Source organism: Bradyrhizobium sp. AUGA SZCCT0169 (assembly GCF_018130085.1).
Lineage (GTDB): Bacteria > Pseudomonadota > Alphaproteobacteria > Rhizobiales > Xanthobacteraceae > Bradyrhizobium.
Genome location: NZ_JAFCMC010000001.1, coordinates 113,309 through 170,135, shown reverse-complemented (window position 1 = coordinate 170,135; position 56,827 = coordinate 113,309). Strand labels below are relative to the sequence as shown.

52 protein-coding genes (2 of these 52 cut by a window edge) are annotated in these 56,827 nt (G+C 63.5%); 22 read left to right on the top strand and 30 right to left on the bottom strand.

The window, feature by feature from the left end:
* A protein-coding gene (mdlC, locus tag JQ609_RS00780) for a benzoylformate decarboxylase (protein ID WP_212271673.1) crosses the window boundary here: on the top strand, positions 1–1,609 show its 3' portion. 20 nt of this gene lie to the left of the window's left edge; 1,609 of the gene's 1,629 nt are visible here — the last part of the coding sequence; its start codon lies beyond the left edge, outside the window; its stop codon occupies positions 1,607–1,609.
* A gap of 119 nt (positions 1,610–1,728) precedes the next feature.
* On the opposite strand, the gene JQ609_RS00775 is transcribed toward mdlC, so the two are convergent.
* On the bottom strand, positions 1,729–2,523 hold the full coding sequence (locus JQ609_RS00775; RefSeq protein ID WP_192736602.1) for an SDR family oxidoreductase: 795 nt from the start codon (positions 2,521–2,523) through the stop codon (positions 1,729–1,731).
* Positions 2,524–2,726: 203 nt separating this feature from the next.
* On the opposite strand from JQ609_RS00775, the gene JQ609_RS00770 reads away from it, so the two are divergent.
* Positions 2,727–4,190: a YcjX family protein gene (locus tag JQ609_RS00770; RefSeq protein WP_212271672.1), complete on the top strand. Its 1,464-nt coding sequence runs from the start codon at positions 2,727–2,729 to the stop codon at positions 4,188–4,190.
* Positions 4,187–5,218, top strand: a complete 1,032-nt coding sequence (locus JQ609_RS00765) for a YcjF family protein (protein WP_212271671.1) — start codon at positions 4,187–4,189, stop codon at positions 5,216–5,218. Before JQ609_RS00770 ends, JQ609_RS00765 begins: the two co-directional genes overlap by 4 nt.
* On the opposite strand, the gene JQ609_RS00760 is transcribed toward JQ609_RS00765, so the two are convergent.
* On the bottom strand, positions 5,138–6,715 hold the full coding sequence (locus JQ609_RS00760) for a glycosyltransferase family 39 protein (RefSeq protein ID WP_212271821.1): 1,578 nt from the start codon (positions 6,713–6,715) through the stop codon (positions 5,138–5,140). The two genes, JQ609_RS00765 and JQ609_RS00760, sit on opposite strands and share 81 nt — an antisense overlap.
* A 337-nt stretch (positions 6,716–7,052) precedes the next feature.
* Here JQ609_RS00760 and JQ609_RS00755 point away from each other — a divergent pair, with 337 nt between their 5' ends.
* The 4 genes from JQ609_RS00755 (at position 7,053) to JQ609_RS00740 (ending at position 10,755) form a co-directional block, all read left to right on the top strand.
* Positions 7,053–8,789 carry an adenylate/guanylate cyclase domain-containing protein gene (locus JQ609_RS00755; RefSeq protein ID WP_212271670.1) on the top strand — a complete coding sequence of 579 codons (1,737 nt, stop codon included), beginning with the start codon at positions 7,053–7,055 and terminating at the stop codon, positions 8,787–8,789.
* Positions 8,790–9,107: 318 nt separating this feature from the next.
* The gene (locus JQ609_RS00750) at positions 9,108–9,353 is read left to right on the top strand and encodes a hypothetical protein (RefSeq protein ID WP_212271669.1); all 246 of its coding nucleotides are present in this window, start codon (positions 9,108–9,110) and stop codon (positions 9,351–9,353) included.
* Between the two features lie 450 nt (positions 9,354–9,803).
* A complete protein-coding gene (locus JQ609_RS00745) occupies positions 9,804–10,061 on the top strand; it encodes a hypothetical protein (RefSeq protein ID WP_192736607.1) in 258 nt (85 codons plus the stop codon).
* A 493-nt stretch (positions 10,062–10,554) separates the two neighbouring features.
* The gene (locus JQ609_RS00740; RefSeq protein WP_027539571.1) at positions 10,555–10,755 is read left to right on the top strand and encodes a cold-shock protein; all 201 of its coding nucleotides are present in this window, start codon (positions 10,555–10,557) and stop codon (positions 10,753–10,755) included.
* 138 nt (positions 10,756–10,893) lie between these two features.
* Here the strand turns inward: JQ609_RS00740 and JQ609_RS00735 are convergent, their stop codons facing one another.
* Both JQ609_RS00735 and JQ609_RS00730 read right to left on the bottom strand, forming a co-directional pair.
* Entirely contained in the window at positions 10,894–11,544 is a 651-nt protein-coding gene (locus tag JQ609_RS00735; protein ID WP_409411151.1) for a hypothetical protein, read from the bottom strand.
* 142 nt (positions 11,545–11,686) lie between these two features.
* A complete protein-coding gene (locus JQ609_RS00730) occupies positions 11,687–12,148 on the bottom strand; it encodes an Lrp/AsnC ligand binding domain-containing protein (protein ID WP_212001390.1) in 462 nt (153 codons plus the stop codon).
* A gap of 114 nt (positions 12,149–12,262) precedes the next feature.
* Here JQ609_RS00730 and putA point away from each other — a divergent pair, with 114 nt between their 5' ends.
* The 3 genes from putA (at position 12,263) to JQ609_RS00715 (ending at position 17,247) form a co-directional block, all read left to right on the top strand.
* Positions 12,263–15,274 carry a bifunctional proline dehydrogenase/L-glutamate gamma-semialdehyde dehydrogenase PutA gene (putA, locus tag JQ609_RS00725; protein WP_212271668.1) on the top strand — a complete coding sequence of 1,004 codons (3,012 nt, stop codon included), beginning with the start codon at positions 12,263–12,265 and terminating at the stop codon, positions 15,272–15,274.
* Positions 15,275–15,372: 98 nt separating this feature from the next.
* Positions 15,373–16,578, top strand: a complete 1,206-nt coding sequence (locus JQ609_RS00720; protein ID WP_212211948.1) for a CaiB/BaiF CoA-transferase family protein — start codon at positions 15,373–15,375, stop codon at positions 16,576–16,578.
* 21 nt (positions 16,579–16,599) lie between these two features.
* The gene (locus JQ609_RS00715) at positions 16,600–17,247 is read left to right on the top strand and encodes a glutathione S-transferase family protein (RefSeq protein WP_212211951.1); all 648 of its coding nucleotides are present in this window, start codon (positions 16,600–16,602) and stop codon (positions 17,245–17,247) included.
* Between the two features lie 5 nt (positions 17,248–17,252).
* On the opposite strand, the gene JQ609_RS00710 is transcribed toward JQ609_RS00715, so the two are convergent.
* From JQ609_RS00710 to JQ609_RS00700, 3 genes are all read right to left on the bottom strand, one after another.
* Positions 17,253–17,420 (bottom strand): hypothetical protein, encoded by a 168-nt coding sequence (locus JQ609_RS00710; protein WP_212271667.1) that lies wholly within the window; start codon positions 17,418–17,420, stop codon positions 17,253–17,255.
* An 83-nt stretch (positions 17,421–17,503) separates the two neighbouring features.
* Positions 17,504–19,060, bottom strand: a complete 1,557-nt coding sequence (locus JQ609_RS00705) for a hypothetical protein (RefSeq protein ID WP_212211957.1) — start codon at positions 19,058–19,060, stop codon at positions 17,504–17,506.
* Positions 19,061–19,151: 91 nt separating this feature from the next.
* A complete protein-coding gene (locus tag JQ609_RS00700; protein WP_409363432.1) occupies positions 19,152–20,168 on the bottom strand; it encodes a hypothetical protein in 1,017 nt (338 codons plus the stop codon).
* 249 nt (positions 20,169–20,417) lie between these two features.
* On the opposite strand from JQ609_RS00700, the gene JQ609_RS00695 reads away from it, so the two are divergent.
* The 3 genes from JQ609_RS00695 (at position 20,418) to JQ609_RS00685 (ending at position 22,396) form a co-directional block, all read left to right on the top strand.
* A complete protein-coding gene (locus tag JQ609_RS00695; protein WP_212271666.1) occupies positions 20,418–20,792 on the top strand; it encodes a Crp/Fnr family transcriptional regulator in 375 nt (124 codons plus the stop codon).
* Positions 20,789–21,601, top strand: a complete 813-nt coding sequence (locus tag JQ609_RS00690; protein WP_212211965.1) for an MBL fold metallo-hydrolase — start codon at positions 20,789–20,791, stop codon at positions 21,599–21,601. The genes JQ609_RS00695 and JQ609_RS00690 overlap by 4 nt, the downstream gene beginning before the upstream one ends.
* A 183-nt stretch (positions 21,602–21,784) precedes the next feature.
* The gene (locus JQ609_RS00685) at positions 21,785–22,396 is read left to right on the top strand and encodes a glutathione S-transferase family protein (RefSeq protein ID WP_212211967.1); all 612 of its coding nucleotides are present in this window, start codon (positions 21,785–21,787) and stop codon (positions 22,394–22,396) included.
* 124 nt (positions 22,397–22,520) lie between these two features.
* On the opposite strand, the gene JQ609_RS00680 is transcribed toward JQ609_RS00685, so the two are convergent.
* From JQ609_RS00680 to JQ609_RS00670, 3 genes are read right to left on the bottom strand one after another with little or no spacing between them, the layout of a single operon-like run.
* Complete coding sequence (locus JQ609_RS00680) at positions 22,521–23,018, bottom strand: TPM domain-containing protein (RefSeq protein ID WP_212211969.1); 498 nt, start codon at positions 23,016–23,018, stop codon at positions 22,521–22,523.
* Positions 23,019–23,020: 2 nt separating this feature from the next.
* Complete coding sequence (locus JQ609_RS00675; protein WP_212271665.1) at positions 23,021–23,911, bottom strand: YgcG family protein; 891 nt, start codon at positions 23,909–23,911, stop codon at positions 23,021–23,023.
* A 20-nt stretch (positions 23,912–23,931) separates the two neighbouring features.
* Complete coding sequence (locus JQ609_RS00670; protein ID WP_212211973.1) at positions 23,932–24,543, bottom strand: LemA family protein; 612 nt, start codon at positions 24,541–24,543, stop codon at positions 23,932–23,934.
* A 198-nt stretch (positions 24,544–24,741) separates the two neighbouring features.
* Between JQ609_RS00670 and JQ609_RS00665 the strand changes: the two genes are divergently transcribed.
* From JQ609_RS00665 to JQ609_RS00655, 3 genes are read left to right on the top strand one after another with little or no spacing between them, the layout of a single operon-like run.
* Positions 24,742–25,593: an enoyl-CoA hydratase gene (locus JQ609_RS00665; protein ID WP_212211975.1), complete on the top strand. Its 852-nt coding sequence runs from the start codon at positions 24,742–24,744 to the stop codon at positions 25,591–25,593.
* A gap of 5 nt (positions 25,594–25,598) precedes the next feature.
* Positions 25,599–26,744: an acyl-CoA dehydrogenase family protein gene (locus JQ609_RS00660; protein WP_212271664.1), complete on the top strand. Its 1,146-nt coding sequence runs from the start codon at positions 25,599–25,601 to the stop codon at positions 26,742–26,744.
* 30 nt (positions 26,745–26,774) lie between these two features.
* On the top strand, positions 26,775–27,971 hold the full coding sequence (locus JQ609_RS00655) for an acyl-CoA dehydrogenase family protein (protein WP_212271663.1): 1,197 nt from the start codon (positions 26,775–26,777) through the stop codon (positions 27,969–27,971).
* A 5-nt stretch (positions 27,972–27,976) separates the two neighbouring features.
* Here JQ609_RS00655 and JQ609_RS00650 read toward each other — a convergent pair whose 3' ends face one another.
* The 5 genes from JQ609_RS00650 to pgm all read right to left on the bottom strand — a co-directional run bounded on the left by JQ609_RS00650 (position 27,977) and on the right by pgm (position 36,839).
* A complete protein-coding gene (locus JQ609_RS00650; protein ID WP_212271662.1) occupies positions 27,977–28,849 on the bottom strand; it encodes a division plane positioning ATPase MipZ in 873 nt (290 codons plus the stop codon).
* A 244-nt stretch (positions 28,850–29,093) separates the two neighbouring features.
* Positions 29,094–31,415 carry a xanthine dehydrogenase family protein molybdopterin-binding subunit gene (locus tag JQ609_RS00645; protein WP_212271661.1) on the bottom strand — a complete coding sequence of 774 codons (2,322 nt, stop codon included), beginning with the start codon at positions 31,413–31,415 and terminating at the stop codon, positions 29,094–29,096.
* An 874-nt stretch (positions 31,416–32,289) separates the two neighbouring features.
* Positions 32,290–33,165 (bottom strand): dihydrodipicolinate synthase family protein, encoded by an 876-nt coding sequence (locus JQ609_RS00640; RefSeq protein WP_212271660.1) that lies wholly within the window; start codon positions 33,163–33,165, stop codon positions 32,290–32,292.
* A 226-nt stretch (positions 33,166–33,391) separates the two neighbouring features.
* Positions 33,392–35,005, bottom strand: coding sequence for a gamma-glutamyltransferase (gene ggt / locus JQ609_RS00635; RefSeq protein ID WP_312014782.1), 1,614 nt, complete (start codon positions 35,003–35,005; stop codon positions 33,392–33,394).
* Positions 35,006–35,198: 193 nt separating this feature from the next.
* Positions 35,199–36,839, bottom strand: coding sequence for a phosphoglucomutase (alpha-D-glucose-1,6-bisphosphate-dependent) (pgm, locus tag JQ609_RS00630; protein ID WP_212271659.1), 1,641 nt, complete (start codon positions 36,837–36,839; stop codon positions 35,199–35,201).
* On the opposite strand from pgm, the gene JQ609_RS00625 reads away from it, so the two are divergent.
* Positions 36,840–37,067 carry a hypothetical protein gene (locus JQ609_RS00625; protein ID WP_212271658.1) on the top strand — a complete coding sequence of 76 codons (228 nt, stop codon included), beginning with the start codon at positions 36,840–36,842 and terminating at the stop codon, positions 37,065–37,067. It abuts the gene before it with no gap.
* Positions 37,068–37,070: 3 nt separating this feature from the next.
* Here the strand turns inward: JQ609_RS00625 and JQ609_RS00620 are convergent, their stop codons facing one another.
* The 3 genes from JQ609_RS00620 to JQ609_RS00610 are packed head-to-tail and all read right to left on the bottom strand — an operon-like array spanning position 37,071 to position 40,052.
* Positions 37,071–38,078 (bottom strand): Bug family tripartite tricarboxylate transporter substrate binding protein, encoded by a 1,008-nt coding sequence (locus JQ609_RS00620; RefSeq protein ID WP_249127507.1) that lies wholly within the window; start codon positions 38,076–38,078, stop codon positions 37,071–37,073.
* Positions 38,079–38,133: 55 nt separating this feature from the next.
* Positions 38,134–39,042 (bottom strand): VOC family protein, encoded by a 909-nt coding sequence (locus tag JQ609_RS00615; protein ID WP_249127505.1) that lies wholly within the window; start codon positions 39,040–39,042, stop codon positions 38,134–38,136.
* Between the two features lie 14 nt (positions 39,043–39,056).
* Positions 39,057–40,052: a zinc-dependent alcohol dehydrogenase family protein gene (locus tag JQ609_RS00610; protein WP_212271656.1), complete on the bottom strand. Its 996-nt coding sequence runs from the start codon at positions 40,050–40,052 to the stop codon at positions 39,057–39,059.
* A 113-nt stretch (positions 40,053–40,165) separates the two neighbouring features.
* On the opposite strand from JQ609_RS00610, the gene JQ609_RS00605 reads away from it, so the two are divergent.
* The 3 genes from JQ609_RS00605 (at position 40,166) to JQ609_RS00595 (ending at position 42,450) form a co-directional block, all read left to right on the top strand.
* Positions 40,166–40,867, top strand: a complete 702-nt coding sequence (locus tag JQ609_RS00605; protein WP_212271655.1) for a GntR family transcriptional regulator — start codon at positions 40,166–40,168, stop codon at positions 40,865–40,867.
* A 127-nt stretch (positions 40,868–40,994) separates the two neighbouring features.
* Positions 40,995–41,849: a fumarylacetoacetate hydrolase family protein gene (locus tag JQ609_RS00600; RefSeq protein ID WP_212271654.1), complete on the top strand. Its 855-nt coding sequence runs from the start codon at positions 40,995–40,997 to the stop codon at positions 41,847–41,849.
* Positions 41,850–41,853: 4 nt separating this feature from the next.
* Positions 41,854–42,450, top strand: coding sequence for an amino acid synthesis family protein (locus JQ609_RS00595; RefSeq protein WP_212271653.1), 597 nt, complete (start codon positions 41,854–41,856; stop codon positions 42,448–42,450).
* A gap of 17 nt (positions 42,451–42,467) precedes the next feature.
* On the opposite strand, the gene JQ609_RS00590 is transcribed toward JQ609_RS00595, so the two are convergent.
* Genes JQ609_RS00590 through JQ609_RS00575 form a run of 4 tightly spaced genes read right to left on the bottom strand, consistent with a single transcriptional unit; the run spans position 42,468 to position 47,444 of the window.
* The gene (locus JQ609_RS00590; RefSeq protein ID WP_212207797.1) at positions 42,468–43,430 is read right to left on the bottom strand and encodes a tripartite tricarboxylate transporter substrate binding protein; all 963 of its coding nucleotides are present in this window, start codon (positions 43,428–43,430) and stop codon (positions 42,468–42,470) included.
* 33 nt (positions 43,431–43,463) lie between these two features.
* On the bottom strand, positions 43,464–44,678 hold the full coding sequence (locus JQ609_RS00585) for a CaiB/BaiF CoA-transferase family protein (protein ID WP_212271817.1): 1,215 nt from the start codon (positions 44,676–44,678) through the stop codon (positions 43,464–43,466).
* Positions 44,679–44,716: 38 nt separating this feature from the next.
* Positions 44,717–45,856 carry a MaoC family dehydratase N-terminal domain-containing protein gene (locus JQ609_RS00580; RefSeq protein WP_212271652.1) on the bottom strand — a complete coding sequence of 380 codons (1,140 nt, stop codon included), beginning with the start codon at positions 45,854–45,856 and terminating at the stop codon, positions 44,717–44,719.
* Between the two features lie 28 nt (positions 45,857–45,884).
* Complete coding sequence (locus JQ609_RS00575) at positions 45,885–47,444, bottom strand: acyl-CoA synthetase (protein WP_212271651.1); 1,560 nt, start codon at positions 47,442–47,444, stop codon at positions 45,885–45,887.
* Between the two features lie 110 nt (positions 47,445–47,554).
* Between JQ609_RS00575 and JQ609_RS00570 the strand changes: the two genes are divergently transcribed.
* Both JQ609_RS00570 and JQ609_RS00565 read left to right on the top strand, forming a co-directional pair.
* Positions 47,555–48,331, top strand: coding sequence for an IclR family transcriptional regulator (locus JQ609_RS00570; RefSeq protein ID WP_212207794.1), 777 nt, complete (start codon positions 47,555–47,557; stop codon positions 48,329–48,331).
* 236 nt (positions 48,332–48,567) lie between these two features.
* A complete protein-coding gene (locus JQ609_RS00565; RefSeq protein ID WP_212271650.1) occupies positions 48,568–48,843 on the top strand; it encodes a DUF3303 domain-containing protein in 276 nt (91 codons plus the stop codon).
* A gap of 217 nt (positions 48,844–49,060) precedes the next feature.
* Here JQ609_RS00565 and JQ609_RS00560 read toward each other — a convergent pair whose 3' ends face one another.
* The 8 genes from JQ609_RS00560 to JQ609_RS00525 form a co-directional block, all read right to left on the bottom strand.
* Complete coding sequence (locus tag JQ609_RS00560) at positions 49,061–49,618, bottom strand: DinB family protein (RefSeq protein WP_212271649.1); 558 nt, start codon at positions 49,616–49,618, stop codon at positions 49,061–49,063.
* 23 nt (positions 49,619–49,641) lie between these two features.
* Positions 49,642–50,607 carry a VOC family protein gene (locus tag JQ609_RS00555; protein ID WP_212271648.1) on the bottom strand — a complete coding sequence of 322 codons (966 nt, stop codon included), beginning with the start codon at positions 50,605–50,607 and terminating at the stop codon, positions 49,642–49,644.
* Positions 50,608–50,741: 134 nt separating this feature from the next.
* Positions 50,742–51,995, bottom strand: a complete 1,254-nt coding sequence (locus tag JQ609_RS00550) for a serine hydrolase (protein ID WP_212271647.1) — start codon at positions 51,993–51,995, stop codon at positions 50,742–50,744.
* A 111-nt stretch (positions 51,996–52,106) separates the two neighbouring features.
* A complete protein-coding gene (locus JQ609_RS00545; protein WP_212271646.1) occupies positions 52,107–53,636 on the bottom strand; it encodes an ABC transporter substrate-binding protein in 1,530 nt (509 codons plus the stop codon).
* A gap of 46 nt (positions 53,637–53,682) precedes the next feature.
* Positions 53,683–54,633, bottom strand: a complete 951-nt coding sequence (locus tag JQ609_RS00540; RefSeq protein ID WP_212207788.1) for an ABC transporter ATP-binding protein — start codon at positions 54,631–54,633, stop codon at positions 53,683–53,685.
* Positions 54,630–55,610: an ABC transporter ATP-binding protein gene (locus tag JQ609_RS00535; RefSeq protein ID WP_212207787.1), complete on the bottom strand. Its 981-nt coding sequence runs from the start codon at positions 55,608–55,610 to the stop codon at positions 54,630–54,632. Before JQ609_RS00535 ends, JQ609_RS00540 begins: the two co-directional genes overlap by 4 nt.
* Positions 55,607–56,473, bottom strand: coding sequence for an ABC transporter permease (locus tag JQ609_RS00530; RefSeq protein ID WP_212207786.1), 867 nt, complete (start codon positions 56,471–56,473; stop codon positions 55,607–55,609). The genes JQ609_RS00535 and JQ609_RS00530 overlap by 4 nt, the downstream gene beginning before the upstream one ends.
* On the bottom strand, positions 56,470–56,827 hold the 3' end of the coding sequence (locus JQ609_RS00525; RefSeq protein WP_212271645.1) for an ABC transporter permease. The gene runs 560 nt beyond the window's last position; only the last 358 of its 918 coding nucleotides appear in the window; its start codon lies beyond the right edge, outside the window; it ends in the stop codon at positions 56,470–56,472. Before JQ609_RS00525 ends, JQ609_RS00530 begins: the two co-directional genes overlap by 4 nt.

The window sequence follows — 56,827 nt, the reverse complement described above, 5'->3', positions numbered from 1 at the left end:
CAAGACCGAAACCAAATCCACCACCGTCAAGGACGCCACCTTCAACCTGCTCCGCGCGTTCGGCGTCAAGAAAGTGTTCGGCAATCCCGGCTCGACCGAATTGCCGTTCCTGAGCGACTGGCCTGACGACATCGATTACGTGCTTGGGCTGCACGAAGCCTCCGTGGTCGGCATGGCCGACGGCTATGCGCAGGCGACCCGCAACGCCGGATTCGTCAACCTGCATTCCGCCGCCGGCGTCGGCAATGCACTCGGCAATATCTTCAACGCCTACCGTAACCAGACGCCGATCGTGATTTCAGCCGGCCAGCAGGCGCGCTCGATCATGCCTCTGCTGCCGTTCCTGTTTGCCGAACGGGCGACGGAATTTCCGCAGCCTTACGTGAAATACAGCATCGAGCCGGCGCGGCCCGAGGACGTACCGGCCGCGATCGCCCGCGCCTATTATGTCGCGATGCAGCCGCCGTGCGGACCGACCTTTGTCTCGGTGCCGGTCGACGACTGGACCCGTCCCACGCAACCGGTCGAGGCGCGCCAGGTCAGCCGTGAACTCGGGCCTGATCCGGTGGCGATGAAGGTGCTGGTATCAGCGCTCACCGACAGCAAGCGCCCTGCCCTCGTCGTCGGTCCCGGCGTCGATCGCGCCGAGGCCGTCGAGCTGATGGTGCGCGTCGCGGAGAAGGCCCGGGCCGCGGTGTGGGCCAGCCCATTCTCGGCACGTTGTTCGTTTCCGGAACGGCATCCGCAATTCGCCGGCTTCCTGCACGCCTCGCCGGGACAGGTTTCCGACGCGCTGCGTGATCATGATCTCGTGGTCGTGATCGGCGCGCCGGTCTTTACATTCCATGTCGAAGGCCACGCCTCGATCTTCGATGGCAACACGACGATCTTCCAGATCACCGACGATCCGACCGCGGCGGCGGTGACACCGTCAGGCACCAGCATCGTTGCGACGATGAAGCCGGCGCTGGCGATGCTGCTGGAACTGTTGCCCGAGACCAAACGCGTGATCCCGGCAGGCCGCGCGCCACTCCCCGCGCCCACGGCGGCCGATCCGATCCCGACGGAATTCCTGCTGGATGCGCTGTACCACGCCATGCCGAAAGACGCGGCCCTGGTCGAAGAAGCGCCCTCGCATCGGCCATTGATGCAGAAATTCATGCCGATGCGCGGCCAGGACAGTTTTTACACCATGGCGAGCGGCGGCCTCGGCTTCAGCCTGCCCGCTGCGGTTGGAATATCGCTGGGACGTCCCGATGTGCGCACCGTCTGCCTGATCGGCGACGGCTCGGCGATGTACTCGATCCAGGCGCTGTGGACCGCAGCGCAGCGCAAGCTGCCGCTGACGGTGGTCGTGATCAACAATTCCGGCTACGGCGCGATGCGCTCGTTCAGCCAGGTGATGCAGGTCCGCAACGTGCCGGGCCTCGAACTGCCGGACATCGACTTCGTCAAGATCGCCGAAGGCATGGGGTGTCACGCGGTCCGCGTCAGCAAGGTATCAGAGCTCGGCGCTGCGCTGAAGCGCGGGCTGGCGCATGAAGGCGTCAGCCTGATCGAGGTGATGGTGGATTCGGCGGTGCCGCTGCTCTACACGAAGAAGGATTGATCCTCTCCGTCATTCCGGGGCGATGCGCAGCATCGAACCCGGAATCTCGAGATTCCCCGGTGCGCAATTGCGCACCTGAGGTTCGCTTCGCGCCCCGGAATGACGGAGCAATTGCTCCGTCACTTCCCGTACGCTTCGCGCATCTTGGCCTGGATCTTCGCCATGCCTGATATCCAGCGATCATAATTCTCGGTCTTCTTGCGCATGTAACCGAGCACCTGCGGGTGCGGCAGAATCGCAAAGGTTTCCTGCTCCAGCCCCGCGAGCACGTCCTGCGCCACCTGCTCCGCCGACAGATCGCCGTCGCCGGATTGCGGGCCCTTTGGTATCGACCTGAGCATCGCGGTATCGACGCCCTGCGGGCACAAGATCGAAACCTTGATGCCGTCGGCCTTGTGCGAGATCGCGAGATTTTCCGCAAAGCCCACGGCCGCATGTTTGGTGGTCGAATAGGCCGGGCTGCCGACCTGCGACAGCAGTCCCGCCGCTGATATCGTGTTGAGGAAATAGCCGCCGCCACGCGCCTTCATGCGCGGGATCAGGTGCCGCGCGGCATAGACATGCGCCATGACGTGAACGGCCCAGCTTCGCGACCAGGGCTCATCCGAAGTTCCGCCTGCATTGGTGGACAACGGATCGAAGCCGCCGCCGATGCCGGCATTGGAACAGAACAACGCGATCGGGCCGAATTGCTTCTCGGTCTCCTCGATGACGTGGAGGACATCCTTCTCCTTGCCGACATCGCATTTGAAGGCCGCGCCATTGATCGGCGTGGCGACGGTTCGCGCGCCGTCCGGATTGATGTCGGCGACCACGACCTTGGCCGCGCCCGCGCGATGGAAGGCTTCGCACAGCGCCCGGCCGATGCCGCTGGCGCCGCCGGTGACAACCACGACTTTTCCGGTCACCTGCATGGCCGTTCTCCCCTCATCATTGTTTTCCTGGTCGCGAAGGTATGCCGCGTCCGGAATGTTGTCACGGGGCGATAAAACATCGCCGTTGGGAGGTCAACGCGCCGCCCGGTTCGTCGGCCGAAACCTCCCTTCAAGCTTGATTTTGGTCCCCCAATCGCCACTTTGGCGGGTGAGCGCCCTCTCATCGAGTCTTCCCGCACCGCATGGCCCCCAGTTTTCAGGATATCGTCGAGGAAGCGCGGCTGTCGGCGCGGGCGCTATTGGATTACGGCGACAGCTTCTTCCATCCGACGGTGCGGCTCGGCGTCACCGGCCTGTCCCGCGCCGGCAAGACCGTGTTCATCACGGCGCTGATCCACGGCCTCACCCGCGGTGGCCGTTTTCCGGTGTTCGAAGCGTTTGCGACCGGGCGCATCGCCCGCGCCCGACTCGAGCCGCAGCCCGATGACGCGGTGCCGCGCTTCGATTACGAGAACCACGTCCGCACCCTGATCGAGGAGCGCCTCTGGCCCGCCTCCACCGTCGACATCAGCGAACTCCGCCTGGTGATGGACTATCAGCGCCAGAACGGCGCCGACCGCACGCTGACGCTTGATATCGTCGACTACCCCGGCGAATGGCTGCTCGACCTGCCACTGCTCAACAAAAGTTTTGAGCAATGGTCGGCCGAGAGCCTCGCGCTCTCACGCGAAGGCCCGCGCGAAAAGCTCGCGGCGCCGTGGCATGAACATCTGGCGACGTTGACCGCCGAGGCCCGCGAGGACGAGCCGGCGGCGCGCATGGCCGCAAAGCTGTTCACCGATTACTTACGCGCCTGCCGCGACGAGCGCTTTGCGATGAGCCTGCTGCCGCCAGGACGCTTCCTGATGCCGGGCAATCTTGCAGGCTCGCCGGCGCTGACCTTTGCGCCGCTCGACGTCGCACCCGACGGCACCGCGCCTGACGGTTCGCTGTGGGCGATGATGCGACGGCGTTACGAGGCCTACAAGGACGTCGTAGTGCGGCCGTTCTTCCGCGATCATTTCGCGCGGCTCGATCGCCAGATCGTGCTGGTCGATGCGCTCGCGGCGTTCAATGCCGGACCGGAGGCGCTGCACGATCTCGAAGCCGCGCTCGCCGGCATCCTCGATTGTTTCCGGATCGGCCGCAGCACGATCCTGAGCAATCTGTTCCGGCCGCGGATCGACCGCATTCTGTTTGCCGCCACCAAGGCCGATCATCTGCATCATTCCAGCCATGATCGGCTGGAGGCCATCTTGCGCCGTGCCGTCGCCAAGGCGGCCGACCGCGCCGAATATGCCGGCGCCGCCATCGACGTCGTCGCATTGGCCGCCGTCCGCGCCACCCGTGAGGCGATGGTCGCGCGCGGCCGGGAGAAACTGCCCTCGCTGCTCGGCACGCCGGCATCAGGCGAAGTCGCCAATGGCGATACGTTCGACGGCGAGACGGAAGTCGCGACCTTTCCGGGTGATTTGCCCAGCGATCCCGAGGAACTGTTCAAGGGCACGTTCCGCGGCCTCTCCAGCACGCCTTCCGAAACGGCCGATTATCGCTTCCTGCGCTTCCGGCCGCCGCTGCTGCAGCGCGAAGGCGGCGAAGAGCCTGCGCTGCCTCACATCCGCCTTGACCGCGCCCTCCAGTTCCTGATCGGAGACAAACTGCAATGAGCGAGAAGACGCCCCATCGGCGGCCGGCGACGTTCAAGCTCGATGATCCCGGCGTGATCGTAATGGATCCGGATGATGCCAGCCGTCCCGCGCGCGGCACCGTGCATATCACGCCGGAGCCCGACCCTGCGCAGTTGCCGGTGCCGATCGACAGGCCGCTGGTTCCGGCCCGGCGCGGCCTCCGCTGGGGCACGCTGTTCTGGACCGCCACCGGAGGGCTGGTGCTGCTCGGCCTCGGGCTCGGCGTTGTCAATTTGATCGAGGATCTGTTCGCGCGCAGCCAGACCATGGGTTACGTCGCACTGGCGTTTGCCGTCGCCGCGGCGCTGGCGCTGACGGTTGTGATCGCGCGCGAAGCGTTCGGGCTGGCGCGGCTTGCCGCCATCGAGAAGCTGCACCAGCGCGCCGCCGAAGTGTTGCTCAGCGACGATCGCGCCGCCAGCCGGGCCATCGTCAACGACCTCCTGAAGCTCGCGCATCAGAACCCGCAACTGGCGCGTGCCCGCGCCACGCTGGTGGGTCACGCCGACGACATCATCGACGGCGCCGACATGATCAAGCTGGCGGAGCGCGAATTGATGGCGCCGCTCGACGAGGAGGCGCGGCGGCTGGTCTCGACCGCGGCGCAACGTGTCTCGGTCGTCACGGCGGTCAGCCCGCGCGCACTGATCGACGTGCTGTTCGTGTTCGTCGCCGCGATGCGGCTGATCCGGCAACTGGCGCGGCTCTACGGCGGCCGGCCGGGAACGCTTGGCATGCTCAGCCTGCTGCGCCACGTCATCGGCCACCTCGCCGTTACCGGCGGCATGGCGATTGGCGACAGCCTGGTGCAGCAGATGCTCGGCCATGGCATCGCGGCAAAGCTCTCGCAGCGGCTCGGCGAAGGCGTGCTCAACGGGCTGCTGACCGCCCGGCTCGGCCTCGCCGCCATTGACGTGACGCGGCCGCTACCCTTCACCGCGCTGCCGCGGCCCGCGCTCGGCGATCTCGCCAAGGACCTTTTGCGCAAGCGCGACGGCGAGGAGTGACATTCCCGGCTGCGCATTCCCGGCCAGCACGCGCCAGCGGAACAGCGGCGTGTCCGGCGGCGGCGAGAGTTCCGGCGTCCAGCCGGTCAGCTTCTCCAGCGCATAGGTATCCATCACCACGCCGCGCCAGCTGCGCTCGACGCGTTCGAGCGGCTGCCGCCTGGCTGACGTGACATCCCAGATCGGCAGGCGGTTATCCGGCTCGCGCGCGACGTAGAGGCCGGCGCGATCCCGGATGAGGTTCATGCCGGGATCGCGAAAGCCCTGAAACCTGCCGCGCTCGTTGATCTGAATGACCGGCACGCGGCCGTTGAAATACCAGCGCAGCATTGCGTAGGTGCGATAGTCCGTGGTCGCGATCCAGGTCGCGCCGGTCTTCTGCAGCTGATCCTGGGCACGCGCCACCACCTGCTCATAGCCGGCCTCGCTGCCGACCGGATCGGCGCGGCCGATCAGGCTCCAGGGAACCGCGACATAATAGAAGAACACGCCGACGACGAAGGCGATGCCGGAAATCACCGCCACCCTCGCCCATTTGTTGGTGGATGCGATCATCGATTCCGGCCAGCCCTCGCGCGGCAGCATTGCGAGGTTGATGGCGGTGGCGGCAAATCCGGCCGGCCACAGGAACATCGGCCAGGTATCGCCGACGCGCAATGTCAGCGACTTCCAGAAGAAGTAGCCGAACGGCACGATGACAGCGGTCGAGAGCAGGATCGCAACCGGCTCGCGATGGCGATAGCCGCGCCACGCCGTCAGCGCCACGCCAGACAGCACCACCGGCAACAGCACGAAGCCGACGAGGCCGAACTGCAGGCCGACATAATCGCCGATGGTGCGCAGCGACAATTGATGGGTCGCGACCGCGCGCACGAACTGGAACCGGAACGAGGCCCAGTCGTGCTGATAGTTCCAGATCAGCACCGGCGCGAACACGATCAATGCAATCAGCGCCGCTGCCCACGGATAGGGACTGAGCAGCCAGCGCCGTCGCCAGTCCGGCACCAGCGCAAACGCCAGCACGGAGGGCAGCAGCATGATCACGGTGAATTTCGACAGCATCGCCAGGCCGGCGAACAGTCCCGCTGCGAGCCACCAGCGCGCATTGCCGCTTTCATGGAGCCGGACCAGCGACCACAGCATCGCGACCGCGAGCGGGATCATCGCCGTATCCGGCGCCACCTTCGCCATCAGCAGCCCATAATAAAGCGCGGCCTCCGGCATCAGCAAGGCGAACACGATGGCGCGAAAATCACCGGTGACACGACGGACGATATCGGCAAGCAGCAGCTGCGTGATCAGCATCGCCACGATGCCGCCGAACCGCACACCGAGATTGGTGTCGCCGAAAATCGCAGTGCCGAATCGGATCAGCCAGGCAATCCCGGGTGGATGGTCGAGAAAAGCCAGCGCGCTCTCCTTCGACCAGGTCCAGTAATAGGCCTCGTCGGTGCGCAGCTCGATGACACCGGCATAGATCAGCCGCATCGCCGTCATCGCGGCGATCAACGCCACCACGGCAAGCCACGGCCGGCCGGCGCTATCCGGTTTGTTGCTATTGTCGGGGGCGTTCGTCACGGCGCTTTTTCTTCGACTCCCGCGGGGGTGTCAACGTTTCGCGGCGGAAAAGACTTGGGTCGCCCCGGCCTAGTGCGCAATTGCGCACGGGGGCCGGGGCCCATAGCCACCGATTGTGGTAAGGAAAACGACTCCGGCCTCGGCGCCCATCGATGGGCCGCGGAGTATGGGTCCCGGCCTTCGCCGGGACGACGCCGGAAGGTATCGGTAGAAGAAGTTAAGCACTATCATCGCTATTACTCATCCTATGGACCGCATGGCCTCCCTGTCCCCTAAGCAAATCACAGCCACCCTGCGCGGCGTCAGCCTGCGACAGGTCCGCCTGGCCACCGGCGTGGTGCTGTTCGCCTATCTGATCAGCCATTTCGTCAACCATGCGCTCGGCAATATCTCGATGGAGGCCCTGGCTAGCGGAGTCTATTGGCACACGCTGTTCTGGCATTCGCTGCCGGTCACGCTGGTGTTCTATGCGGCCTGCCTCATTCACACCGGGCTCGGCATCTGGGCGCTGTACGAGCGCCGGCAATTCCGCTGGAAGGCGATCGAGCCGCTGCAACTGGTGCTGGGCCTCAGCATTCCCGCGATGATCATCACGCACGTGATCGGCGTGCGGCTCGGCTATTCGCTGTACGGGCACGAGATACTCTACCCGCAAGTGTTCTTTGCGTACTGGATCTCATGGCCGCCGCTCAAGATGTGGATGCTGTTCGCCGTCCTGGTGATCTCGTGGACGCACGGCTGCATCGGTCTGTATTTGTGGCTGCGCATGAAGGCGCTCTACAAGACCGCCGCGCCCTATCTGCTGGCCGCCGCGGTGCTGATTCCGACGCTTGCCATGCTCGGCCTATATCAGGGCGGACGCATCGTCGTCGACAGCGACAGCGCCGAATGGCGGGCCGAGAATCTCAAACCATCCCAGACGGGGACATCGGCCGAAAAGGCCGTGCTGAACCAGATCACGGATTATCTTCTGCTCGGCTACTGGGGCCTGCTCGGATTTACACTGCTGGCAAAGGGCGCCCGCGCCATTCATGAGCGCCGCGGCGGCATGATCAACCTGTCCTATGGCAACGGCCGAACGATCCGGGTGCCGAAGGGCCTCAGCGTGCTCGAGGCCAGCCTGCGCCACAACGTGCCCCATGCCAGCGTGTGCGGCGGCCGTGCGCGCTGCTCCACCTGCCGTATCCGCATCATCGGCGACCACCACGACCTGCCCGCGCCCTCGCAGCGCGAAGCCTTCGTGCTCGGCCGCGTCGGCACGTCGGATCCGTCGATCCGCCTCGCCTGTCAGTTGCGGCCGGCGAGCGACCTCTCCTTTTTCCAGCTCTTCCTGCCGCACACCATGTCGGCCGACGCACCGTCGTCCAGTCCGACGCGGATCGGCCAGGAGCGTTATCTCGTCAGCATGTTCGTGGACATGCGCGGCTCGACCAAGCTTGCGGAAAAACGCCTGCCCTTCGACACCGTCTTCATCGTCAATCGGTTCCTCGGCGCGGTATCGCAGGCGGTGATCGAAAGCGGCGGCCGGCCGAACCAGTTCGTCGGCGACGGCATGCTGGCGCTGTTCGGGCTTGCTGTGAGCCGACAGGAGGCCTGCCGGCAAGCGCTGCGGGCCGCCGCCATGATCGCCGCCAATGTCGACGAGGTGAACAAGTTCCTGGAACATGATCTGCGCGAACCGATCCGCTTCGGTATCGGCATCAATGGCGGCGAGGTGATCGTCGGCGACATCGGCTACCGCGACCATATGGTGTTCACCGCGCTCGGCGATCCCGTCAATGTCGCCGCACGCCTGCAGGACATGACCAAGAGCCTTTCCTGCGAGGTGGTGATCTCGGACGAGGTTCGCGCCGCCGCAGGCCTATCCGCCGACGCGCTGCCGCAACATGAAGTCGAGATCCGCGGCCGCAACGAGCCGATGATCGTACGCAGCGTGTCGGATGCGAAGGAATTGTCGGCGCTGATCGACGACGTGACGCCTGCCGCGGCGTGATGGCGATGTAAGCCGAAGTCGTAGGGTGGGCAAAGGCGCGTTGCGCCGTGCCCACCATTCTCTCGTACGAATGCCGTGAGGATGGTGGGCACGCTTCGCCCACCCTACGATCTACGATTCCATTCGCGATCCTCACTTTCCCTGAACAAGCATTCAGAAAATTCTGCCCGATCGAGACGCCGTTTTCTCGAACCCGCTTTTTGGCGCGTACGACTGATCGGCGATGGGTCAGACTGAAACTGAAACCCAGACTGAAACTGAAACGATCAACCCGCGCCAGGACAAGATGTCGACGCGCATCATTGAAGGAGAAAGACCATGCGTAAAGTTGCTCTCGCTCTCGCCGCCGCCACTTCCCTCGGCGTTATGGCGCTGGCTCCCACCACCGCTTCGGCGTGGCATCACCACCACCATCACCACGGCCATCACCACCACGGTCACTGGGGCCACGGCCACGGCTTCCGCATCGGCTTCATCGGTGGCGGTTATGACGGCTGCTACGTGACCCGCCGGGTGTTCACCCCGTACGGCGTAGTCCTCCGCACCGTCAACGTCTGCTACTGATCGAAGCACTCATTCGGTTCAGAAACCCCGGTCGCCCAGCGCGGCCGGGGTTTTCTGTTGTGGGCGCGGTTCAGACGAAGCGAAGCAATCCATCTCGCGACGTGCGAGACGATGGATGGATTGCTTCCGCCTTCGCTCGTTGAGCTACGGCGGACAAGTCGTCGCTTCGCTCCTCGCAATGACGAAGTTGGATGTCAATCCTCGCGCAACGCTCCATTAACGACGTTGAATCCGGCGCAGCCGGCGCCGCCTAGCCCATCGCGGCTTTCCGTTGTGTGATCTGTTTCACATCTGAACAGCCATTCAGGTAGTTGTCCGCAATGTAATGCGGCTTTCTCGAACCGGCTTTCTCGCACGCACGACTGATGGGCGATGGGTAAGACTGAAACCTGAACGATCAACCCGCGCCAAGACAAGATGTCGATCGCGCTTCACTTCCGGAGAAAGACCATGCTTCGTAAAGTTACTCTCGCTATCGCTGCCGCCGCCACCCTCGGCACCATCGCAATGGCTCCGACCGCCGCGTCGGCGAAGCCGGTGCACTGGCCCGCCTTCCCGCATCACCACCACCATGGCCATCATCATCATCACCACGGCTTCGGCTTCAACGTCGGCTACATCGGTGGCGGTTACGACGGCTGCTACGTGAGCCGCCGCGTGTACACCCCGTACGGCGTTGTGTTCCGCACTGTCAACGTCTGCTACTGATCGAACCACAAATTCGGTTCAGAAACCCCGATCGCCCAGCGCGACCGGGGTTTTCTGTTGTTGCAATGTAAATGTGAGAATGAGTTTTGGGCGCGCCCGAGGTGACAAAGATGATGATCATCAAGGTCTGTGTATGGTGGATTATCTCACCGCGAACGACTGAAACGAACGGCGGATGAAGGCGCGGATGCTCCCGCTCGGCGCGTCTATTTTGTGGAGAGCCCCCTCCCCCGCACGCCAGGCGAGGGAGGATTTCTGGTCAATCCCGCCATCGACGAGGCTGGCGCCGGCCACGATTTCGCCGCGTCAAATGAGCGCGAAACGGGCAAAACGGCGGAAATACGGTGCGATATGGCGGATTTTTGCGGATTCCGTGGTGCCGTTTGCGCTACCCAGTCCGCCACAACCCGCGTATCCTGAAGTCTCGGGCATGCCCGGTATGTGCGGGGACCGGCGGCTCGGATATTTTTTTGATTCCGCGGAGACGACGTGAATGGCTAAAGGTACGGTGAAGTGGTTCAACCCGACCAAGGGTTATGGATTTATCCAGCCCAGCAACGGCGGCAAGGACGTTTTCGTTCACATTTCGGCAGTTGAGAAAGCTGGGCTTTCGACGCTTAACGAAGGGCAGACCGTTGAATACGAAGAGATTGCCAATCGCGGCAAGACTTCGGCCGAGAACCTCAAGGTTTAGCGCTACCGCGCGATCGGCAACGGCGCGCTCTCGGAACTAATCCGGGAGCTGGGCTTGAAAAAACTCTCAAAAAACTGTGAGCGTTCGGCGGAGCGAGCACCGTAGTTGCTCGTACTCTTTTTTGGGCCGACCGGCCGCTCAATCTTCCTTCACCCATTTCTCGACCGGCATGACGTCCGGGGGCTGCAGATAGCCCCGCGGCCAGAGGTCGACGACCCATTCGGCCTTGGTTGCGCGGTCGACCAGTACCGCGGTGTTGTGCGGCGTCTGCAGCACCAGCGTATTGCCGCGATAGCGGGGATCACCGATCGCGTGATGTTTCAATAGCCCCCAATCCCGCAGCACCAGTAACAGGCTGGTGGTATTGCGGGTGGTGTCCCAGCAATCGTAATTGTGCTTGTCGTCGAAGTAGCGGAAATCCGCTTTCGCCACGCGCTTGTTGGTGCCGAGGATCGGTCCCATACGGCGATCGAACCACACCACGGCCTTCTGCACCGCCGCGCGTTCGGCCACGGCCGACCCACGGCCGGCAGCCATTATCTGCGTCAGCGCGGTGCGGTCTTGCGGCGTGAACTCCAGTATCTGGCGGCGCCGGCAGACGAAGCCGTAACAGACCGTCATCGAATTCGCCGACGGCGGATAGATCGACACCGACGTATAGAGGTCGGCGACCGCCGAACTCATTTCGGCCGCTTCGGAAGGCGCGCCTGATAACGCCGCCCCGACAACGCCAAGCACGCCCGCAAGCCGGGCAAACGTCTGGCGCAACGCTCGATCGGCGTCTCTCATGATCCCGGCTATCCAAACCATGGCGGTGCCCGAGAATTAGCGCGTGCCTTTCACGCTGCCAAGTTGCAAAGATCGCCACCCGTGGAACAGGCCACGGCTATTTTTGGCGTGGTGCGTTTTGGTCACGGTTGTTTTGTTGGCGCTACCCGACCGGCAACGGCGCGTCGCGCTTGACCTCTTCCATGACGGCGTAGGTCCGCGTTTCGCGCACCCCCGGCAGCGCCAGTAGGGTCTCGCCGAGAAAGCGTCGATAGGCCGTCATGTCGGCGAGGCGGGCCTTCACCAGGTAATCGAAGCCGCCCGCCACCATGTGGCATTCCAGCACTTCCGGGGCCGATTGCACCGCTTCAGCGAAGCGCTCGAAGACATCGGGCGTGGTCTTGTCGAGCATTACCTCGACGAACACCAGCAAGCCCAACCCCAGCCGATGCGGATTGAGCCGGGCACCATAACCCTCGACAAAGCCGTCGCGCTGCAGCCGCTTCAGGCGCTCGCCGATCGAGGTCGGCGACAGCCCGATCCGCTCGGCCAATTCGACATTCGCAATACGGCCATCCCCCTGAAGAATAGAGAGGATTTTGCGGTCTATCTTGTCAATTTCCATCGTTTACCCGGTCACCTCTGCCATTTTCCGAACTTCCTAAGGCAAAATCGCGAATTTGTCTATCGAACTACGGTTGCAGCAGCGGTAAATTGGGTTAGACCCGAGGGAATCACCATGCCGGACCGCCCACCGCCTCTCCCGCCCTTCGACGCGGCCTACGCGCCCGATGATTCGAAAATCGCCGCCCGGCTGCTCGCCACCGCCAAACTGAGCGGCGAGCAGGAGGCACGGATCGACCGCACGGCAACGCGCCTGATCGAAGCCGTCAGAGCCAATGACGATCCGCTCGGCGGTGTCGAGGACATGCTGCGCGAGTTCGCATTGTCGACCAAGGAAGGCCTCGCGCTGATGGTGCTTGCGGAAGCGCTGTTGCGGGTGCCGGATGCGCGCACCGCCGACCAGTTCATCGAGGACAAGCTCGGCCAGGGCGACTTCGTGCATCACGAGACCAAGTCCAGCGCCTTCCTGGTCAACGCCTCGGCGTGGGCGCTCGGCATGTCGGCGCGGGTGATCCAGCCCGGCGAGACGCCGCAGGGCACCATCGGCCGGTTGACCAAGCGGCTCGGCGCACCCGCCGTGCGCGCCGCAACACGCCAGGCGATGCGGCTGATGGGCAGCCATTTCGTGCTCGGCGAGACCATCGAGGCCGCACTGGCGCGGGCCGAAGCGCATGCATCGCGCCACCGGCGCTATTCCTTCGACATGCTCGGCGAAGGCGCACGCACCGCCGCCGACGCCGCGCGCTATTTTGATTCCTATGCACGCGCGATCGATGCGATCGGCCGCACCGCCAACAATCGTCCCCTGCCCGATCGGCCGGGTATTTCCGTCAAGCTCTCGGCGTTGCATCCGCGCTTCGAAGCGGTCAGCCATTCACGCGTGATGAGCGAACTGGTGCCGCGCCTGATCGATCTGGCGCGACAGGCCAAGACCTTCGACCTGAATTTCACCGTCGACGCCGAGGAAGCCGATCGGCTGGAATTGTCGCTCGACGTGATCGCGGCGGCATTCGCCGATCCATCCCTGGCTGGCTGGAACGGCTTTGGGCTCGCGATCCAGGCCTATCAGAAGCGCGCGCGCGAGGTGATCGACCATGTCGACGGTCTCGCAAAAAACCTGAACCGACGCATGATGGTCCGGCTGGTGAAAGGCGCCTATTGGGACACCGAGATCAAGCGCGCGCAGGAGCGCGGCCTCGAGGGTTATCCCGTATTCACCCGCAAGGCGATGACGGACCTGAACTACGTCGCCTGCGCGCAGCAATTGCTGGGCTTGCGGCCGCGGATCTTTCCGCAATTTGCGACCCACAACGCGCTGACAGTGGCGACCCTCCTCGAACTGGCAAAGGACGAACGCGGCTTCGAGTTCCAGCGCCTGCACGGCATGGGCGAAGCGCTCTATGCCCAGCTCAGCGAGGATCATCCTGACATCGCCTGCCGCACCTATGCGCCGGTCGGCAGCCACCGCGATCTCCTCGCCTATCTGGTGCGGCGCCTGCTCGAGAACGGCGCCAACTCGTCCTTTGTTGCGCTCGCCGCTGACGAGGCTATTCCCGTGTCGACGCTGCTGCGGCGTCCAGCAGATGTGATCGGCAGTGCCGACAAGGCCATGCATCCGAACATCCCATTGCCGCGCGATCTTTTTTCGCCGCAGCGGGCGAACTCGCGCGGGCTGGAATTCGGCGAGCGCGCGGCGCTGGGCCGGCTCGTCGCCGGTGTTGCTGCGGAGACCACGCCGACGGCCGGCGCTATCGCCGATGCGACGCCGGCTGCGGTGAACGCGGCGATATCGGCTGCGCGCAACGGATTCAGGGGTTGGAGCCGGACACCCGCCACGACGCGGGCGCGCGCGTTGGAAAAAGCCGCCGACTTGCTGGAGCAACGCGCGGCGCATTTCATCGCGCTGCTGCAACGCGAAGGCGGCAAGACGCTGGATGACGCGCTGTCGGAACTCCGCGAGGCGGTCGATTTCTGCCGCTATTATGCCGCGCAAGGCCGCGAACAGTTTTGCGACGGCAAGGCCATGCCGGGTCCGACCGGCGAGAGCAATGTGCTCGCCTTACGCGGCCGCGGTGTCTTCGTCGCGATCTCGCCATGGAATTTTCCGCTCGCGATCTTCATGGGCCAGGTCACGGCAGCGCTGATGGCCGGCAACGCCGTGATCGCAAAACCTGCCGAGCAGACTCCCTTGATCGCGGCGGAGGCCGTGCGGCTGCTCCATGAAGCAGGCGTCTCACCCTCCGCACTGCATCTGGTGCAAGGCGACGGCAAGATCGGCGCGGCGCTGGTGGGACACCCCGACATATCCGGTGTTGTCTTCACCGGCTCGACCGAGGTGGCACGATCAATCAACCGCACGCTCGCTGCCAAGGACGGCCCGATCGTGCCGCTGATCGCGGAGACCGGCGGCATCAATGCGATGATCGTCGATGCCACCGCGTTGCCCGAACAGGTCGCCGACGACGTCGTCACCTCGGCGTTCCGCTCGGCCGGCCAGCGCTGCTCGGCGCTACGGCTGCTGTTGCTCCAGGACGACGTCGCCGATCGCATGATCGAAATGATCGCCGGCGCCGCCCGCGAACTCCGGATTGGTGACCCCTCTGATCCTGCAACCCATATCGGGCCGGTGATCGATGCCGAGGCCAAGCAACGCCTGGATGCACATATCGCGCGCATGAAGCAGGACGCGCAGGTGCACTTTGCGGGCACCGCACCGGAGGGTAATTTCGTCGCGCCGCATATCTTCGAACTGTCCGATGCCGGGCAACTTAGGGAAGAAGTGTTCGGTCCGGTGCTCCACGTGGTGCGCTACCGTGCCGACCGGCTCGCCGCCGTGCTGCAATCGATCGAGCGTTCCGGCTACGGACTTACGCTCGGCATTCATTCCCGGATCGACGATACCGTGGACGACATCATCGACGCTGTTCAGATCGGCAATATCTACGTCAACCGCAACATGATCGGCGCCGTCGTCGGCGTGCAGCCGTTCGGCGGCCATGGCCTCTCCGGCACCGGCCCCAAGGCCGGCGGCCCGCATTATCTGGCGCGGTTTGCCACCGAACAGACGGTCACCGTCAATACCGCGGCGGCCGGCGGCAATGCAGCCCTGCTCTCGGGCGGGGAGTAGTTGCATCCCGCGCCCAAATGGCGTTGAAGTTTCAGCGCGCACGGCATGCAATATTCCAGCGGAAGAAAAATCAACAGGGTTACGGGAGCGGCATCGAGATGGAAAAAGGCATTTTTGACGGCCTCAAGGTTCTGGACTGCGCGAGTTTCATCGCAGCCCCCGCGGCCGCCACCGTGCTGTCCGATTTCGGCGCCGACGTGATCAAGATCGAACCGCCGGTTACCGGTGATCCCTATCGCAATTTGCCGAATCTGCCGGGCTACCCGCACAGCGAACACAATTTCGCGTGGATGCTGGAAGCCCGTAACAAGAAGAGCCTGGCGCTCGACCTGACGAAGCCGGAAGCGCAGGCGGTGCTCTACAAACTGGTCGCCGAGGCCGACGTCTTCATCACCAACATGCCGCCTCAGGTCCGCACCAAGCTCGGCATCACCTGGGACCATCTGGCGCATCTCAACGACCGGCTGATCTATGCGTCGTTCACCGGCTATGGCGAAAAGGGCGAGGAAGCCAACAAGCCCGGCTTCGACTCTAACGCCTATTGGGCGCGCTCGGGGCTGATGGACCTGGTGCGCGCGGATGAACACACCACGCCAGCGCGATCGATCGCCGGAATGGGCGACCACCCCTGCGCGATGGCGTTTTACGGCGCGATCGTGACCGCGCTGTTCAAGCGCGAAAAGACCGGCAAGGGTTCGCACGTCAGTTCCAACCTGATGGCCAACGGCGTCTGGGCAGCCTCGGTGCTGGCACAGGCCAAACTGGTCGGTGCCAAGTTCGGCGAGCGGCGGCCGCGCGAGCGCGCGCTGAACGCGGTGACCAATCACTACCAGTGCAAGGACGGCCGCTGGCTGATCCTGTCGCTGCTGAACGAGGACCGGCAATGGCCGACACTGGCGCGCTGCCTTGAGCGTGAGGATCTGGTGAGCGACCCGCGCTTTGCAACCAAGAAGGATCGGCACGCGCGCTCGCTGGACCTGATCAAGATCTTCGACGAAATCTTTGCCGGCAAGGACCTCGCCGAATGGCGCAAGATCCTCGACGGCAACGGGCTGGTGTTCGGCGTCGTCGGCATCCTCGACGACATTCCGGGTGACCGGCAGATGATCGAGAACGAAGTGCTGGTGCCGTTCGAGAACGACACCATGATGACCATCAGCAGCCCGATCTGGGTCGACGGCAGCAAGAAGGTCCAGCCGCGCAAGCCGCCCGGCCTCGGCGAGCACAGCGACGAGATTTTGCGCAACGCCGGCTATGACGAGGCTGCGATCAAGAAGTTGCGCGCGTCCGGCGCGGTGGCGTAAGCCTGCGGAAAAGATAGCGGCATGACTACCTACCGACTGCATTACTTTCCAGAGTCCGGAAACAGCTACAAGCTTGCGCTGATGCTGACCCTGTGTGGCCAGACCTTCGAGCCGGTCTGGACCGATTTCGGCGGCGGCATCACGCGGTCAGCGGAATGGCGGCGCACGGTCAACGAGATGGGCGAAATCCCGGTGCTGGAAGAGGACGGCGTCCGTCTTACCCAGACCGCGCCGATCCTGCTGAAGCTGGCGCGGCAGTTCGGCCAGTTCGGCGGCGAGACCGAACAAGAACAGTTCGAACTCCTGCGCTGGCTGTTCTGGGACAACCACAAGCTCACCGGCTACATGGCCTCATACCGGTTCATGCGGACGTTCATTCCGTCTGGCGATCCCGTGGTGCTGAAATATTACCGCAAACGGCTCGACGACTTCCTGGGGATTCTGGAAACGCACTTGCAACGCGATGCGTTCGCGATCGGCGCACGGCCGAGCATCGCCGATATTTCCATGATGGCCTATCTGCATTATCCGAGCGACGAGACTGGATATGATTTTGCGGTGAGCCACCCGGCCATCAGCGCCTGGCTTGGCCGCATGGCTGATCTGCCCGCCTGGAAGTCAGCCTACGATTTGCTGCCCGGCAAGCGGCTGACGCATTACGCGAAATAAGGGGCTCAGCGATTCAACCAGGCCCACGCGATGCCAAAGACGATCACACCGGCAATCACCGTGACCGCAATCGCCCAGGTGCTGACGCGGACGTTGCTGATGACCTCGCGCTTGGCTTCGTTCTCCGCGATCTCGCGATTCCGCTGCCTGTTCTCCTGGTCGGAAGAGCTCATCGCCGGTCCCCGCTCGGTTGGTGCTGATGCCTTGCACACCTTAGCATCAAACGATGACGCGCATCGGTGCTCATGCCGGCCGGCTACCGGCTCTTCACAAAACACATGCCCATGCGTGCGGTCGTGCCGCTGATTTGACAGGCCAGCCCCTCGGCGCAGGTCCAGCTGCGAAAACTCGCGTCGTTGCTGGCGGCCGTCTTGCCCGGAGCGTAGCAATGCGCACCCCAGCCATCGCTATATTCGGTGCCCACCAGTTCCGTGCTGCCGCGCAATTGCGGACGGCTGGCAAAGCCCCGGGAAAAATCCGGCGTCTTGCCATCCCGCACGGCGGTGAGGATGTCACGGCGGCGAACCTGGTCGCCGAAGAAGTGCGGCGACGCCGGAACGACCGTTGAATTGGAAGGATTGACCGCCATCCAGTCGACGCCGGGAAAATGAAATCCGCCGATGCCGCGCGTCTGGTGGCACCCGGAACAGGTGACATCGTTCAGCCGCCGCTCAAAGCCGCCGGCCGAGCGGATGTTTTGCAACTTTATACCGCCGGCAGCGGCCTTCTTCAGTGCCGTGACGACGTCAGCTTCGCTGAACACCGCCTTAGCCCCTTCGCCCTGCATCAGGCCGAATTCAGGCTGCAGGTCGGACGCGTCAAATCCAACCGGCGTTGCGGCGATGGCGCTGTTGGCAAGGAATTTTTCCGGGATCAGCACCGCGCCGGAATCGAATGCTGCCAGATGTTTCGGCTCCAGCAGCCATGACTTGAATTCGCGCCCGAGCTTGTCGTCAGCCAGAATGCGGTCGCGGTCGATCTGGTTCTCCATCGGAGCTTCCCGAAATTCCCGCGCCGCGGCGTTGTAGCGAAACACCTTCAACAGATAATCGGTGCGGAAATCCCGCATTGCAGATTTCGGCGCATGCACGATCTGAAGGTTGGTCTCGATGCGATCGATGTTTTCGTAACCGAGCAGATCGAGTGGACCGTTTTCATCCAGCAGATTTTCCGCGAACGGCGCACCGGTCAGCGACAATTCGGCTGCGGCGAGCCAGCGCTTTGCGATTTCGGAACAGGTGACGGGTTTGCCGTTACGGTCAATCCCATCGCGGGCCTTGGCTTTCAGCACGAGATTCAGCGTCATCGGCAGACGGGGCAAAATTGCCCTGTCGTCGGTCCCCGGCGTTTTCATTCGCGTCAGCCGGTAGATCAGCCGGATGTCGCCGCAGCTGGCCTCGTCGACATAGGCGCGGTCCATGCGGTTGACGATGCCCGCCAGCACGAAACGGGTGTCGCTGGCATCAAGCTGGGTGTGGTCGAACAGTTGAAAGGCAAAGCCAGCGCCAACGCCGATGGTTTCGTTCGGCAGGCCATTTTTGTGTCGCGCAATGTAACGATCGAACTCGGCGTCGATCGCCTGCCGAACCGGGACCATCGACGGCAGGGTGAATAGCTGGCCGCTCGTGAGCGGAACATCGGCCGACCGCTCCGGCCACAGCAGACGGCCGATGCCGAACCTGCCACCGTCGAGTTCGCGCAGCGCCAGGGGATCCGTTATCGCGGTCCCGCGCTCCAGCGGCGCGGCGGACGCCGGCAATGCGCCGCACACCAGGGCGAATAGGATGACAAGAAATCGCAGCGCGCGGCTCATGCCTTCACTAACACCGCGCGAAGTGGCCTATTCAAGCAAAAAGGCGCTTCACATCCCGGTGAAGCGCCTTCGTCATTCAGATTGCGCGCAATCAGCGGGCGACGATCAGGCCCTTGCTGGTCACGACCACCCATCTGCCGTCCTGCTTGCGGATGGCATCGATGCGGCCGAGACCGGGGACGGGATCGCCGGCGTAGACTTCAAAGATGCCCTGGCGGCCCTCGATCAGCGCGCTGCCATTGGCGGCGTCACGCAACACCCAGCCGTCCACGGTCGGCAGCCGTGCAATCTCGGGCTTCGGCGCGGGAAGCGGCACCGCCGCAGCCGTTGCGGGCGGCGACACCGTTCCCGTGACGTCCCTCGCGGCGGCCGGCATTGCGGCGGCGACGGGCGTGGGCGCAGCAGCTTGCGCGCGGAGTTTTTCGACGGCTTCGCTGAGCTTGGCGAGCTTGGCGGCCGGCTCGGCCTGCGCCTTCTCGACCTTGTCGAGGCGGTCGCTGGTCTTGTTGAACTGGCTCACCCCGGTTTTGGAGGTGTGCTCGACGCTGGCCTTCAGCGCCAGGATATCGGCATCGATCCGCGCCACCGAGGCTTCGAGCGCGCTGTTGTTGTTCATGGCGGCGGAATTTCCGGCCATCACGTATCCAAGGCCCCCGGTTGCGAGCGCGCCACCGAGCGCACCGGCGACCGTCGCCAGCGCCACCACAGCCGCCATCGCCGACATCCGGCGCTTGCCTGACACCCCGTCAGCTGCAACGGCCTCCGGCTTCGCATCGGCTTCGTCACCGTTCCACGCGCGCTCGCCGGGCGACATGATCAACAGCTTGCCGGGAATTCGCGGCGATTCAACTTTCGGAGCTTCAGATGTAGCCGCCTCGACCTTCGCCGGTTCAGCTTTGGCAGCTTCAAGCTTGGAAGCCACGACCCTGGGCGCTTCCACTTTGGGTGCATCCGGCTTGGGAGAGGTTTCTTGCTGGTCGGGCGCCAGCATCGGGGACTCGATCGCCGCAATCACCGGCTCTTTGGCTGCGGACATATCGGGAGCGGCCGGCCCGGCGCCGACGGAACCGGTTTCACCGCTGGTGGCCTCGGACTGCTGTTCGCTCACGTTCAATTCTCCAGAATGGGTTGACCTTTTGGTAACTTTTATTGCTTGCGAAATCGTTACCGGGTTCCGCCTTACCGAAATTTAAGAGGGCAACCGGGCCTGTTTGCGGCCGCAAGTTGACGGCGACGCGGCCGGCAATTCCGCCCCTCGCCCTTTGTTGCCCTGCGGCAATTTCGACAGCTCCGTTTGCGCCCGTTCATTTACCGATTAACATGGCCCGACCATCCAGCCAGAAGGCAGGAGGCCGCCATGACCATCGAAAAATGCATCAACGAGTTTGATGTCGATGACGTCATTTTTGAGGAAGGCTCGACCGGGCGTGAGCTGTTCGTCGTACTCGACGGCAAGGTCGAGATCGCCAAGCTTAACGGCGCCAGCAAGACCATCATCGTTACGCTCGGCAAGGGCGAGTTCTTCGGCGAGATGGCCGTGATCGACGGCTCGTCCCGCTCGGCGACCGCGATTGCCGCGGCGGCGCACACCCGCGTGATGCGGATCAACCACGCGCGCTTCGTCTACCTGGTCAGCCAGCAGCCGGCGTTTGCACTGATGATCATGGATGCACTCAGCAAGCGGCTGCGTGCCTCGAACGCCATCACGTTCAAAGCCGCGGCCAATTCATGAGCGAGCGCCGCCCCAGCCCGTTCAAGACCCTGCTCGAAAGCGACGTTTGCACGCTGATCGAGGCAGCCGAGGACGTCTACCAGATCCGCTTCAAGAACCGCGCGGCGAACGCCTATCTGGTGCGCGGCAGCTCGCGGACCATCATGATCGATGTCGGCCTGTCATCGAACTATCCGCATCTGCTGAAATGTCTGCAACACGTCGATTGTCCGCCCGAGAAAATCGACTTGGTGGTGCTCAGCCATGAGCACCTCGACCATATCGGCGCCGCCTATCATTTCAATGGCCGCGCCTTCATCGCCGCGCATCGGCTGGCCGCCAACAAGATCATGCTGCGCGACGATTTCTCGATGCTGCGCAAGATGTTCAACGAACCGAATATCCCGATCAATGTCGACATCTGGCTCGAGGAAGGCAATCTGCTCGACCTCGGCAATTTCCGCCTCAACGTGATGTACACGCCCGGCCATACCTCGGCCTGCATCACGCTGTTCGACCAGGACAAGGGCCTGTTGTTCGCTTCGGACACGCTGATGCCCGGCGGCGTGATGGGCGGCGTGTTCGGCTCCGGCAGCATCGCCGACTATATCCAGTCGCTGGAGCGGCTGAAGGGGTTGAACTCGAAGATCCTGTTGTCCGGCCACGGCCGCCTGTCCGACACGCCGCAGGACGATGTACGGGTCGCCATTCAACGTTCGCACAACCTGCTATCCGACACCGCGCAATTGTTCGATGCGCTGGATGCGCGCTCGAATTTCGAACCGATTATGCAATCGGTGCGCGACCTCAACAAGCTGGATGACGGCTAGGCAGCCAACGCCGCCGGACCAATTGCGGCATCCGGAATTATTCCCCCCTGCGTGGACCCTGGCATCATTTAAGATCACACTTGCCGACCCTTCTGTGTGACTCAGCGATTTGACAAAATTTGTGGCGGCCTGTTCAACAGCAGCAATAATGACGCCTCAAGAAGCACAGGGAGAGAGAGCACCATGAAACTTTACGACTCGGTCGGACCGAACCCGCGCATTGTCCGTATGTTCATGGCGGAAAAGGGCATCGAAATGCCGAAGCAGACGGTCGACCTGCGCAAGGGCGAAAACCGCGAAGCCGAGCATCTGAAGCGCAATCCGCACGGCCAGATGCCGGCGCTTGAACTCGACAATGGCAGCTATCTCTCGGAAGTGATCCCGATCTGCGAATACCTCGAAGAGAAGACCCCGGCGCCTGCGATGATCGGGACGACGCCGGAAGAGCGCGCCGAATGCCGGATGTGGACGCGCCGCGTCGATCTCAACATCTGCGAACATCTCGCCAATGGCTTTCGCTTCGGCGAGGGTCTGAAGTTTTTCGAAAAGCGCATCCTCTGCGCGCCCGAAGCCTCGCCCGGCCTGAAGATGATCGCGGCCAACCGCCTGCAATGGCTCGACGGCCAGATGGCGGGGAAGGATTACATCTGCGGCAAACGCTTCACGATGGCCGACATCCTGCTGTATTGCTGGCTCGATTTCGGCGGCACGGTCGGCCAGCCGCTGGATCAAAGCAACGGCAATATCGTGGCGTGGATGGCGCGGGTTGCGGAGCGGCCGTCGGTGAAGGCCTGACCGTCATTGCCTGCGACAAGCGCGAAGCGCTTGCGCAAGGGAGCGCAAGCGACGAAGCAATCCATACTTGCTGTTTGGCTGTGGATTGCTTCGCTTCGCTCGCAATGACGTGGAAGGTTCTGAGTTAAATCACCACCGGCGTATCCGGCAGTTCATTCGTCCCGCCGCCCTGCGGCGGGAAATGCGCCGCCAGTTCGCGCGACACCGCCTCGATCCCCTTGATCACGCCGCGTTCGAAATTTCCCGCCCGAAACTCCGCTTCCATCTCGACGCAGATATTCTCCCAGCCGGCAGTGCCGACATGCGCGTGGATGCCGCGGTCGGCGACGATTTCGACGTCGCGGTCGGCGAGCAGGAGATAGATCAGTACGCCATTGTTGTGCGCGGTGTCCCAGATCCGCAATTGCGAGAAAACATCGAGCGCGCGTTCCCGCGCCGGCTGGTTGCGGAACAGCGGCGCGCCGTCGAGCGCGCCTTCGACGACGAAGCGGACCTGGCCGGAATGCGTGGCCTCGCCCGCCCTGATCGCCGCCTCGATCGCGGCCAGCACTTTTGGTGGAAAGTCGCGCCGCTCCCGCCAGCGGTGTTGCAGAAGATGCCTGCCGATGCGTTTGATGTCCATATCTACCAGCTCCCCGACGCGCCGCCGCCGCCGAAACTGCCACCCCCGCCGCCGCTATCGCTCGAGCTGCTGCTCGAACTGCCTCCGGACCATGAGCCGCCGCTGCTGCCCCCTGACCAGCCGCCGCTTCCACTGCTCCCAGGCGTCGACGACACGATGGCGTCGCTGAACAGCACGAAAAGCGCTGCGATTAACCCCGCGAATATACCCGCAACCAGCGAGCCGAACAGGAACCAGGCGATCAGCATCACCACGCCGCCGCCAACGCCCGCGCCGACCAGGCGCCCGAGCATGGTCCGCATCAATCCGCCGAACAGGAACACCGGAATCAGGAGAAACGGATTGAATAGCGCATCGACGTCGAACACCCCTGTCTGATGTTGCCAATGCGGCGGCTCCGGCTCCGGCAGTTTCTCGCCATCGATGATCCGGATCATCTTGTTGAGGCCGGCCGAAACGCCGCCGGCGAAATCACCGGACTTGAATTTTGGCGTGATCTCCTCGTCGATGATGCGCTTGGTGGTGACGTCGGTCAGCGCGCCTTCGAGGCCATAGCCGACCTCGATGCGAAGATGACGATCGTTCTTGGCGATGACCAGCACGGCGCCGTCGTCGATCTTCTTGCGGCCGATCTTCCAGGCCTCTGCCACGCGGAGCGAGAACTGCTCGATCGCCTCGCCATCCGTCGTCGGCACGATCAGCACCGCGACCTGGCTGCCCTTCCGGGTCTCGAAACTTCGGATGGTCTGGTTCAGCGAAGCGATATCGCCGCTGGTGAGTGTCCCGGTCTGATCGACCACGCGCCCGACAAGCGGTGGCACCACGACGATGGCCAGGGCTGAAGCAGCCCAGAACACGAGCAGCGCAAGAATGGAAACTCTTGCAGCGTTCATTGCGATTGATCTTTGATCCGCTACTTCGCGGGCGCGGCCGGTGTCGGATTGAAATCCACCTTCGGCGCCGTGGATATTTCCTTCTCGTTCTCGACCGCGAAGTTCGGCTTTTCCTTGTAGCCGAACATCATCGCCGTCATGTTGTTCGGGAAGGTGCGGATACCGACATTGTAGTCCTGCACCGCCTTGATGTAGCGGTTGCGCGCCACCGTAATGCGGTTCTCGGTGCCTTCGAGCTGCGCCATCAGATCCTTGAACAGTGCGTCGGATTTCAGCTGCGGATAGTTTTCGGTCACGACCAGTAGTCGGGACAGCGCGCTGGAGAGTTCACCCTGGGCGGCCGTAAATTTCTGGAACGCGGCGGGATCGTTCAACACCTCGGGCGTGGCCTGGATGCTGCCGACCTTGGCGCGGGCGTTGGTGACCCCGAGCAGCACGTCCTTTTCCTGCTGCGCAAAACCCTTCACCGAGTTGACGAGGTTGGGCACGAGATCAGCGCGCCGCTGGTACTGATTCACCACCTCCGACCAACCCGCCTTGACCTGCTCGTCGGTGGTCTGGATGGCGTTGTAGCCGCAATTGGTCAGGCTTAGCGTCGCCAGCGCCGCCAGCACGGTCCATAATCTGCGCATAAAACACTCCCGGTATTATTTCGTGTCACGGTATCAGAATGGCGTGGTTTCATACAATTATTCCGGGGCTGGGCCTGATGGCCCATCCCGGAATAACGGCGGTGATTGAATGAACTTCGGGCCGCTTTCGTTCCGATGGCTCTTGCCTATCGTCAGCTGAAATAGTCACATGGCCGCACAATAATAACGGGAGGGCCCATGACCACATTCGAAACCATCGTCGTGGAGCGGCCGGAGCCGCGCATCGCGCGGATCGTGATGAACCGGCCCGAGGCGCGCAACGCGCAGAACCTGCAAATGACCTACGACCTCAACGCCGCCTTCGATGCGGCTGTGCAGGATGACGCGGTCAAGGTCATCATTCTCGCAGGAAGCGGTCCACATTTTTCCGCCGGGCACGACCTGCGCCCGGGCAGCAAAAATGAAGCGGGGGTGGATTTTCCGCCGGTCGGAAATTGGGGCGGCTTTGCCGAACCCAACGCCCATGGCCGCTTCGCTCGCGAGCAGGAGATCTATCTGCAGATCACGCGGCGCTGGCGCAATCTGGCGAAGCCGACCATTGCGGAAGTGCACGGCAAATGCATCGCCGGCGGCCTGATGCTGGCCTGGGCCTGCGACATGATCGTCGCCAGCGCCGATGCCGAGTTCTGCGATCCAGTGGTCACCATGGGCGTCTGCGGCGTCGAATGGTTCGTGCATCCCTGGGAACTCGGCCCGCGCAAGGCCAAGGAGTTGCTGTTCACGGCGGACACCTGGAGCGCCGACGAGGCGCATCGACTCGGCATGGTCAACCACGTCGTGCCGCGCGCGGAGCTTTCCTCGTTCGTGATGGCGCTGGCGCAGAAGATCGCAGCGAAGCCTTCGTTTGCGCTGAAGCTGACCAAGGAGGCCGTCAACCGCTCGGTGGATGTGATGGGACAGCCCGCGGCGATCGAACAGGCGTTCGCGCTGCATCAGCTCTGCCATGCGCATAATCTTCAGGAATTCGGAATGGTGGTGGACCCCGCGGGTCTCCATCCGTCCGTCCGGAAATCAGCTGTAACGAAGTAGATCATATGGACCTTACCCTGAGCGACGAGCAGCGGATGCTGCGTGAGAGTGCCGAACGGTTTGTTGTCGAGACGTACAACGCCGACCATCGCCGCCGGGTGGCGAACGATCCGCTCGGCTTCAGCGCCGAAATCTGGAAACAGTTCGCCGAACTCGGTTGGCTGGCACTGCCGATCGCCGAGGATCATGGCGGGCTCGGCGGCGGCGCGGTCGAGATCGGCATCCTGATGGAAGCCTTTGGTCGGGGACTGGTGTCTGAACCCTATCTCTCGACGGTGGTGATCGGCGCAGGCCTGATCGGTGCATGCGGCAGCGAGGCGCAAAAGCAGGCGCTGCTGCCCAAGGTCGCCGACGGTTCGCTGTATCTGGCGTTCGCGCATTCGGAACGCGCGGCGCGGTTTAACCTTGCCGAAGTCTCGACGACGGCCTGGAAGACGCCCAATGGCTGGCGGATCGATGGCCGGAAGACCGCGGTGCTCGACGGCAATGCCGCCGGGCAGATTATTGTTTCGGCGCAGGTCGCCGACGACAATGGCGTGGGCGACCTCTGCCTGTTCCTGGTGCCGGCAGATACGGCCGGCCTCGGCAAGCGCGATTTTCCGCGACTCGGCGGCGGGCGCGCGTGCAACCTCGAATTTCGCGGCGTTCATGTGGGCGCCGATGCCCAGCTCGGCGACGGCGGCGACGCGCTGCCTGTTATCGAGGCCGTGGTCGACCGCGCGATGGCGGCGCTCGGCGCGGAAGCCGTCGGCATCATGCAGACGCTGCTGGATCAGACGCTCGAATATACCAAAATTCGAAAACAGTTCGGCCGGCCGCTGTCCGCCAACCAGGTGATCCGCCATCGGCTCGCCGACATGGCGATGAACTGCGACGAGGCCCGCTCGATGGCGCTGCGCGCCGCGCTGATGATCGATGCCGAACCTGTCGCGCGCGGGCGTGCCGCGTCGGGCGCCAAGGCCAAGATCGGCAAATGCGCCCGCTTCGTCGCCGAACAATCCGTGCAGCTGCATGGCGCGATGGGCGTCACCGAAGAGCTCGACATCGGCTCCTACTTCAAGCGGCTGCTCGCTTTCGACACGTTGTTCGGCGGCAGCGCCCATCATTATCGCCGCCACGCCGCCCTCGGCGGCAAGACTCTTCACACTTAAAAGTCCATTCAAGCCTAGCGGGAGCGCACCATGGATCTCACCTTCAGCGCCGAGGAGCGCGCCTTCGAACAGGAAGTCCGCGACTTCATCGCGCAGAATCTGCCGGCGGAAATGAAGCACGCGCAGTCGCTGACTCCATCGGTGTTTTCCGATCCGGATATCGGCATCGCCTGGCAAAAGGCGCTGCACGCCAAGGGCTGGGGCGCGCCGGGATGGCCGGTGGAGCATGGCGGGCCGGACTGGACGCCGGCGCAGCGCTGGATTTTTGAAGCCGAATGCGCCCGTGCCGGTGCGCCCAATGTCAACGTGATGGGCGTCAAGATGGTCGGGCCTGTCATCATCGGCTTCGGCTCGCCTGAGCAGCAGAATTTCTATTTGCCGCGGATTCGCTCCGGCGAGGATTACTGGTGCCAGGGCTATTCCGAGCCCGGCTCCGGTTCCGATCTCGCCTCGCTGAAAACCCGCGCGGTGCGCGACGGCGACGACTACGTCATCAACGGCACCAAGATCTGGACCACGCATGCCCATCACGCCAACCGCATGTTCGCATTGGTGCGCACCAACGAGACCGAGCGGCAGCAGGACGGCATTTCCTTCATCCTGATCGACATGAAGAGCCCGGGCATCACCACCCGCCCGATCCTCACGATCGGCGGCGACCACGAGGTCAACCAGGTGTTCTTCGACGACGTCCGCGTGCCCGTCGCCAACCGGGTCGGCGAGGAAGGCAAGGGCTGGACTTACGGAAAATACCTGCTCGAGTTCGAGCGCGGCTCCGGCATCGCCTCGGCGAAATTGCGCGAGGCGCTGAAGACGGTATCCGACCTCGCCGAATCCGAGGCCACCGGCCGCGCCATCGACGATCCCGATATTTCGATGCGGATGTCGGAGATCGAGGTCGATATCGACACGCTCGAAATGACCGAGCTGCGGGTGCTGTCGGCGCTGCAGACCGGTCAGAATCCCGGCGCGGTGTCCTCGCTGCTGAAGTTGCGCAACAGCGAAATCCGTCAGGCCGTTACGCGCCTCGGTGTCGATGTGATCGGCCATGACGGCCTCTATGTCGAACCGATGCGGCCGTTCTACAAGCTCAACGAGGCGCCGGGGATTCCCGAGGAGATGCTGCCGGTAGTGCCGGAATATCTCAACAGCCGGGCGTACACGATCTTCGGCGGCTCGTCGGAAATCCAGCGCGATATTATCGCGAAGATGGTGCTGGGATTGTAGGACGATCAGGCCACTTCCCGCCTACGGCCCACAATCTCATGGGCTGTGACAGCGTTACCCAATCCGATCGCGGTGAGCAGCTTCAGCATCTCCAGCCGCGCGGTGACGTGTGACATGGTGGGGCGGCTACCCAGCGTGATCTCGTCGAGATCATCGACGGCGGTCAGGCCCCGCGGATAGAACTCGCGAAAAATCACCCGTTCGGCGAGGCCGTCGATGCAGCGGAAGTTCAGCCGCTGCGACAGCTGCTGGATGCTCTCGCCCACGAGGCGCTTGTTGCGCGAGCCGAGCGTGGAGAGCCGGTTGCGCAGCACGATCCAGTCGGTGACGCCGAGATAGCGCACGCGGCGCCTGCCGCGCGCTTCTTCCACCATCTCGGCATAATGACTGGTGCCGGTGACGCGGAAGGATTCGGGATCGACGGTGCCGAGCACGTCGAGATCGACGAAGCTGTCATTGAGCGGCGTGATCAAGGTGTCCGCCATCGCATGCGCGACATGCGTCAGATAATCGTCGTGGCCGGGAGTGTCGATGATGACGACGCCATGGCGGCCGGCGAGCGTCTCGATGGTCTTCTCGAGCGCCCGGCAGCCGGCAGCCTGTTCATCGGCCGAGGGATAATCGAGTTGCTGGAAGCAGAAATGCTGGGGCATGCCGAGGTCGCGGCCGACATGACGCGCCCAGGCGCGGCGGTTCTCGATGTGATGGGTGAGACTCTTCTGCCTGGTATCGAGATCGATGGTGGCGACGGCCTGTCCCGACTTGATCAGGGCGATCGCGATGTGCATGGCGACGGTGGATTTTCCTGATCCGCCTTTTTCATTGCCGACGACGATCACACGAGCAGACAGTGCCCGCATCGCACCTTCAACCGACATCGGATCGCCCCCGAGAGTCTGATTACGTTCCTGCTTCTTGCTGGGCTCATTGGGCTTGATTCGGCGGATTCCCGCAACGGTGCGGGGTGCCGATTTTTGAGGCGTGCTGCTTTGAGTCGCACTCATTTCAAGCCAGCACCAAGTGTCATGGCCGGGCTTGACCCGGCCATCCACGTCTTGCTTGCTCATACACCGTGAAGAGTGGATGCCCGGGACAAGGCCGGGCATGATGACCTTTCTGCCGTTACACCCCCACCCGCGCATCCCTGATCGCTTGCCAGACCTTTGCCGGCGTCAGCGGTGTGTTGAGCTGCTTGATGCCGAGTTCGCTGAGCGCATCCATTACGCCGTTGGTAATGCAGGGCGGGCCGCCGATGGCGCCGGATTCGCCGCAGCCTTTGGCGCCGAGCGGATTGGTGCGGCACGGCGCGGAATCATCCAGCGTCACCTCGATCGGCGGGATGTCGTCGGCGCGCGGCACGCAGTAATCCTGATAGCTCGCGGTCAGCAATTGTCCTTCCTCGTTGTAGGACACGCCCTCATACAGCGCCTGTCCGATGCCCTGCGCGACGCCGCCATGCACCTGGCCGGTGACCAGCATCGGATTGACGGCGATGCCGACGTCGTCGACCGTGGTGTAGCGCACCACTTTGCTGACGCCTGTTTCGGGATCGATCTCGACCTCGCAGATATGCGTGCCGTTCGGCCAGCTCGGGCCGTCGACTTCACCCTCGCTGTCGACGCTGAGCCGCGCGCCGTCTTCCTTCTTCGCGATCTCGAACAGGCTGATGCGCTTGTCGGTGCCGACCACGGTGAGAAAGCCGTCGCGATACTCGATGTCCTCGACCGAGGTTTCCAGCACATTCGACGCTTTCTCGCGCGCCTTGTTGATCATGTCGTTGGTGGAAACCGCCACCGCGGTGCCGCCGACGAACAGCGAGCGCGAACCGACCGAGCCGAAACCGGTCGCAAGATCCGTGTCGCCCTGCACCACATCGATCGTGTCCATGGGAATGCCGAGCGTATCGGACACCATCTGGGTGTAGGTGGTCTGCAGGCCCTGCCCCATCGCCATGGTGCCGGAATGCAGGATGATGCGGCCTTCAGCTGTCGCATGCAGCGAGACCTTTTCGGTGTGCGCACGCCCGCCGGTCCATTCGATGTAGCTGGTGAGGCCGCGGCCGTAGAGCAGGCCCTTCTTCTTCGCGGCCTTCTTGCGCGCGTTAAAACCGTCCCAATCGGCGAGATCGGAGGCGCGCTGCATCATGTGCGCGAACGCGCCGGAATCGTACACCTGGCCGGCGGCGTTGGTGTAGGGCAATTGCGCCGGCTTGATGTAATTGACCTTGCGGATGGCGCGCGGGTCCATCCCGATCTGGCGCGCGGCGGCGTCCATCAGCCGCTCGACGATGAACACGGCTTCCGGCCGGCCCGCGCCGCGATAGGCGCCAACGGGCGCGGTGTTGGTCATCACGGATTTGACTTCGAAATGCACCAGCGGCAGATCATAGACGCCGGTCTGCACGAACGGCCCGAGCACCAGCGGAATGATGTTGCCGGCGCCGCTGCTGTAGGCGCCGGTGCCGCCGATCGAGCGCACGCGATAGGCCAGCACGCGGCCCTTGGCGTCGAGCGCGAATTCGCCGGTCGAGGTGAGATCGCGGCCATGGGTGCCGCCGACGAATTCATCGGTGCGGTCGCCGCGCCAGCGGATTTTCTTGCCGAGCTTTGTGGCGGCATAGGCCACCACGCCGTCTTCCGGATAAAGGCTGGTCTTCTGCCCAAAGCCGCCGCCGATATCGCCGACCAGCACGCGGACGCTTTCCTTCGGCCGCTTCAGGATCGATTCGGCGAGCAGGTCGCGGGTCGAGCCAGGGGTCTGCGATTGGACGTGCAGGATCAGCCGGCCGGACTTGTCGATCTCGGCAATGGTCGAGCGCGGCTCCATTGCGGACGGAATCAGCCGCTGGCTGACCAGATCGAGCGATACGGTATGCGCGGCGCTGGCAAATGCCGCTTCGACCTTGGCGGCATCGCCATAGCTCATGGCGCCGACGATGTTGTCAGGCGCCTCGGGCCACACCACAGGCGCGCCCGGCTTGACCGCCTCGACGGGATCGACCACCGACGGCAGCACCTCGTAATCGACCGCGATCGCTTCCGCCGCGTTCTGCGCCAGCACGCGCGAGGTCGCGACCACGGCCGCGACCGGCTCGCCGGCAAAGCGCACGACCTCATGCGCCAATAGCCGCCGCGGCGGCACCGTCATCGGCGAGCCGTCCGGCCGCTTGAAGATCGCCAGCGTCGGGATGGTGCCGATATCGTCCCTGACCAGATCGGCGCCGGTATAGATGGCTTCGACGCCGGGCAGCTCGGCCGCGGCCCTGGTATCGATCGCGACGATTTTGGCGTGGGCATGCGGCGAGCGCAGCACGTGCAGCCACAGCGCACCTTCCTCCGGCCTGTCGTCGATGAACTGCCCCTTCCCGGTGAGCAGTCTCTGATCTTCCAAACGCTTGACCGGCCGGCCCGCACCAAAACGCATATTGCCGGGAAGAATGTTCATCAGTTGGTCCTTCGATTTTCTTCGCAAAAGTTGGGTGGGTTCTAGCCGATAGATAGGGTGCGAGCCAACCCTATGGAAGCGCCTGGGAAATGGGCAATGCTGTCATGCACTGCGGCTCCAAAAATGGTGTCGTCCTCCGCGAAAGCGGGGGACCCAGTACGCCGCGGCTTCTCGGTTCAATCATCGGCGTCTCTGGAATACTGGGTCGCCCGGTCAAGCCGGGCGATGACACTGAATATGTAGCTGCGATCTCGCGACGCGATGCGCCCGAGCTATGCTTGAAATCGTTCGCCCTCTTAATCAAAGGGCGCAGGGAATGCCGGATGCGCGCTGCACCCGCGGTCTCGTGTGCGATTGTGCTAAGAAAGCTGCACACGAGCATACAGGGCAGCGGAGAACATCCGACATTCCCTGCGCAGTGGCTTTACGGCTTATGACGCGCTCTCCCCGGTGAGACGGCCTCTATTGCCACCGTCGCCCCTCGGAAGCGTTAGCTCCCTTAAGGCTTGACGCCGTTACGGGCGCCAGGACCACACGCTTTCGCCGTACGCCTCAGCCGCGACCGTCAATCGCAACCTCAGCGTCCACCGCAACCCGCCCCTCGTCGTGACGACGGCCGACGCCCCTCTTGATAGGACGGGATGGCGATAGATGCGCACTGATTTGGGGCGGATGACAACAAGAATATTTTCGATTTTCGGAATTTTATGACTTGACACGATTTCTGTAATTCGGAACTGATTTGCCCGTCGGGTTATTTTGTCGCACCACTGTCATTGCGAGGAGCGAAGCGACGAAGCAATCCATTCCTCGGCTGGGCGCGCCATGGATTGCTTCGCTGCGCTCGCAATGACGGGGAGAGAGCGCAATCCAACTATCCAACATCCCGCAGCGCCGCTTCCACCACCTTGCGCTGCTCCGCCGTCAGCGCGGCCTGCGGTGGAACGGGATCGCCCACCGCGTAGCCCTGGATTTCCAGGCCGGCCTTGATGCAGGCGGCGAGGTTGAATCGCGCAAAAGCTTCGTTGATGCGCCACAGCTTGCGCTGCAGCGTCAGCGCCTCGTCCCAGCGCTTGGCGTGGCAGAGGTTGTAGAGCTCGACGCTCTGGCGCGGGATGATGCAGGCCGGGCCGGCCATCCAGCCGAGGCCGCCGATCAGCATCACCGCCGCCGGAATGTGGGCCGAGGCCGAGAACACTTTGATGCTCTCGCCGCAGCGGTTCATGATCGAGAGCAGCCGGCCGGTGTTGGTCGAGGCGTCCTTGATGTAGCCGATGCGCGGATGGGCGGCGAGGCGCTCGATCACGTCAAGCGTCAAATCCGAGCGCTGGAACTGCGGGTTGGTGTAGATCACGACGGGAATCTCGACCGCGTCGGCAATGGCGCGAAAATAGGATTCCACCTGCGCGTCCGAAATCGGAAAATACGCTTCCAATATTGCCAGGATGCCGTCGGCGCCGAGCTTCTGATACGCCTTCGCCTGCGCCACCGCATCCGCCGTCGAGGTCGACGCGACGCCGGCAATCACAGGCACGCGGCCCGCGGCGGCCTCGATCGTGGTCTGCACCATGGCGGTGCGCTGCGCCTGGTTGAGATAGGCGAATTCGCCGGTCGAGCCGAGCGGCGTCAGGCCGTGCACGCCTGATTTGATCAGATCGTCGCAGAGGCGGCCGAGCACTTCGGTGCGGATGTCGCCTTCGGGCCCAATCGGTGAAACGAGGTAAGGAAAGACGCCGTGGAGATCAGCCATTGGAGAAACGCCTTTAAAACAGAGAGCCTCCCTCTCCCCTTGTGGGAGCCGAGGCGAGCGAAGCTCGCTCTTAGGGTGGCACGGACGCGAAGCGTTTGTGACGGGTGAGGGGTCTGTTTCCGCGGATAGAGACCCCTCATCCGGCGCGCTACGCGCGCCACCTTCTCCCACAAGGGGAGAAGGGAAGGAAGTACCGGCTTATACGTAACCGGGACGAAGCCACCGTTCAGCCAGCCGTAAGCGCCATACCGTCCGTCGCCGGGTCAGCACCACCTTCCATCCCCTGAGAAGAAATCTTGATACCGTGTACCCAGCCGAATGTGTGCCTAAGTGCGGATCGTACCGTCTGATATCCGAGCCCATTCAGCGCCCGCTCGGTAGAGCGCGGAATCCGGTTCGAGAGATCGATGATATCGCTGGTCGCCGAAAAGCGGGGCGCTGAGACCGCCTCCAGCATCGACATTTCGAAGTCGAGGACGTTCAGCGATACCTGGAGCACACCCATGGCGATCTGGGTCGCACCGGGTGCTCCGATCACCAGGACGGGCTTGTCATCCCTGAAGACGATCGACGGGCAAATGGAAGAGAACCTCGCCTTTCCCGGCGCCAGCGAGCCGGCGCGCCCGGGCCGCGGATCGAAGACACCCATGCATCCATTGTACATGAAACCCAATCCGTTGGTGATCACGCCGGACGGCAAACCAAGCGAATGGGTCATCGAGATGCAGTTGCCTTCGGCATCGCATATCGAAACCTGTGTCGTATCCTTGCTCGGGAGGCCGGCATTGAGCCTGACCACGTTGACCTTGTCGCCACGCTTGATGCCTTCAGCGATTTCGGCGCAGTGCTCTTTCGAGATCAAACGATCGGTCGGAACGTCAACAAAGGAGGGATCACCGATAAACAGATCCTTGTCGCGGGTTGCGGCCTTCATGGCTTCTGCAACGACGCGAATGTATTCGACACTGTTGTGACCTATCGACTTCAGATCGAAATTCTCGAGCGTGCGAAGCATCTCCAGCAGCATGATGCCGCCGCCCGGCGCCTGATTTGTCGTAACCCGTGAGTTTCGATAGGTGGCCGAGAGCGGCTTGTTCCTTACGGTTTGCAGCTTCTCGAGATCAGATCGGCGCAACAGACCGCCGTGGGCCCGCATGTCCGCGTCGATGGCATCGGCGATCTCGCCGCGAAAGAATGCATCAGGCCCATCCTTCGCGATCGTCCGCAGCACGTTTGCATAGTCCCGATTGACGACGCGGTCTCCCACCCGCTTCGGCGATCCGTCCGGCCTGCAATAAAGCGCCTTGGCCGACGGGACGAATGAAATTCGATTGGCGTTGCCCACCCGCCCCATCGTTCCTTCTTCCGACCACCAGGTGTGGACATGCGGCCGAACGTTCCAGCCGCTCTCCGCGTAGTCAATGGCCGGGCCAAACAGCTCCGACCAGGGCAATTTGCCGAGATCTCGGTGCGCGTCGGCAAAGGCCCTGAGTGAGGACGGCACGCAGATCGATTGATAACCGATGTCGTTCACGTTGCCTTTGAGAATAAAGCCGTATCCGTCTCGCGCTTCGCCCTCGATCAGATCCTGCCACATGTCAGGTCGCACGGCTGATGGCGCAGGGGCATGGAAATCGTAGTAGGTGTGCACCTTCTTCGACGGGAAATAGGCGGCCAGACTTCCGAAGCCGGCAATTCCACACATCATGGGGTCAACGACTGTCTGAACCAGCGCGGCCGCGATGGCCGCATCGATAGCGTTGCCGCCGGCGGCGAGGATGTCCCTGCCCGCCTCTGTGGCCTCGGGTTGCGGAGTTACCACCATGCCCTTGTGCGTCACGTTCTTCTCCCTGGCGCCGTGAGTTGACATCCGGTCGCTGCAAGGAGCGAAGCAGCTAGGAATTCTTTTGGCAACAGCGCGATCGGCATGGGCCTCTGCGAGAAAAACCAAGCCTCGGGCAGCGCACACGCGCAGGAGCAACCTGCCTCAGCCGTGGACTTAACAGCGAGGAGGCTGCTTTGACGCTGCTTCGTCAGAACGCCTTGGCGATCGCGGCCCTGGCGTCGCTCTGGATCCTGCCCAGATGATCGCTGTCGCGAAAACTCTCGGCGTAGATCTTGTAGACGTCTTCGGTGCCGGACGGCCGTGCGGCGAACCAGCCCTGGTCGGTCTCGACCTTGATGCCGCCGAACGGCTGATCGTTGCCGGGCGCCTTGGTCCTGACCGCCGTCACCGGATCGCCGGCCATTTCCTTCATGCCGAGCTGTTCCGGCCCGAGCGCCTTGAGCGCGTTCTTCTGCTTTGGCGTCGCCGGCACGTCGATCCGCGCATAGACGGGCGTGCCGAGTTCGGCGGTCAATCCGGCAAACAACTCGCTGGGATTGCGGCCGGTTTTGGCGAGGATCTCGGCGGCCAGCAGCCCCATCACGACGCCGTCCTTGTCGGTGGTCCACACCGACCCGTCGCGTTTGAGGAACGAGGCGCCGGCGCTTTCCTCGCCGGCAAAACCGAATGCGCCGCTGCCGAGCCCCTCGACGAACCATTTGAAGCCGACCGGAGTCTCGACCAGCTTGCGGTTCAGCTTTTTCGCAACGCGGTCGATGATCGAACTGGAGACGATGGTCTTGCCGATCGCGGCATCCCTGCTCCATTGCGGCCGGTGCTCGAACAGATAGGCAATTGCAGCGGCGAGGAAATGGTTCGGGTTCATCAGGCCGCCGGTGCGCGTCACGATGCCGTGGCGGTCGGCATCGGTATCGTTGGCGAAGGCGACGTCGAATTTGTCGCGCATCTGGATCAGGCTCGCCATTGCGTAGGGCGAGGAGCAATCCATCCGGATCTTGCCGTCCCAGTCCGCGGTCATGAAGCGGAAGGTGGGATCGACGACATCGTTCACAACAGTGGCGTTGATGCCGTAATGCTCGATGAGAGGCTGCCAATAATGCACGGCGGCGCCGCCGAGCGGATCGATGCCGATCTTCACGCCGGATGATTTGATCAGCGCCATGTCAACGGCATTGCCGAGATCGGCGACATAGGGGCGGATATAATCATACAGATGCGTCGACGGCGCCTTGCGGGCGCGTTCATAGGGCATCCGCGCCACGCCCTTCATGTCTGCCGCCATAAAGGCGTTCGCGGCTTTTTCGACCCTGGCCGTGACGTCGGTATCGGCCGGGCCGCCATGGGGCGGATTGTATTTGTAGCCGCCGTCCTCGGGCGGGTTATGCGACGGCGTGATGACGACGCCGTCGGCAAGGCCGCTGGTCCGGCCCTTGTTGTAGCTCAGGATCGCGTGCGAGATGACCGGCGTCGGCGTGTAGCCGCCGCGATCGTCGATCATGATATCGACGCCGTTGGCGGCAAACACTTCCACCGCGCTCACCAGCGCCGATTCCGCCAGCGCGTGGGTGTCGATGCCGATGAACAGCGGGCCGGTCAGCCCGGTTTCGCGGCGGTAGTCGCAGATCGCCTGCGTCGTCGCCAGAATGTGGTTTTCGTTGAAGGAGTTTTTCAGCGACGTGCCGCGATGACCCGAGGTGCCGAAGGCGACGCGCTGGGCGGGATCGGCCGGATCAGGCTTGCCGGCGAAATAGGCCGTCATCAGGCGCGGAACATTGACGAGATCAGCGGAACCGACCGGTTTGCCCGCGGCGGGATTGGATGCAGTCACATGGCCTCTCAGGACGAAGTGGTTTCCTGGAACATAATCGGTTCTGATGAAATCAGAACCGATTATGTTCCAGATTCTTGTTTTGACGCGTTTTTTTTCACGCGAACCGGTATCCACTTCGCTCAAAAACGCTTTGGAAACATACGCGAAAGGACGGCGGCGACAAAGGCGCTTTCGGCCGCTCACCATGCCGGAAATGCAAGCAGGACCGCCATGACGATGCCTTGATCGTCACAGCCGGGGAATATTCGCTGTCTTGATCACGTCGGCCCATTTTACGATTTGCGATTGAATCAGCGCGCGCATCTCCTCCGGCGTACTGCCCTGCACTTCGCCGCCGATCGCGGTTTCCAGCGCCGCCCTGGTTTCGGGATCGGCGAGGGTTTCCAGAACCGCCTTGTTGAGGCGCTTGATGATCGCCGGCGGTGTGCCCTTCGGCGCCAGCAGGCCGGCCCAGGTGCGCACATCGAATCCCTTGACGCCCGATTCATCGGCCGTGGGAACGTTTGGCAAGAGCTTGCTGCGCGCAGGCGAAGTGACGGCAAGCCCGCGAATGGCCCCGCTCTCGATCTGCGGCGCCAGCAGCACCGGCGTTCCCACGATCATTGGAATCTCGCCGCCGAGCAGCGCGGTGACGGTGAGCGAATCGCCGCGATAGGGAACGTGCACCATCCTGATGCCGGCCGTGGTTTCCAGCAGCGCGCCGGCCAGATGGTGGGTGCTGCCAAATCCAACGGAAGCGTAGTTGAGCTCGCCGGGCTTGGCCCGGGCAAGCGCGATCAATTCCCCAAGCGATTTGGCCTCGTAATCGGCGCGAACCGCGATCACGAGCGCGTAGTAGACGGCGGTCGAAATCATCTCGAAGCTCTCGACGGAATCGTAGGGCAGCGACTTGTAGAGTGCCGGGGATATGGCGTGGGCGCCGGTGACGAGCCCGATCGTGTAGCCATCGGGCTCGGCCTTGGCGATCTGGGCCGCGGCGAGATTGCCGCCCGAGCCCGGCTTGGCCTCGATCACGATCGGTTGGCCCAGCCGTTTCGAAAGCCCGTTCGCCAGAATGCGCGACAGGGTGTCGGCGGCGCCGCCGGCGGCAAAACCGTGGAGAAGGCGGATCGGCCGGGTCGGATAGTCCTGGGCGCTGGCGGCGCACATCGATCCCGCGATCGTGGCGATGAACAACATCGCGAGCAGTCGCCCGAACGAATGACGACGAACTGAACTGCGTGTTGATCCCGCCATTTTCGTCTCTCCCCATATCGATCATTGTGATGTTAGCCGTCGAAGGTCCGCGCGCTTACTTCCCGCCGCGCATCTTCGGCGAGAACTCCGCCGCGTCAGGCGAAGGGCCGACGCCCCAGATGTCGCGCGGCAATCCGATCCAGGTCTTCGGACGCTGCGGCCGGTCGCGATGCCAGGGGCGCGGTTCGAAGTAACCGAGTTCCTCGTCGGCCATGCGGTCCATGTCGTAGAACAGCTCGATCAGATAGCCGTCGGGATCGCGATGATAGGTCGCGATGTTGTGGCCGGGGCCGTGGCGCACTGGTCCCCACAACAGCGGGATTTTTCGGCGCCCGAGCAGGTCGCAGGCCTGCTGCATGTGGGAAGCATCGCGCAGTTCGAACGCCATGTGGTGCAGCCGCGCGTCAGTGCCGCGCGCGAAATTGATGGCGTGATGCTCGAAGCCGCAGCGCATGAAGACGAAGTTTTCCTCGATCCGGTCTGAATCGCGGAAACCCAAAACGTCGGCATAGAACTTTGCGGTGCGGTCCGGATCGGGCGCATACAGCGCCATGTGGCCGAGTTTGCTGACGACGATGCCCCGCACCTGTTCGCTCGGCGGGGTGAATTGCCACTGCGTGAACAGCTCGATCTGGCGGCCGTCGACATCCGAGAAAACCAGCGCGCGCGGTATTCCCGGCACCGAATCGGAGCGGAGTTCGGATTTGATGCCGAGATCCCCAAGCTGCTTGCCGACGTCCCCGAGTTCGACATTGGGGGCGATCTCGAACGCCATGGCCTTGCAGGATGAAGCCGTATCCTGCTCCAGAACCAGCGTGAGTTCGCCGGACTCCGAGGCGAACAGCGCGCGACCGGCCTGCCTTTCGACAAGACCGACCCCGATGATCGCCTGATAATATTCGATCTGCTGTGCGATATCGGCCGTCGCAAACGTCGCGTGCCTGATGCGTTTGACCTTTATCATCGTAACCATCCCCGTCAGTCGCGCGTCATGATGATCTTGCCGAGCGCCTTGCCCGAATCCAGCAGCTCGTGCGCCTGCCGCACTTCGGACAGCTTGAAGCGGGCGAAGATCGCCGGCTTGATGCTGCCGTCCGCGAGATGGCCGATCATGCGCTTCATGATCGCGCGGCGGCCTTCGCGGTCGTGGTCGTAGATGTGAAACGAGAAACAGCGGATGGCCGGACAGACGTCGAGATGCTTGCGCATCTCCTCCATCATGTTCTGCGTCGGCAGGCCGTCGAACGCGTTGTAGGAGACCACCGTTCCCCACTTGGCCAGTGCGCGCAGATGGCTGAAGAAATCAGGACCGCCGACGTGATCCAGCACGAGATCGACGCCGCGCCCGTCGGTCAGTTCGCGCACGCGCGCGACGACGTCTTCGCCGCGGTAGTAGATGATGCCGTCGGCGCCCATCGCACTGGCGAAGACCGCCTTCTCCTCCGAGCTGACGGTGCCGATCACGGTCATGCCTGCAAGTTTTGCCAGTTGCACCAGCGACGAGCCGACGCCACCGGCCGCGCCGATGACGAGCACCGATTTCGACCGACGCGCCGATCCGCATTCATTCAGCAGCGCCCAGGCCACCTGGTAATTGGCAAGGCAAACCGCGGCCTCGAGATCAACCTGCTCGGGCAGCAGATGAATGGCATCCGCCGGGGCTGCGACCAACTCGGCGTAGCAGCCGCCGCGCTGTGCCAGATCGCGGGCGCTCAGCAGCACCTTTTGTCCGACCTTGATGTCACGGACGTCGCTGCCGATCGCCTCGATCCGGCCCGCGACGTCGTTGCCGGGGTTGGCCGGCAGCGGCGGCATCCATTTGTAGACGCCGCTACGGATCAGCTTGTCGGGCTGCCCGACCCCGAAGGTCTCGGCCCGGATCAGCACGTCGGTCTCGGCGAGCTTTGGCTCCGGGACGTCCTGATATTGCAGGGCGTCCGGTCCTCCCGGGCGGTGTACCAAGACAGCCTTCATGCGCGCTCCCACCCGTCCTCAAGCCATATTTTCGAAAATACTACCGCTTACGAAAATTATTGCAACAGCATTCTCGCCTCGATAGACTCGAAGGGCGATCGGAGAGCGATTCCATGAACGTGACGGCCTTCAAGCGCCGAAAGGAATTCGGCAAAACGCTCGCGTCCGACATCGCGCACCGGATGCGAAACGAGATCGTGACCTGCCGGCTCAAGCCCGGCGAGGTGCTCAAATTCGATACGCTGCGGCTGGCCTATGGCGCGAGCTTCACGACGCTGCGCGAGGCGCTGACGTGTCTTGCGGCCGAGGGGCTGGTGGTGGCCGAGGAGCAGCGCGGCTTCAAGGTGGCGCCGATCAGCCTCGCGGATCTGATCGATCTCACCCGTGCCCGCATCCTGATCGAGGTCGATTTGATCCGCCGCTCGATCGAAAATGGCGATGATGACTGGGAAATCGCGGTTATTTCGTCGATCCACCGGCTTGGAATCATCGAGGGGCGCGAGGTCGAGGACTACGCCGACAATCCGGAATGGAAGCTGGCGCACCGGGAGTTTCACGAATCCCTGGTGGCGGCATGCGGCTCGCCAACCCTGCTTGGCATCCGGCAATCACTGTTCGAACGCGCCGAGCGCTATCGCAATATCTCGGCAAGGTTCCGGCCACGTCCGCGCGACAAGGCTGGCGAGCACCGTGCGCTGATGAAGGCCGCCGTCGGCCGCGATGCCGACCGCGCCTGCGAGCTGATCGCAAAGCACATCCAGAGCACCACTGACAACGTCATCAAATACGCTTCGGAATTGTTCAGCCAGAATTGAACCCGATCGGGCCTCGGCGACCGCGCCGAAATGCGCGCTCCCGAGCCGAAACTGAATTCCGCTTGTTTAATTTTCGAAAATAGTGTCTTTTACGGAAATCTTAGATCAGGGTCCAGGGATCACGTTCATGAAGCTCATATCTTTCCTGCGGCAGCAGACCGAAACATGGGGCGCCGTGCGCGGCGACGAGGTCATCGACCTCGGCAAGGTGCTCGGCGGGACGCTGGCGGATTTCATTGGCAGCGCGAAATTCGCCGAGCGGGAGCAGATCGCCGCCGCCCTCAAGCCCGACCTGAAACTGAGCGAGATCAGTTTTCTGCCTGTGATCCCGCGGCCCGAAAAGATCGTCTGCGCCGTGCGCAACTACCTCGACCACCACAACGAGGCTGTCGCGTTCGGCATGAAGCGCGAGATCACCGAATTTCCGCCGATCTTCCTGCGGGTCTGGCGCTCGCAGGTCGCGCACAACGCACCGGTGATCCGGCCAAAAGTTTCCGACAATCTGGACTGGGAAGGCGAGCTCGCCGTCGTGATCGGCAACGGCGGCCGCCACATCAGCCAGGCCGACGCCTGGAATCACGTCGCGGGCTATTCGATCTACAACGACGTCAGCGTCCGCGACTGGCAACGGCATGCGCAGCAGATCGCGTCCGGCAAGAATTTCGTCGGCACCGGCCCGTTCGGTCCATGGCTGGTGACGCCTGACGAGATCGCCGATCCCACCAATCTGAAGCTCGAAACCCGCGTCAATGGCGAAACGGTGCAATCGAGCAATACCTCGATGCTGATCTTCTCGATCCCGCGGCTGATCGAATATTCCTCGACCATCTTTGACCTCGTGCCGGGCGACGTCATCGCGACAGGCACGCCGGCCGGCGTCGGCTTCACGCGCAAGCCGCCGATCTTCCTCAAGCCCGGCGACGTCGTCGAGGTCGAGATCGAACAGGTCGGTGTGCTCCGCAATCCCGTCGTCGACGAGTGAACCGATGACGACGCAATCGTCCGCCGCCTATGAAATCCGCAAGACGTCGCTGAGCGTCGAAACGATCTGGCACGAGCGTGGGCCACGGCTGGCAACGCCGCTGCTCGTCGGCACGGCGATCGCAGTGATCCGCAATCCCTTTGCCGGACGCTATGAGCCGGATCTGATGCCGTTTCAGGCGTCGCTCCGCGAACTCGGCCGCGAGCTCGCGGCCGGGTTGATGGAGCGGCTCGGCGCCAGCGCCATGATTGAGGCCTATGGAAAGGGCATCGTCGTCGGCGAGGACGGCGAGTTGGAGCATGGCGCAGTGTGGCACGAGGCCGGCGGCCAGGGCATGCGCGAGGTGCTTGGCCAGCCCAAGGCCATCGTTCCCGCGGCGAAGACGATCGGCGGCCCCGGCACCCGCCTGATGGTGCCGCTCGGCCATATCAACGCCGCCTATGTGCGCAGCCACTTCGGCACCGCCGAGATGACGATGTGGGACGCGCCACGCCGCGACGAAATCGCGTTCGGCCTCGTGATGGCAACCGGCGGCCGGCCGCACGCCCGCATCGGCGGATTGTCGGCCGATGCGATTTCAGTCCATGACGGTCAGCGCTGACTTCACCCGCCGATCGCTCAGCCGCCCTGCAGGCCGGTTTCCTTGATCAGCGGCCCCCACTTCAGCCGCTCCCGCTTCTCGAACTGGGTCAGCTCGGCGGGCGTACCGCCGCCGGGATCGAATCCGAGTTCCAGCAGGCGCTTCTTCGTTTCCGGTTCGGCAAGCGCCTTGGCCAGTTCCTTGTTCAAGAGATCGACGATCGGCTGCGGCGTGTCGCGCGGCGCATAGAACGCGTTCCAGGCGGTCACCTCGAAGTCGGCTACACCCTGCTCGGCGATGGACTTTACACCCGGCATCAGCTCGGTCGATTTCAGCGAGGTGATCCCGAGCGCCTTCAGCTTGCCGCCGGCGACATGGCCGCGCAGCGCCGTCACCGTGTCGATGATCAGCGGCACCTGGCCGCCGAGAACATCCGTCGTCGCCGTCGCCGATCCCTTGTAGGGCACCGAAAACAACGACGCGCCGCTCCGCCCCTTGAGGAACTCGAAGACGATACGGGCCGTCGTGCTCGGCAGCGCGATGTCGACCTTGTCGGGCGTCGCCTTGGCCGCGGCAACCAGGTCGGCCAGCGAACTTCCTGAAAACGACGGATTGGCCGCGAGCACCATGGGCAACTTGCCCACCAGGATGATCGGCGCAAAATCCTTGGCCGGATCGAATCCCGGCGATGCGTACATGAACTCGTTCATGCTCTGGGTGGCATTGGTGCCCATCATCAGCGTGTATCCGTCAGCGTCCGAACGCGCCGCCTGCTCGGCGCCGATATTGCCGCCGGCGCCCGGCTTGTTCTCGACATAGAACCGCTGGCCCATCGTCCGCGACAAATGGTCGGCGAAGTATCTTGCCACCACGTCGGTGCCCTGGCCCGCCTGATACGGCACGATGATCCGCACCGGCCTCGACGGATAGGACTGCGCAACTGCCGCGCAACTCCATAGCAAAGCCAGCAATCCTGCGGCCCATTTTGCGGATTTCAGCATGATGGTTTCCTCTCCAGATGATTTTGTTTTTTGTTATGAGCTCTTCTTGTCGTTGGGTGAGACGATGCCGGTCTCGATCAAACCGTCGATGGCCATTTGATCGAATCCGGCTTCCGCCAGTATGTCGTGGACATGTTCGCCGAAGCGGGGCGGTCGCCGTCCCGCGCCGCCGGGCGTCTGCGCAAGTTTTATGGGAATGCCGGGTGCGCGGTGGCCCTCGCTTTCGACCAGCATGTCGCGGTGTGCCACATGCGGCTGCGCGAACGCCTGCGCCACATTGTTCACCGGTCCCGCCGGCACCCCCGCGCGCATCAAATCGCGGCAGAGATCGTCGGACTTGAAGCCGGCCAGCGTGCGCTCGAGTTCGGCGCGAAGGGATCCTACGTGCTTGAGCCGGTCGGCATTGGTCCGGAAGCGCGGATCGTCGAGCAGATCTTCGCGCGCCACCTTCTGGCAGAAACGGCGGAACTGGCCGTCGTTGAGAATACCCAGGAATATCTCGCCATCGCTGGCGGCGAATTTGTCGTAAGGCGCGATGTTGGGGTGGGCGCTGCCGAGCCGGCCGGGCACGACGTCCGAGCAGAGCCAGTTGGCCGCGTGCGGCACCAGGAGATTGAGCGCGGTGTCGAACAGCGTCACCTCGACGCGCTGCCCCATCCCGGTGCGCTCGCGCGCCGCCAGCGCCAACAGGACGCCGGTGAGCGCATTGTATCCGGTGACGTAATCGACAATGGGAACACCGACGCGGGTGGCGCCGGATTGCTGCGTGCCGTTGATGCTCATCAGCCCGCACATCGCCTGCAGCACCGCGTCATAGCCGGGGAGCCCACCGAGCGGCCCGTCGGAGCCGAAGCCGGAGATGGCGCAGTAGATCAGCCGCGGAAAGCGCGTGGACAGAGCATCAAAGCCGATACCCCAGCGCTCCATGGTGCCCGGCAGGAAATTCTCCACCAGCACGTCCGCATCCTTTAATAGGGCTTCGAGCACCGCGCGCCCTTCGCTGCGCGAGAGGTCGAGCGCCATGCCGCGCTTGCCGCGGTTGACGGCGCTGAAATAGGCCGCCTGCCCGGCCGCATCGAACGGCGGCCCGAGACCACGGGTCTCGTCCCCCGCAGGCGGCTCGATCTTGACGACATCGGCGCCGTGATCGGCCAGCATCTGCGTGCACAGTGGTCCGGCGAGCACGCGCGACAGATCGACGACCTTGAGGCCGGTCATCGCTCCGCGCGTGAGCTCGTTTGCGGGCATGGTCAATTGACCGTTCTGTTGTCAGGAACGAAGCTTCTTCAGGAACGGCTTGGCAGTTCCACGATGCCGGTCCCCAGCACCGACACTTCATTGTCCTGGTTGTAGGCTTCCTGCTCGATCTCGACGAGGTGACGTCCGCCCTCGACGAACTTGCGCTTCACCTTGCCTCTGATGAACAGCATGTCGCCTTCGGGATTGTGCCGGCGGATCTTGCAGGTCGCACGGCGCAGGAAGCCGTCATCGCCCATCCAGTTGGTGAGATGGTGGGTGAGCCAGGAGCAGCGTTCCGGACCGTAGTCGTAGGCACCGGGCGCGCCGACCTCGAGCGCGAACTCCTCTTCCCAGTGCACGCGCTCGGGACAGTCGGGAATATTGAAACGGTTCGGGATGCCGAGACCGCGATGGGCGTCCTGCAGCTTCCAGGCGAGCTTGTTGGCGCGGATGTAGAGGCCGCCCCACCCTTGCGCATAGGCGATGAAGCCGGTGACCGTCATCGGCCCCTTGAACATGACGGGCAGCGCCTCACCCTCGGTGACGTCCTGCCAGTAGCGCTTGCGCGAACCCTGAATCCGCTCCTCGGCATAGAGCTTGTAGGCGTCAGCCAGTTCCTGCTCGCTGTAACGGCGCGGCGCGCGGGCCTTGACCTCCTTGTACTTGGTGCCCTGCTCGCGCGCATGGTCGCGCTCGGTGCGGAAGCACCAGCTATCCGCCTCGGCGACGAGGTCGCCCTGCTGGTTGAAGAAGTCGACATGATAGGTCTGCTGGATTGCGCGGCCGGCAAAGCGCGTCTGGTGCTCGACGAGATCCTTCAGCTTGGCCTCGGTCGAAATCACGTCGTTGCGCCTGACCGGCTTGTGCCAGGTCCAGTCGGCGCCCGACCACATCGCGTGGACGCCGGGCAAACCGCCGACGTAACCCGACACGATGCGGCTGGTCGAGAACAGGAAGCTCGGCAGCGCGATGATGCCGCCATGGTTGGTCTTGGCGGCGTAATCAGGGTCGCACCACAGCGGATTGTCGTCGCCGATGCCGTGCGCATAATGGCGGATGTTGTCGCGCGTCGCCTCGTAGCACCAGGGCTCGGCGGTGACGCCGATGGAGACGCCGATGCGCTTGCGCAGATCGTCGAGGCCATCCTCGGTGATTTTCGGAAATCTGGTTTCGACGGTATCAAGCATTGACGTTCCTTCCTTCAGGCTTTTGCCTCTATCTCGCTTCTGATTTCGTGATGGCCTGCTCGCGGTCGCGCAGCACCTTGCGGTTGACCTTGCCGGCCGGCGTCTTGGGCAGTTCGGTGACGAAACTGACGACACGCGGATATTCGTGATGGCTGAGGCGCTGGCGCACGACGTCCTGGATCTCGTGCTGGAACGCTTCATCGCCGGCCCGGTCGGTGACGACGAAGGCCTTTACGACTTGTCCGCGCAGCGGATCGGCGACGCCGATGGCGGCCGCCTCGCGCACTTGCGGATGCTTCAGGATCGCATCCTCGATTTCGACGGCGCTCATGGTCCAGCCGGCGGAGATGATCACATCGTCGGCGCGGCCGCCGTGATAGAAATAACCGTCCTCGTCGATGCGGCCGAGATCCTTGGTCGCGATCCACTGCCCGTGGCGCCAGACCTTCAGTTCGCCGGCGACGCCGGGCGGGCATTGCCGGCCCTCGGCATCATGGACTTCGACGCGTCCGCCGGGAATCGGTTTACCCAATGAACCGGGCTTGACGACGAAATCGCCGGCGCCGGGATAGCTCACCAGAATCACGCCGATCTCGGTGGTGCCGTACATGCTGCAGGCCGGCCGGCCAAAAACATGCTCGACGAACGAAGCGGTCTCGCTGTCGATCGGCTCGCCGGTGAAGGACAGTTTCTCGATCGCGTAGCGATAATTCGGCGCCGCGCCGGAATTTCGCATCATGCGATAATGGGTGGCGGCCGCCGAGATGTTGGTGAACTGGTGCTGCTGCAGCGCCGCCAGCAGCCGTTCCGGATTGAACTTGCCGGCATAGGCGCCAATGGTGATGCCGAGCGCCAGCGGTGCCAGCGTGCCGTGCCAGAGACCATGGCCCCACGCCGGCGACGACGGACAGATGAAACGATCGCCGGGTCGCAAACCGGTGCCGTAGAGCGCCGCCACCATCAGCGTCACGATCGCACGATGGGTGTGCTTGACCGCCTCGGGAAGCTCGCGCGTCGTCCCCGACGTGTACTGGAACAGCGCCAGCGCGTCGGCCGCCGTGTTTGATGTGAAGTGCGGCGAGAAGCGCTCAAGTCCTTTCAGGAACGCATCGTCGGCGACCACGATTTTCGCTTCGATGCCGTCCAGGCTCGGCGCCTTCTCGGCGTTCGTCACAATCAGCCGCGGCGTGCAATCGTTGACGCGCAGCTTGACGCCATCGGGTCCGAACAGCGTGAACAAGGGCACGGCGATGGCGCCCGCCTTCATCGTGCCGAACACCGCCACGTAGAACGCCCGCGACGGCTCCAGCATGATCGCCACGCGATCGCCGGGCTTGACACCCTCGCTTGCCAGATAATGCGCGAAGCGCGACGAGGCTTCCGAGATCTCGCGAAAGCTCAGCAGTTCATCCGGCCCGTCGGCGTGAACGACAATGATAGCCGGATTGGAACGCCCGGCATGCCGGTCGATGCATTCATGGGCGATGTTCAGGCGTTCGCGATTGCCCGCGAACAATTCCCAGAGTCTGGCGGAGGAAAATTCCGCCTGCGCATCCGCGTAGCTCGTGAAGTGGGTCAGCTTGGTCATGGCGGCAAAATACCGAAGACAAGCTAATTGTCAAATAGCGTTTATAATTGTATATGTACAATTAGCACCGATCGTTGTTGCACCGCAATCATTGTTGTACAGAGACAATCATGCCGAATCCCAAATCGCCGCGAGTCCGCGCGGTACCCGCCGTCACCCGCGCCATCGCCATTCTCCGGCTGCTCAGCCGCAGCCGCGATCCACAGAGCCTCAAGGCAATAGCCGAAGCGCTCGATCTGGTGCCGAGCACCGCGCTGCATATTGCGCGCGCGCTGGTCGCCGAAGATCTGCTGCGGGTCGACCCGCTGACCAAGCGCTACAGTCTCGGTACCGGCATGTTGCCGCTGGCGCGCGCGGTGCTTGAGAACGCAGACTTTCCAAGCCTGGTGCGGCCCAAGCTCGATGATCTCTCGGCGCGCTATGGCGTGATGGCGATCGGCGTCGAGGTCCCGGATCTCGACCACATGATCGTGGTCACGCTGTCCCGCAGCCAGGCGCCGGTGCGCCTGCATGTCGATGTCGGCAGCCGGTTTCCGGCGCTGATCAGCGCCACGGGGCGATGCGTCGCCGCCTTTTGCGGGCAACCGCAGAAGGAGATCGAGAAGCGGTTTCGCCTGCTGCGCTGGCACAACGCGCCGAGCTACGATTCCTGGCGCAAGGAAGTCGAGCTGGTACGGCGCCAGGGCTTCAGCATCGATCGCGGCAATTATATTGACGGCGTCACGATCGTGGCGGTGCCGGTTCTGAACGGCCAGGGTACGATCTCGCATACGCTCGCGGCCGTCGGCCTCGGCAGCCAACTCGACCGTGCAAAATCGCTGGCGCTGGCGCACGACATGAGCGTCGTCGCACGCGAGGTGACGGAGCAGTTGTCGCCGCAGTCATAGGCGGCGCGAACCTGTCCACACAGCGGTCCCGGACATACCCCGATTTGCCGAATGTACGTCCCGCGCCAGAAGCGGAAATTACCTCCAGGTCAGTCTTTGACCCAAAACCGGCGTGCTTCAGAAATCCCACGCCGCCTTCTCCGACGCCCACTAATATCCCTATTCGTCGCCACCGATCAGTGGTTCACTTGATCCTGCCGTAAGGCATCTCGTGTTTTCTCAAAATGGAGATTGCAATGAAGTACATCTCACATTGGAAAATACCATCAAGCTCGATCGATGCTGCAATCAAAAAGTTTCTTGAGACGGGTGGTACGCCGCCTGAGGGCGTGAAAATGCTTGGCCGTTGGCACGGCATGAATGGCCAAGGATTCGCGATTTCCGAGAGCAATGACGCGAAGGCGATGTACGCATGGTACGCGCAATGGTCAAACGTGATGGAGATTACCGTGACGCCCTGTGTTGAGGATGCGGAGGCCGGGCCGATTCTGGCATCAATGGTACAACGCTAACCTGACACTATGCTTGCCTGACTTAATAGAAGCTGGTGCATTTAAGGCTCAGTTTGATACGCCTCAACGCCACCCACCAACGAACGCGGTGGGTGGCGTTTATGTTATTCCGTGACTGGCAGTTCGAATGTCGCGTGTTGGCCCTGACCGACATAATCGTGGCGCCCGCGCAACTGGCACCGATCGTCCAATTTCGCGATCCACGTTCGTGACAAAATCAGCGGCGCCAGATTTTATCCTCGCTCCAACCGAGCTCGGCAAACTCCGCGGCGCGCAGCGGCGCTTCTTCCGCGGCAAAGAACTCGTCGAGCTGCGGCGGCTTGACAGCAGTCGCGCTCAACATCGCATGCGCCTGGCCGCGATGATGAATCTGGTGCTGGAACAGATGCAGCAGCAGCCGGTCCATCCGCTCATGTTGAATGCGACTGCCGCGGTGGACGTTGACGATGCGATCGAGATCTTCAGCGCCGAGGCGCTCGACGAAGGCGATCAACCGGCGATCCATCTCGCCTTGCGCATCCCGAAGCAGGACAATCGTTTCGCACGGCTCCTGGTTGGCCCAGGCCGCCGGCCCCAACGTGCCGCCTTCCAAGGCATCGATGTAGAAGTTGTCGATGATCAGGATGTGATTGAGGGTGGCGCGCAGGCTTGGAAAGAAGCCGGTGCGCGGCGCGGTGAAATCCGCCTGCGACAGCGCTGCACAGGCGGTCAGCAGGCGATGATTGGCCCAGCCATTGTTGTAGGCCATGGTACGGAAAGGAAGCACGGCATCCATCGCATCTGCTCCCGCCTGATGGCTCAGACCTTGACGAGGCGCACGCGCGTGCCCCAGGGGTCGGCGGCCTCGAGGCCGCCAGCAACAGACGCGACCTGGACGCCGGCCTGACGCAGGCGCTCTTCCTTTGCCGCGAACAAATCCGCCTTCTCGATCTCCAGCGAAAACCAGGCGAGGCCGGTGGCCGCGTCGTCACGGCGGCCGGCACCGGCACTTTGCCAGACGTTGAGACCGAGATGGTGATGGTAGCGCCCGGAGGACAGGAACGCGGCGCCGCTGCGTGCCCGCGTCGGATCGAAGCCGAGCGTGCCGCGGTAGAAGCCGTCGGCCTTGGCGAGATCGCCGACGCGCAGATGCATGTGGCCGATGCGCAAGCCGTCGGGCGCCTTTGCATAATCGCTGACGTTGGTATTGGTGAGCGAGACGAGATTGTCGATATCGAGCTGGTCGGTCCCCATCGTCACGGTGCCCTCGCTCCATTGCCAGAGCGAGGGATCGCGATCGGCATAGACCTCGATGCCATTGCCTTCGGGGTCGTCGAGATAGACGGATTCGCTGACGCGGTGATCGGCAAAGCCCGACAGCGGCACGCGGTGGATCGCGGCATTGACCAGCCAGCGCGCGAGATCCTTGCGCGTCGGCATCAGGAAGGCGGTGTGATAGAGCCCGGCTGCGTTGCGGGCTTCGTTCGCAGCATCCGGGCGCGCCTCGAGCACCAGCAGCTTGACCCCGCCGGCGCCGAGCACGGCGCCGGTGGCCGAGCGCTCCATCACGGCAAGGCCGAGCACGTCGCGATAAAAGTCCGCCACGGTATCGAGCTTGCGGACGCGGATCGTCACCATGCCGATCCGCATCGGCGTGCGGTTGGCGAAAGTCGGCCCGCCGCCGCTACCGCCCTGCTCGGCGTGCGCCGCGGCCGCGGCGGCCGCCGCAAGTGAGGAGGCGCCGGCGAGATGCAGCAAGGTACGACGGGTCATATCGAGGTTCATGGTGAGCGCGTTGCCTGTTTCGAATGAGATGACGGCGGGTCTATCACATTTTCGATCGGCGAACTGCCCGCCATCGCGCGCGTTTCAATCACATCTGCGTCGGCGGAATGGCAGTCACCCGGAGGTTACCAGGCCTACCCGAGCGCGCGATAAATACCGCGCTCGAATTGCCGGTAGGCCACCAGCGCCTGCTTGTCGACGAAGGGCAGGATCTGCATCATGATCACCCCCGCAACGCGTTTTTTCGGGTCGATCCAGTAATAGGTATTGAACAGACCGGCCCAGGTGAGACTGCCGGCCGCGCGGCCCTCGCGGACCGGATCGACATTGATCATATGGCCGAGCCCCCAGCGCAGATGGACGCCCGGGAAAAAATCCACGTCATTTGAAAGCGCCGGATTGGCCGTCTTGAGAATTCCGGCTTCGATATTGCCGATCTGGTTGGTCGACATCATTGCGACGGTATCCGGCCGCAACAGGCATGCGCCGCGAAAACGTCCGCCGTTCAGCAACGCCTGCAGCAGGACCAGATAGTCCGGCGCGGTCGAATAGATGCCGCCGCCGCCGGAAAAGGCCGATGTCGGGGCCAGCTTCTCGAACGGTTTTGGGACGAGCTTTCCGCTGGCCTCGCGCACATGCAGGCTGGCCTGACGAGCACGCTGCTGCTCGGTGATGACAAAGCCGGTGTCGTTCATGCCGAGCGGGCCGGTGATGTGTTCACTGAAGTAGCGATCGATGGTTTGCCCGCTGGCGATCTCGACCAGCTGGCTGACATTGTCGATACTGCCGCCATAGGCCCAGCGCGCACCCGGCTCGAACATCAGCGGCCGGCGCGGCAGCGCCGGATCGGCCCGCGCCGCTTTCTGGTAGCGAACCACATTCGGATCCCACAGCGGGTAGCTGAAGCCGGACGTGTGCGTCAGCAGGTTTCGCAGCGTGATCGGCTTGTGCGCCGGCCGCAGCTGCGGAACGCCTTTGGCATCGAAGCCCGCGAGGACCTGGGGCGCGGCGAGGGTCGGATCGATATTGGCGGCCGGCTCATCCAGTTTCAGTTTGCCGCGCTCGACCAGCTGCAATGCGGCCACCGACGTCAGCAATTTGACCATCGAGGCAATACGAAAAACCGTATCTGGTGACATTGGCATTGCGGCCGCGACGTTGCGCGCGCCGAATGCCCCTTGGTAGACGACCGAGGTTTCGTTCGCGGCCATCGCGACCACGCCGGGTATTTCCTTGGCGCCGATCTTCGCCAGCAATGCAGCGTCGATCGCCTCGCCGGAAACCGGCTTGCGGACAGGTGCGGCAAAACCCGCGTTAGAAACCAGGCCGGCCGCCGCAAGCCCCGCGCTCCGCACCAACGCATCACGCCGACTGAGCAATCCTGTCATCGTGTTCCCGAATGCCGCGCCGAGATTCGGGCATTCTAGACGCTTCGAAACCGATGACGCCAGTGGGCTAAACCGGCGCGGCGATGCCGCGCCGGGCTCGTTTGCTTCAGCCTACTTCCACTTCGCCAGATAGAAGCGCGGCAGCTCGTCCGAATAGGGGGTGAATTCGAGCTGCTTGGAATAGCCGTAGGTCGTCACATAGGTGTGCAGCGGCGTGAAATAGGCCTGCTGGGTGATGCGCTGGATCGCGGCCGAATAGGCCTTGTTGCGCACTTCAGCGTCATTGGTCGATCCGCCCTCGATCAGCCATTTCTGCACGTCCGGATCGCGCGCATAATCGTCGGCGCCGCCGTCAAAGAAGTTCGGCAGGAAGGCCGAGACGTCATTGATCGAATAGCTGCCCCAGGTGCCGAGATAGGCGCGCAGTTCCCCTGCCTTCGCGCGCTGTATCAGCGCGCCGACCTGGAGCTGGTTGAGCTTGGCGCGGATGCCGACCGCCATCAGATAGTTCTGAATCGCCGAGCCCCATTGCGGCAATATATAGCTGGCCAGATCGACTTCGAAGCCATCCGGATAGCCGGCTTCCGCGAGCAGCTGCTTCGCCTTGGCGGGATTGTAGTCGTAAAGCGTCGCGGCCTCGCCGTTGCAGCCGAATTGAGTCGGGAAGCAGGGAGCTCCCGGAACGCGGCTTCCGCCGGTGACGAGCTTGTCGGCAATCGTCTGCCGGTCGATCGCGTGCCAGATCGCCTGGCGCACCTTGAGCTTGGTCAAAGGATTGTCGGCGCCGGTGCGGCCGGCGGCGTCAAGCGCGAGATAGCCTACCCGCATTGACTCCTTGCGCACGGCCGCCAGATTCGGGAACTTGTTGACGCTATCGAACTGGTCGGGGTTCAGATTCCAGATCCAGTCCGCACGACCGGAGAGCAGTTCGGTCATTTCGGTGGCGGCATCCGGCACGAAGCGCACGCTCATCTTCTTGATCGCGGCTTTTCCCTTGGGGCTGCCGGTCCAATAATCCTCGAAGCGTTCGAAGTCGATGGAGACACCCGACTCGACCTTGGTCATCTTGTAGGGGCCGGCGCCGACCGGCGCCTTGGCATAGGCTTCCGCACCGACCTTCTCGCGATAGGCCTTGGGGTAGATCGGGACAACCATCGCGAAATAATCCAGCGCCGCCGGCGTCGGCCGCTTGAGTTTGACGCGAACCGACATGTCGCCGGTCTTCTCCGCCTTGTCGATCCAGTTGTAGTTCGCCGGGGTCGACACCTTGCTCGCGGGATCGGATATGAGATTGAGCGTGTAGACGACGTCATCGGCGGTGAACGCGCTGCCGTCGTGGAATTTGACGCCGGGCCTGAGCGTAAACTCGATCGTGGTCGTATCCGGCAGCTTCCACTCGGTGGCGAGCAGCGGCTCGACCTTGAAGGATTCGGGGTTGCGGTAGACCAACCCGTCCCAGCCCTGGTGGTGCATCACCACGCCGGTGCGCTCGTTGTTATAGTAGGGGTCGATGTTCGACAACGCGGCGCGCATCGTGATCCGCAACGTGTCGGCGGACTTCTGCGCCAGCGCCGGGGAAGCGCCGGCACCGACCAGTGCCGCCGCGAGGATCGCCGCACCAAATCTCAATTGCAAGCCCATGCCGTCCTCCTTTGGTTCCGATCGCAAGACCGATTTCAAGCACACTCTATGCCAGATGGCACTCTACCATTCCCTGGGGCGCGCGGGCCATGGGCGTTGGTGCCACACGGCGGCAGCGTTCGACCGCGATGCCGCAGCGCGGATTGAACCGGCAGCCCGGGGGAATATTGGCCGGATCCGGCATGGCGTCGCCGAGGCCGATATCGGGCACGCCCCGGCCCGGCTCCGGTGTCAGCACACTTTGCAGCAACGCCTGCGTGTAGGGATGACCGGGCGCACGAAACAGTGCGTCGGTTTCGTTGCGCTCGACGAAACGACCGAGATACATCACCGCGACCTCGCTCGCGACATGCTCCACGACCGCCAGATTGTGGCTGATGAAAAGATAGGTCAGTCCGAGATCGCGGCGCAGATCGGCGAGCAAATTGAGGATTTGCGCCTGCACCGAAACGTCGAGCGCACTGGTCGGCTCGTCGCAGATCACGATCCGCGGCTCGAGCACCAGCGCACGGGCAATCGCCGCCCGCTGGCGTTGCCCGCCGGAGAGCTGCGAGGGCATGCGCTCGCCCATCGCCGCCGAAAGCCCGACGCGTTCGAGAATTTGAGCGACCCGGCGCTCGATTTCCGCGCGTGAGAAGGTGCCCTGGGCGGCGAGCGGCAGCGCGACGATGTCCTTGATGCGGTGCCGCGGATTGAGCGAGGCGAACGGATCCTGGAACACCGGCTGGATCAATCGCGCCCGCGCCTTGCGGTCGAGATCGAACAGGCGCTTGCCGTCGACCAACACGGTCCCCGCCGTCGGCTTCAGCAGCCCGAGGATCAGCCGCGCGAGGGTGGATTTCCCGCAGCCGGATTCGCCGACAATGCCGAGCACGCTGCCCGCCGGCACGCTGAAGGTAACGTCGTCGACCGCGATCACGCGCTTTTCCGCCGCGAACCACCCGGCGTTGACCCGGAACTCGCACCGCAAATTCTGGACTTCGATCGCGACGCTCATGCGGGCTGCGGCTCCGAGAACTGCGGCGCGAGCCGGCACAGATAGTCGTGCGCGCCAGCTGCCTCGCGGCGCGGAATTTCGCGTTCGCAGCTGGCGTCGGCATGGGAACAGCGTGAGCGGAACGCACAGCCTGCAAAGCCGGGTCCGATCGCCGGCACCACGCCCGGGATCGAGCCGAGCGGCCGGTCGCGCTGCACCCGGCCCGGCACCGGCACGCAGGACAAGAGGCCGCGCGTATAGGGGTGTTGGGGGCTGCGGAACAATTCCGCGGTCGGCGCGCGCTCGACCACTTCGCCCGCATACATCACCGACACCCGGTCGGCGACGCGGGCGACGATGCCGAGGTCATGGGTGATCAAGAGGATCGCAAGGCCGAGTTCGCGCTTCAAGGTCGCCAGCAGCCGCAGGATCTGCGCCTGCACGGTAACGTCGAGCGCGGTGGTCGGCTCGTCGGCGACCAGCAGTTCGGGGTCGCACATCAGCGCCATCGCGATCATGACGCGCTGACGCAAGCCGCCGGAAAGCTGGTGCGGGAACTGGCCGAGCCGCATCTCCGGCGCGGTGATACCGACGCGGCCCATCAGTTCGACCGCCCGCTCGAGCGCGGCGGTGCGCGAGCCGCCCTTGTGGCGGGTCAGCACCTCAGCCATTTGCGAGCCGATCGTAAAGGCCGGGTTGAGGCTGGTCATCGGCTCCTGGAAGATCATCGAGATCCGGTTGCCGCGCAGGCGCGCCATCTCGCGGTCGGACAGCGAGAGGAGGTCGGTGCCGGCAAAGCTCATGCGTTTGGCGGAGCGCCGGCCGCCGCGCGCGAGCAGGTTCATGATCGACAGCGCGGTCACCGATTTGCCGCAGCCGGATTCGCCGACCAGGCAATGCGTCTCGCCCTTCTCGACCTGAAACGAGGCGCCGCGTACCGCCGCGCTACGGCCGCCGAACATCACTTCGAGATCCTCGATGTCAAGCAATGCACTCATCGCGACCGCTCCGAGCCGAGCAGATTGCGCAATCCGTCGCCGACCAGGTTGATGCCGAGCACCAGGATGAACAGCGCGACGCCGGGCACCATGATCACCCAGGCCGAAAAGAACATGTAATCCTTGCCCTCGGCGATCATCAGACCCCAGGACGGCAGCGGCGGCGGCACGCCGAGGCCGAGGAACGACAGCGCGGCCTCGAGCAGGATCGCGAGCGCCATTTCCAATGTTGCCACCACGGCAAGATGGCTCGCGATGTTCGGCAGGATCTCCCTGATCAGCAGATGCGAAGTCGAGGCGCCGGCGCAGCGGGCGGCATTGACGTAATCGAGGCTGCGGATCTGCATCGTGGTCGCGCGCGCCACCACCGCAAAACGGTCCCACAACAGAAGCCCGAGGGTTGCGACCACGAGGCCAAGGCCCGAGCCCATCAGCCCCACAACTGCGAGCGCGACCAGCACCACCGGGATCGACAGCCGCGTGGTGATGGCGAACAGCACGGCGTCGTCGATGCGGCCGCCGAAGAAGCCGCCGAGCACGCCGAGCGTGATGCCGATCAGTCCCGACGTGATGACCGTCATGATACCGATCAGCAGCGAAATGCGCGCGCCGTACACCAGCCGCGCCAGATAGTCGCGGCCGAGCTGATCGGTGCCGAGCAGATGCCCGGCCTGGGTGCCCTCCATCCAGAATGGCGGCTTGAGGCGGTTGCCGAGATCCTGGGTGAAGGGATCATGCGGCACCAGCTGATTGCCGATGATCGCGGCCACCGCGATGATGCCGACGATGACGATCCCGACCGTGAAGCCGGCCACGCCGACCCGCGACGTCAGGGGCGCATGGATTGCAATCGGTTCGCTCATCCGGTCCGGAGCCTCGGATCAAGCAGCGCGTTGAGGATGTCGGAAAGCAGCGTGAGGCCGATATAGATCGCGGCCAGCACCAGCACCACCGCCTGCACAACCGGGAAATCGTTCTTGGCGATGCTCTCCCAGCCGAGATAGCCGACGCCATGCAATGCGAACACCGTCTCGATGACGATCGAGCCGCCGAGCATGAAGCCAAGTTGCACCGCGGCGATCGACACGACGGGGATCGCAGCGTTGCGCAGCGCGTGCTTGAAGATGATGCGTGCGCGCGACAGGCCCTTGGCCCGCGCGGTGCGGATGTAGTCGGACGCCATCGCCTCGATCATGCCGGAGCGCGTCAGCCGTGTA

Coding starts and splice junctions, on each gene's coding strand:
- JQ609_RS00775 (WP_192736602.1), bottom strand. CDS start 2,523: ATGCAGGTGACCGGAAAAGTCGTGGTTGTCACCGGCGGCGCCAGCGGC.
- JQ609_RS00770 (WP_212271672.1), top strand. CDS start 2,727: ATGGCCCCCAGTTTTCAGGATATCGTCGAGGAAGCGCGGCTGTCGGCG.
- JQ609_RS00765 (WP_212271671.1), top strand. CDS start 4,187: ATGAGCGAGAAGACGCCCCATCGGCGGCCGGCGACGTTCAAGCTCGAT.
- JQ609_RS00760 (WP_212271821.1), bottom strand. CDS start 6,715: ATGACGGCGATGCGGCTGATCTATGCCGGTGTCATCGAGCTGCGCACC.
- JQ609_RS00755 (WP_212271670.1), top strand. CDS start 7,053: ATGGCCTCCCTGTCCCCTAAGCAAATCACAGCCACCCTGCGCGGCGTC.
- JQ609_RS00750 (WP_212271669.1), top strand. CDS start 9,108: ATGCGTAAAGTTGCTCTCGCTCTCGCCGCCGCCACTTCCCTCGGCGTT.
- JQ609_RS00745 (WP_192736607.1), top strand. CDS start 9,804: ATGCTTCGTAAAGTTACTCTCGCTATCGCTGCCGCCGCCACCCTCGGC.
- JQ609_RS00740 (WP_027539571.1), top strand. CDS start 10,555: ATGGCTAAAGGTACGGTGAAGTGGTTCAACCCGACCAAGGGTTATGGA.
- JQ609_RS00735 (WP_409411151.1), bottom strand. CDS start 11,544: ATGAGAGACGCCGATCGAGCGTTGCGCCAGACGTTTGCCCGGCTTGCG.
- JQ609_RS00730 (WP_212001390.1), bottom strand. CDS start 12,148: ATGGAAATTGACAAGATAGACCGCAAAATCCTCTCTATTCTTCAGGGG.
- putA (WP_212271668.1), top strand. CDS start 12,263: ATGCCGGACCGCCCACCGCCTCTCCCGCCCTTCGACGCGGCCTACGCG.
- JQ609_RS00720 (WP_212211948.1), top strand. CDS start 15,373: ATGGAAAAAGGCATTTTTGACGGCCTCAAGGTTCTGGACTGCGCGAGT.
- JQ609_RS00715 (WP_212211951.1), top strand. CDS start 16,600: ATGACTACCTACCGACTGCATTACTTTCCAGAGTCCGGAAACAGCTAC.
- JQ609_RS00710 (WP_212271667.1), bottom strand. CDS start 17,420: ATGAGCTCTTCCGACCAGGAGAACAGGCAGCGGAATCGCGAGATCGCG.
- JQ609_RS00705 (WP_212211957.1), bottom strand. CDS start 19,060: ATGAGCCGCGCGCTGCGATTTCTTGTCATCCTATTCGCCCTGGTGTGC.
- JQ609_RS00695 (WP_212271666.1), top strand. CDS start 20,418: ATGACCATCGAAAAATGCATCAACGAGTTTGATGTCGATGACGTCATT.
- JQ609_RS00690 (WP_212211965.1), top strand. CDS start 20,789: ATGAGCGAGCGCCGCCCCAGCCCGTTCAAGACCCTGCTCGAAAGCGAC.
- JQ609_RS00685 (WP_212211967.1), top strand. CDS start 21,785: ATGAAACTTTACGACTCGGTCGGACCGAACCCGCGCATTGTCCGTATG.
- JQ609_RS00680 (WP_212211969.1), bottom strand. CDS start 23,018: ATGGACATCAAACGCATCGGCAGGCATCTTCTGCAACACCGCTGGCGG.
- JQ609_RS00675 (WP_212271665.1), bottom strand. CDS start 23,911: ATGAACGCTGCAAGAGTTTCCATTCTTGCGCTGCTCGTGTTCTGGGCT.
- JQ609_RS00670 (WP_212211973.1), bottom strand. CDS start 24,543: ATGCGCAGATTATGGACCGTGCTGGCGGCGCTGGCGACGCTAAGCCTG.
- JQ609_RS00665 (WP_212211975.1), top strand. CDS start 24,742: ATGACCACATTCGAAACCATCGTCGTGGAGCGGCCGGAGCCGCGCATC.
- JQ609_RS00660 (WP_212271664.1), top strand. CDS start 25,599: ATGGACCTTACCCTGAGCGACGAGCAGCGGATGCTGCGTGAGAGTGCC.
- JQ609_RS00655 (WP_212271663.1), top strand. CDS start 26,775: ATGGATCTCACCTTCAGCGCCGAGGAGCGCGCCTTCGAACAGGAAGTC.
- JQ609_RS00650 (WP_212271662.1), bottom strand. CDS start 28,849: ATGTCGGTTGAAGGTGCGATGCGGGCACTGTCTGCTCGTGTGATCGTC.
- JQ609_RS00645 (WP_212271661.1), bottom strand. CDS start 31,415: ATGAACATTCTTCCCGGCAATATGCGTTTTGGTGCGGGCCGGCCGGTC.
- JQ609_RS00640 (WP_212271660.1), bottom strand. CDS start 33,165: ATGGCTGATCTCCACGGCGTCTTTCCTTACCTCGTTTCACCGATTGGG.
- JQ609_RS00625 (WP_212271658.1), top strand. CDS start 36,840: ATGGCCTCTCAGGACGAAGTGGTTTCCTGGAACATAATCGGTTCTGAT.
- JQ609_RS00620 (WP_249127507.1), bottom strand. CDS start 38,078: ATGGCGGGATCAACACGCAGTTCAGTTCGTCGTCATTCGTTCGGGCGA.
- JQ609_RS00615 (WP_249127505.1), bottom strand. CDS start 39,042: ATGATAAAGGTCAAACGCATCAGGCACGCGACGTTTGCGACGGCCGAT.
- JQ609_RS00610 (WP_212271656.1), bottom strand. CDS start 40,052: ATGAAGGCTGTCTTGGTACACCGCCCGGGAGGACCGGACGCCCTGCAA.
- JQ609_RS00605 (WP_212271655.1), top strand. CDS start 40,166: ATGAACGTGACGGCCTTCAAGCGCCGAAAGGAATTCGGCAAAACGCTC.
- JQ609_RS00600 (WP_212271654.1), top strand. CDS start 40,995: ATGAAGCTCATATCTTTCCTGCGGCAGCAGACCGAAACATGGGGCGCC.
- JQ609_RS00595 (WP_212271653.1), top strand. CDS start 41,854: ATGACGACGCAATCGTCCGCCGCCTATGAAATCCGCAAGACGTCGCTG.
- JQ609_RS00590 (WP_212207797.1), bottom strand. CDS start 43,430: ATGCTGAAATCCGCAAAATGGGCCGCAGGATTGCTGGCTTTGCTATGG.
- JQ609_RS00585 (WP_212271817.1), bottom strand. CDS start 44,678: ATGCCCGCAAACGAGCTCACGCGCGGAGCGATGACCGGCCTCAAGGTC.
- JQ609_RS00580 (WP_212271652.1), bottom strand. CDS start 45,856: ATGCTTGATACCGTCGAAACCAGATTTCCGAAAATCACCGAGGATGGC.
- JQ609_RS00575 (WP_212271651.1), bottom strand. CDS start 47,444: ATGACCAAGCTGACCCACTTCACGAGCTACGCGGATGCGCAGGCGGAA.
- JQ609_RS00570 (WP_212207794.1), top strand. CDS start 47,555: ATGCCGAATCCCAAATCGCCGCGAGTCCGCGCGGTACCCGCCGTCACC.
- JQ609_RS00565 (WP_212271650.1), top strand. CDS start 48,568: ATGAAGTACATCTCACATTGGAAAATACCATCAAGCTCGATCGATGCT.
- JQ609_RS00560 (WP_212271649.1), bottom strand. CDS start 49,618: ATGGATGCCGTGCTTCCTTTCCGTACCATGGCCTACAACAATGGCTGG.
- JQ609_RS00555 (WP_212271648.1), bottom strand. CDS start 50,607: ATGAACCTCGATATGACCCGTCGTACCTTGCTGCATCTCGCCGGCGCC.
- JQ609_RS00550 (WP_212271647.1), bottom strand. CDS start 51,995: ATGACAGGATTGCTCAGTCGGCGTGATGCGTTGGTGCGGAGCGCGGGG.
- JQ609_RS00545 (WP_212271646.1), bottom strand. CDS start 53,636: ATGGGCTTGCAATTGAGATTTGGTGCGGCGATCCTCGCGGCGGCACTG.
- JQ609_RS00540 (WP_212207788.1), bottom strand. CDS start 54,633: ATGAGCGTCGCGATCGAAGTCCAGAATTTGCGGTGCGAGTTCCGGGTC.
- JQ609_RS00535 (WP_212207787.1), bottom strand. CDS start 55,610: ATGAGTGCATTGCTTGACATCGAGGATCTCGAAGTGATGTTCGGCGGC.
- JQ609_RS00530 (WP_212207786.1), bottom strand. CDS start 56,473: ATGAGCGAACCGATTGCAATCCATGCGCCCCTGACGTCGCGGGTCGGC.